Genomic DNA, 57,671 nt, shown 5'->3' with positions numbered 1-57,671 from the left:
GTCGTAGTGGCGGTGAAGAATTTCTAGTTTTAATGACGACTGCAGATGCAAATGTGGTGTATAAAGCTGCAGAGCGGCTTAGAAAAACCATGCAGGAAACTACGATTAATCAGATGGGTCAAATCACCATCTCTGTTGGCATCGCTTTTTGGCCTCGAGATGCAGAAGATGTTTCTGATGTACTGAAACTTGCAGATAATAAATTGTATGAAGCTAAACATGATGGGCGTAATTGCACAAAGTCTACGGCCGTATGAGGATTTGGAAAGATTCTTCTTTAGCTGACACGGAGGTATGCTTTGGAAAAAGATCAAGATCCAACGATAGTGGTTGAAGACAGTCCTGAACAAGAAAAATATGAACTTTTGAAAGAAAAGCTGAAATACAAACAGGCGGAGCGCGAAAATTCTAAAAAAATTGATCATAAACAAGTACGGTTGAACATTCAAGCGGATGCCTTACCAAGCAAAACCTTTTTTATAATGAATGCTTTGGCAGCGATTATTGCGGGCTATGGTTTATTGTCAAATTCAGCCGCAGTGGTGATTGGTGCAATGCTGGTTGCGATGATGCTAGGCCCTATTTCAGGTATGGCTTTAGCATTTATTGATAATCGATGGTTGTTTTTTAAAACAGCATTTAAAACCTTAGTTTTAGGTGTGTCGATGATTGTCAGTATTGGCATCATTTTAGGTCTTATCAATATTAACTTACCTATCACCCATGAAATTCTGTCTAGAACTCAGCCTACCATTATGGATTTAATGATTGCACTTGCGGGTGGTGCAGCAGGGGCATTTGCAGCCGTTTCACCACGTCTGTCTGTGGCTGTTGTTGGCGTTGCAGTTGCGACTGCTTTGGTACCGCCGCTGGTTGCAAGTGGCATATTAATTGCGCATCTGGAATGGAAACATGCAGCAAATGCTCTGCTGTTGGCACTGACCAATATTGTTGCTATTCAAATTAGTTCTTCACTGGTGTTATGGGCAGCAGGTTTTAGACGCGGTTCAGATGAAGAAGTAAATAGCACAGTAATTGAATTTATTAAAAGAAATATCGTGAGTCTTTTAGTACTTTTTGCGCTGGGTATCTATTTAAGCTTTAACTTTATGATGATGTTAAATAAACAGATGTATGAACATCAGGTAGAAAGCTTGATTGAAAGTCAATTTAATCAACATAATAATTTGATTGATACGGTGCAGTTTGATCGGCGTAAAGAGATGACTTTAATTCGCGTAGTCTTGCGTGGAGATATAGCGCCAAAACCTCAACAGATTTCTGCATTGAATCAAAAATTAGCACAAGACCCACGTGGAAAACCAAGTGTGGTTCAAGTGCGCTTTATTCCTGTGCAAATTATTCAAGCCAAAGAAAGTCCTGATTTTGATATTAAGCAAGTTGAAGCCGAGCAATTGATACAACCTTAGATTCAACAATAAGAAATTGATGGTATTTACAGCTTACTTTAGATGGAGTCTTATTATTCAATAGGCATTCATAATGTTACATATTACACAGATTTAATTTAATAGTCTCAAAAGGTTATATTTAAGCCAATTTTAAGCTAAGTGACTTAACATCGGATTTATTTCAAATCAGATTCACTATGCTTCCACGCTCTCCTTACAAAGGCACTTCTGGTTTACAAAGGATTTTGAATGCCACAAGCTATTCTTTGGCAGGGTTTAAAGCCGCCTTTCAAAATGAAGCGGCATTTCGGCAAATCATTCTGATTAATTCACTGCTGATTCCACTCAGTTTTTTCATGCCTGTTAGTCGTGTCGAACAAGTGATCATGATAGTGGTGTGTTTACTTGCCATCATTGTCGAACTGATTAATTCAGCCATTGAAGCTGTGGTCGATCGTGTTTCAATTGAGCAACATCCCTTGTCTAAAAATGCCAAAGATATGGGCAGTGCAGCGCAATTTGTTGCTTTGGCAATTATCGCATTGACTTGGGGTGCATGCCTGATTTCTGCTTAATTCCTTAAAAAACAAGCATAAAACAGACTTTAAAATAGATAGTGAGTTGAGTATTCCTCATGCGGCATCAGCATTCAAAATTTTTACTTCTTCAAGCAATTTTACTCCTTCTGAGTTTGCTGATATTGCTCAATTTCTTTAGCGTTGCAGGCAGGCTAGATTTATACCTCATTCAACCCTTTGTGGATGCTCATGCAGAATTTCCACTTCGACAAGACTGGGCATTGGCTGTATTAAATCATCGGTATGTCAAATATATCCTGATTGCAGTATATCTGAGCTATTTGCTGGCTTGGTTGCTGTCTTTCAGATTTCAAAAATTACGTGCTCGTCGTTGGGAGTTTGGCTATTTCTTTTGGATGGCGGTGATTTCAACCAGTGTGATTGCAATACTTAAATCGCAGTCGGCACATGCTTGCCCGTGGGATATGAGCATTGCCACAGCGCATGGCGTTTGGTGGGATTTAAGTGCAACGGCAGGGCATTGTTTTCCTGGTGGGCATGCCTCAAGTGGTTTTGCTTTATTGGTAGGATATTTTGTTTATCGGGTTGCTCAACCTAAACGTGCTTATTTTTTCTTAATTGCAGCATGTATTTTAGGCATGGGGATGGGCTGGGCGCAAATGATGCGCGGGGCACATTTTTTTAGTCATAATCTTTGGACAGGCTGGATTACTTGGTGTTTGAATGTGGTTGCCTATGCATTCTTGGCGCATAAATTGCACACTCAAAATCTAACTTAAAACCCGATCTTAACGCATCGGAAATTTAACCTGCACACATAAACCACCTAAACTGGCACTTTTAGAAAACTCTAAACTTGCACCTAAGCGTTGGGTGGCTTTATCTACAATAGATAAACCTAAACCACTACCAATTTCCGCATGGTTATGAATACGGTAAAAACGCTGTCGAATTTGATTGAATAGTGCGGGGTCAATGCCTGCACCACTGTCTTCAATTTGCAAAATTGCATGTTGTTCTTGCTGAAAAATAGTCACATTAATCACGCCTTGTTTGGGGGTATATTTAATCGCATTATCAATTAAATTATAAATAATGGAATGTAAAGCAGAACTTTGTCCATGAATATTCAACTCTTGGCGTTGTTCGACACCTAAATCAATATCTTTTTGCAATGCCAATTGAATGAGCTGTTCCACACAGGCAATGGTCATTTGATTTAAAGATAGGGTTTGATCGTTTTCAATTAGACTATCTGAGGCATCTTGCTTGGCTAAGCTTAATAACTGATTGACCAAATGCTGTAAACGCAAAACCCCTTGGCTTAAATTATTGAGAGCATCACTATGTGGAAATTGCTGCAATAAAATTTGTACTTGTAAATTAAGTGCGGTGAGCGGGGTACGTAACTCATGTGCAGCATCGGCAACGAACTGGCGCTGTTCCTGCTGTGCGGCAGAAATTCGCGTAAATAACTGATTCATTTCCTGAATCGTGGGTGCAAGCTCGACAGGATAATCCAACATGTGAATCGGGCTGAGATCCTGCGCTTTACGACGTGCCAATTCGCTTTTAAAGTCATTGAGCGGTTGGAAATTATGACGAATGAGCCAACCCAAAGCCAAAAGGGCAAAGGGTAAAAATAGCGCGTAAGGAATAAACATATTTGCCGCTAACTCTAAAGCTAAATATTGGCGCACAGAGTTTTGCTGGCTAATTTGAATTTGTAGATTTTCCTGCGGCAAAATATAGGTATGCCACAGTCCAGATTCAGTTTGATGATTATAAAACCCTGGTTTTTCTACGGGTTGTAGCAACACACCTTGAGGGTGTAATTGTGGTGTTGCATCGGTATATGACCAAATATCGACAAATAAGTCTTCTTCGCTATATCTCTGATTTAAATCGATTTGGCTTTGTGTAGGTTCTGGATGGTTTGCTGCAATGCGTTCCGCCAAACTTTGCATTTGTGCATCTAAAATTTCATTCATTTCTTCTAGGGCAATTCGATACGCTGCAAATACCAAAACGCAGCCCAACATGACACTAAAGATAGAAACATAAACAATCAGACGTTTTTGCAAAGAGTAGGATTGCATTAAATTTGCCCTAAACGGTAGCCCAAACCACGAATGGTACGAATAAAGTCCTTGCCAAGTTTGGCGCGTAAATGGTGAATATAGACTTCAATGGTGTTGCTGCTGACTTCACTGTCAAAATCATATAATTTATCTTCTAAATTACTTTTAGAGAAAATTTTATTAGGGTGGCTGACCAAAGCCATTAAAATTGCCCATTCACGATTCGACAATTCGATATATTCACCTTTGAATTTTGCCAAATGTTGTTCGGTATCTAAGACTAAATCGCCATAACTTAAAATATGTGCGGTATCGTTTACAGGATTTTGTGCGCCGCTACGTCTGAGCAGGGCATAAATTCGCGCCAGTAATTCATCAAATTCATAGGGTTTAATTAAATAATCATCTGCACCCTGATTTAAACCATCCACCCGTTGTTGCAATTGATCACGCGCAGAAATAATCAGCACGGGCAATTGTAGATGTAACTGGCGAATGTTTTTTAATACCTGCATGCCGTCCATCATGGGTAAGCCTAAGTCCAGCAACACCAACTGGATATCTTGCTGCTCTAATTGCTTTAAGCCATCAATCCCGTTGTTCACCCAAGTAACATCAAATTGCTGTAACTTGAGCAAGGTTTGGGTCGATTCGGCAATCATAAAATCATCTTCAATGATTAATATTTTAGGCATGTTACGACTCGTGCTGCGGTTGAGTGGTAGATGGGGCAGAACATTGATTCAGCATATCAATTTTCGGATCAATCACTTGGCTTTTTACATCTAGTAAGCTCAATAAACTTGGGAAAAGATTGTCCTGACTCAATGCTGTTTGGCGTTGTGCTTTTAAGCAATTCACTTGCGCAGCATTTTGTTGTTGCCAAGTTTCTGAAAACCACATCAGCATCGGTACATGAGTTTGTTGAGTGGGTGCCATAGAATACGGTGCGCCGTGTAAATATAAACCATGTTCGCCTGTCGATTCTCCATGATCAGACAAATACCAAAAACTTGTTTGATAGTTTTTTTGTTGCTCTAAAGTTTGAATCAACTGACTTAAAACATGGTCGGTATAGACAATCGAGTTGTCATAGGTATTGCGTAAGGCATCGGCACTGCACCCCTGAATCGCATTGCTGTTACACGTCGGTTGGAAGGGTTGATAAGCTGCGGTTGAGCGTTTGAAATAAGCAGGTCCATGACTGCCCATTTGGTGCAAGATAATTAAATGTGAGCGCGTGTCTTTCGGGTCCAGTTGAGCAAGATAAGCCTGTAAACTGTCTACTAAAATTTCGTCTAAACATTCACCGCTGGCATCACACCATTTTTGTTTTAGTTCTGCAGGAATTTGATATTGCTGCACCCGATCACAGGCACCTTTACAGCCTGAATTGTTATCAATCCAAGTGACTTGATAACCTGCACGCTGAGCAATATCCAGTAATCCTTCACGGTGACTTGCCAGTTGTTCATCATAATTTTGGCGTGGCATCCCCGAGAACATGCACGGCACAGAAACAGCCGTGGCTGTACCACAAGAGCTGACTTGAGTGAAATTAATCACAGGCAGCTTAGAGAGTTCAGGGTTGGTATTTTTTGCGTAGCCATTCAGCGAGAAGCTTTCAGCACGTGCAGTTTCACCAACCACCAACAGCATAATTTTGGGTGCTGTGCCTGCTTTCGCACGTTGAATTAAATGCGCATCTTCACCATAGCGCAGCAGCGGCAAATTCTGTTTGGGTGCTTTCTTTTTATAATACGATAGACTAGAGGCAATCGCATTTTGTGGAGAAAGCATGCCTTTTAAATCACGATGCTCGCGGAAGATTGCAGCATAATCCACATAAAAACAGAACAATAAACCCAAAATCAGCACAATCGAAACTACACTGCCTAAAGTCTTTTGCAGTAATTGACGGGCAAAATGAGTCGGCTGAATTTTAACAGACCACACCAAGACCAATGGCAATAGTACAAACAGCACACTCCAAACCACTAAGCGTACAGACAAAAGATCACGTACATCGGTTTGCAGCATATTTTGAATTTGGTCTGCGGTAATCACTACGCCCAAGCTATTAACAAAATAAGCGCTGAATCCACCGACTACAATCAAAATACTGGCTAATATTTTGGCATTCCAACGCCAGTTTAGCCATTGCAGCAACAGATGATACGCCGATACGATGACGATCACAGTTGCAATCAATAAGCCTATGGCTTTAATGCCCTGATAAGGTGTGAATTGTTGAATTTTCTCATAAAATCCATAGTTCAATACCAAGCCTAACCATAGGGCAAGCAGTAGATTGAAATAGAATAAAGAAATCGGTTTTTGCCAAAAGCGTAGTCGGGCAAAGATAGATGGAGCAAGTGGTGATTCGGGCTGCTTAGACATTGTCAATGATTCAAAAGACTTTAAGATGCTTTAGTTTAAAATTTGAAACTTAAAACTGACTTAAAATTGTGGGCTGAATCTGTTGTAGTTTTATTTGATTAACTTTGAAGATAGAAGTTTTAGAGATATAAACTTTGCATGGATAAGCTGTTCATTCATGTTATTTCTGAAGCTTGCCCTATCTCTGAACATATTTTTATCCAAAGATAGGGCAGATTTTTATACTGAGTTTTCTAGATTTTAAGCCACAGCGACATGGAACATTGAACCAATCCACGCACTGAATACCATGGCGACAATACCCCAGATCATGACACGCAATGCACCTTTCCACATACTTGCGCCACCGACATAGCTGGCAAGCGCACCCATAACCCCTAGACTGATTACACCGACCAACATCACGCCTTTGTCTAACAGATGTTCAGGTAAGAGTAAAATAGACACCAACGGGAATAATGAACCTACAGTAAATGCCAATGCCGATGAAAAAGCTGCCATAAATGGCTGCGCTGAGGTGTGTTCTAAAATACCAATTTCGTCACGGGCATGGGCATCTAGAGCATTGTGAGCAGTCAGTTGTATGGCAACTTGTTCTGCCAATTCGGCATCTAAACCACGAATCATATAAATATTGGTGAGTTCTTTTAGTTCATGCTCTGGATTGAGTTTTAATTCGCGTGCTTCCATCGCAAGGTCATTTTGTTCAATGTCTTGTTGAGATTTCACCGAAATATATTCACCTGCTGCCATAGAAGCAGCGCCCGAAATTAAGCCTGCAATACAGGTAATTAACAATGTTTGAGAAGATGCACCACTGGCTGCCATCCCCACGACCAAACTGGTCACAGAAATGATCCCATCGTTCGCACCCAATACTGCAGCACGTAACCATCCAGACCGTTCAATATAGTGTTTTTCGAGGTGGTAAGAATGTGGCATAGATCAAACTCTCTTGTTATTCAATTTTCGTTTATTGATGTGTGATATAGCATAAATCATTCTAAAAAATTTATCGTTTAAAAATGAGAGGTATTTCACGAAATAGATGAAGTCGTAATGTGGTTTTTGAGTTTGAGCTTGGAGTTTTTTATAAAATTTCCTTAAATTTCAACCTTTAAATGCCTTAAAAAATGATCAATAGCTTGTAAGATGATAAAAGAGATTGATTCAATCAGGCTTGCAAGTAAATAGGAAATATCGTGATGTCTTTTCAGAATATTGTCGTACCTGTAGTGAGCGAAGTCAGTCTAAAAACCATTCATCGGTTGGGTGCAGGGTAAAGTATGCCTAAATTATCTCGTGACTTAGTATCGCCAGACGTATTTGACTTAAAGTCATTTATTTCTCCTCGCATTAGGGGTAGATGTCGCACTTGCAGAAGTCATACGTGGACACGGTACAATTTATGATGCAGAAGTCTGTGATGCTGCGGTTCGTTTAATTAATGAAAAAGGGTATGAATTACCGTGCTAAAATATGCGTAATGAATAGTGCTAAAACTTGATTGTTGTGCAGTTTATTGGAGAGATTCTTAAAAAGTGTTAAATTTATCTCGTAAATTATATAGAATGCTCACTAATTCAAATTGTTTTTATATATAATACGCTCCCATAAAGTAACAGATATTCAAAGTTTCCCCCCACACTTCCCCAAAGTGTGATTTTTTTTATGCTATGTATTAAAAAAGATAGGGATGTAGATTTCCTAAGTCAAATTTAAGCTGACAGATACAACAATGGTTTCTAACAAGTGGATAACTGTCAGGTCTTGTTTGAATGGGGGGAGGCTTAATTCCAAATCACTTCCCCAACTCAATATCCTTCAAAATCACACAATCTGCCTGCTCATCCCCAGAGCAATGATCTGCAGAGCTTTGTAGCCAGTTCGCCATTTCCTGTAATTGCGCAATCTTCTGTTTTAAGGTTTCAATATGTTTAAGTGTGAGCTGCTTTACTTCTGCACTTTGTCGGTCAGCATTTTTCCATAAACCTAGCAATTCTTTCATTTGCTCAGAAGAGAAACCCAAATCCCGTGCATGCTTAATAAAAGACAAAGTTTTTAAATCTTGCTCAGAATAAATCCGATAACCCGAAGCAGAGCGTTTGGCGCTATCCAGCAAACCAATTTGCTCATAATAACGAATCATTTTGCTGGAAATACCCGATAGCTTAGAGGCTTGACCAATATTCATGTGACTTCTCTCATAAAAAGGGCGTAGAACAATCTTCTAAACCCTTTGTGTGTTGCATTTAAACCTGTGCTGCTTGGAAATATTTTAAGCGGAGCGCATTACCCAATACAAACACTGAAGATAATGCCATCGCGCCTGCAGCAAAAATAGGCGAGAGCAAAATACCTGCAAACGGGTATAGCACGCCTGCAGCAATTGGAATCAAGGCAATATTATAAATAAATGCCCAAAATAGATTTTGACGAATATTGCGGATGGTGGCTTTACTCAAAGCAATTGCATTGGGCACACCTTGTAAATTGCCCGACATCAATACAACTTCGGCTGCTTCAATCGCAACATCTGTACCTGTCCCAATCGCAATTCCAACATCGGCTTGTGCCAAAGCAGGGGCATCATTAATACCATCACCCACAAAAGCCACACGTCCAAATTGCTGTTGTAATTCACGTACAACATCGACCTTGCCTTCAGGTAAAACCTCGGCCACCACATGATCAATCTGTAAACGTGCAGCAATTGCCTGAGCCGTATGTCGGTTATCTCCCGTAATCATCGCCACTTTTAAACCCAGTTGATGCAACGCTGCAATAGCAGCAAAAGTCGTGTCTTTAATTGGGTCTGCAACGGCAACAATGGCTGCCAGTTGTTGATCAATCGCCATATAAATGGGTGTTTTGCCTTCTTGTCCTAAACGTGCAGCTTCTGCATTAAAAGCGCTAACATCTAGCCCAATTTGTTGCATATAACGGTCTGCACCAATCTGAATACGTTGACCATTCACCAGTGCTTCAATACCTGAACCTGTGATGCTGTCAAACTCGGTCACAGGCAGTAAACTGACTTGCTTTTCTGTTGCAGCTTGCACAATCGCCAGTGCAATGGGATGCTCAGATTTCGCTTCTACCGATGCCAAAAGTGCAAAGACCTGATCTGCATCAAAACCCGATTGCACATGAAAATCGGTTAATGTTGGTTTGCCTTCGGTGAGCGTTCCTGTTTTATCCACCGCGACCACTTTAACATCTTGCAAAAGCTGCAAAGCTTCGCCTTTACGAAACAGCACGCCCATTTCTGCGCCACGACCTGTTCCCACCATAATTGAAGTCGGTGTGGCTAAACCCATCGCACATGGGCAGGCAATAATTAGAACAGCGACTGCATTGACTAAACCAAAGGTTAGGGTAGGTTCTGGGCCAAAAATAAACCACACAATAAAAGTAAGTGCAGCCAATAACATCACGGCAGGTACAAACCACATGGTCACTTTATCCACCAAGGCTTGAATAGGTAATTTAGAGCCTTGCGCTTGTTCGACCATACGAATAATTTGCGCCAACACCGAAGCTTCACCAATGGCAGTAGCACGAATATTTAGTGTGCCATTTTGGTTGATGGTACCGCCTACAACTTGATTGCCCACTTGTTTTGCCACAGGAACAGGTTCACCTGTAATCATCGATTCATCTATATAACTATGACCTTCGACTACTTCACCATCTACAGGAATACGTTCACCCGGGCGGATTTCGACAATGGTATTGGAACTGACTTCTGCCACAGGTACTTCAATGATTTGACCATCTCGATGAATACGCGCAGTTTTGGCTTGCATACCAATTAAATGCTGAATGGCTTGTGAAGTGCGACCTTTGGCTTTGGCTTCGAAATAGCGCCCTAGCAAAATTAAACTGACAATCACTGCCGCAGCTTCATAATAAACATGCACTGTGCCTTCTGGTAAAAGCTGTGGCATAAATGTCGCTACCAATGAAAAACTGTATGCAGCCAAAGTTCCCACAGCCACCAAAGAGTTCATATCAGGCGCAAAACGTAACAGCGCTGGAATCCCTTTTTGATAAAAACGACGTCCTGGTAACAGCAGCACCAATGTGGTTAAAGCAAATTGAATCAACCAACTTTGTTGTTGCCCAATATTGTGCATCACCCACATGTGAAAGGCGGGAATCATGTGTGAGCCCATTTCCAGAATAAATACAGGCAAGGCTAAAATCAGTGAAATTACTAAATCACGTTTCAGTTGTTGCTGTTCCAGATTCTTTTTATCGTGTTGTTCGTTAGAGTCGTGTTGCAGCAGTTTGGCGTCATAACCTGCTTTTTGAATCGCTCGAATCAGGTCTTGGCTAGAAACTGTGGCATTCGGTTGAATCCATGCGCGTTCAGTCGCCAAATTGACATTGGCTTGTTCTACACCAGACACTTTCTTTAAGGCTTTTTCGACACGTGCTACACACGAGGCACAGGTCATGCCATCAATAGACAGTTCTATTGGTTGAATGGCAGCTACATCAAAACCTGCACGTTGCACTGCCTTAATGAGCAGTGCACGGTCTAAAGGTTGCGATGCGTGAATCAGTGCTTTTTCTGTTGCAAGATTCACTTCAGCTTTTTCTACACCATCGACTTTTTTTAAGGCTTTTTCGACACGCCCGACACATGAGGCACAGGTCATGCCTTCTATAGACAAAGTTTCCTGATAGGGAGAGGCATTTGGGTGTTTTGCGTCCATGGTCGTCTCTATAATTTGGAGGATGTGTTTAGCATATAGATTGACACGATGGTAAGGTCAAGTAAATTTTAGCCCAAAATAGGCTTGACCTTGCCAGCATGGTAAGCTTTAAACTACAGTTCAACAAAGGCAGAAGTGTGGAGTTCGCAATGAAACTATTGATTGAAAATATGACTTGTGGCGGTTGTGCACGTGGTGTCACGGCAACCATTCAAGATGTTGATCCTGCTGCAAAAGTTGAAGTCGATTTAGCGACTAAAATTGTGACTGTGGAAAGCACTGCAACAGTAGATCAAATTACCGCTGCATTGGCAGAAGATGATTTTCCTGCACAAGTTCAATAAAACTGCATCATCTAAGAAGCTCCGAGTGAGCTTATCGTAAGGTCAATTGGTCAACTGACGAATTGACCTATTTTTTTGCCTGCCGATTTTTTGCTCGTTGTTTTTTGATGTGACCAACTGAATACATTTTGATCACGAAGATGCTAAACCAAGCCAATCAGAAGCTGAGATTTTCTAACTTCAAGCTGAGTTTCATTCATTCAGGGCTGAAATCTACTGAATGAACTATGTGCTGTCCTCTAAAATATACTCTTCAATATTTATCGGAATAAAAATATTTTTTGGTTTTAACTTGTTGTTATTGAAATATTTATTTTAATTTTTAAATTTAAGGGATAACAGAAAAACCATCATTTTTAGATGTTTTGCTGCATATTTTAAATTAAGGTGAATAAAATTCACTTTGGACTGAGGTTAAATCATTTTTATTCACTTTGTCGTTCCAGTATAAATACCCTCATTCAGAAATTTTAACTTTTTAAATTTGGGTAGTAGATCATCATGACAAAGCCATTCACCTGTTCAATTAAACGTATTCGTTTTGACGAAAACTATGAACCTGCTAACAACACGCGTTTAACCACCAATTTTGCAAATTTGGCGCGTGGTGAAAGCCGTCAGGAAAATTTACGCAGAACTTTAGCGATGATCAATAATCGTTTTAACTCGCTGGCATCTTGCGATAACCCAAAAGGTGATCGTTATTCGCTTGAAATCGACATTATTTCTGCAGAAATTGATATTGAAGGAAATGGCAAAACTTTTCCATTCATTGAAATGCTAAAAAGTACGATCACAGATCATCAAACAAATGAACGTATTGAAGGCATGATTGGCAACAGTTTTTCATCGTATGTTCGTGATTATGATTTTAGTGTGGTCTTGCCAGCATTAGGCTGCAAAGTAAATGAAAAGCCTGAAAGTTTTGGTGATTTACATGGCAAGCTTTATCAGCATTTGGTCAGTTCAGCAGTGTTCCAAGCTGAGTTTCAAAAACAACCTGTGATTTGCCTGAGCGTATCAACCACAAAAACTTATTATCGTACGACCAATGTGCATCCTGTCTTAGGCACAGAATATAAAAATGATGAATATTCACGAACCGATGACTATTTTGAAAAAATGGGTTTAACCGTGCGTTACTTCAAACCTGAAAATAGCAATGCACCGCTTGCGTTCTATTTTTCTGGCGATTTACTGCGTGATTACACAGATTTTGAGCTGATCAGTGCCATCAGTACCATGGAAAGTTTCCAGAAAATTTATCGTCCTGAAATTTATAACACCAACTCACCTGCAGGCGAGGTCTATCAGCCAAGTTTGAATTATCAGGATTATTCTCTGACCCAGGTTGTGTATGACCGTGTTGAGCGAGCTCAATTGGCAGTCAAGCAGGGTAAATGGACTGAAGAAAACTTTATCAAACCTTATCAAGACATTCTTGAACAATGGGCTGCCAAATTCGTACCGCCGCATGCTACCAATCAAGAACGTGTTGCTTAACTTAAAATTTAGATAGAAGATTCAAAATGGCTATTTTATTACCGACTTCAACGGCTGGCAGCTTACCTAAACCTTCGTGGTTGGCAGAACCTGAAAAGCTTTGGTCAGCTTGGAAATTAACAGGGCAAGAATTACTGGACGCAAAACAAGATGCGCTACGTCTATCACTGCATGAACAACAGCAAGCAGGGATTGATATTGTGAGTGATGGGGAGCAAACCCGTCAGCATTTTGTCACCACCTTTATTGAACACCTTGAAGGTGTCGATTTCGAGAAACGTGAAACAGTCAAAATTCGTGATCGTTATGATGCCAGTGTCCCTTCTGTGGTGGGTGCAGTTTCTCGTCAAAAACCAGTCTTTGTTGAAGATGCCAAATTCCTGCGTTCACTGACAGATCAACCCATCAAATGGGCGTTGCCTGGTCCTATGACCATGATTGATACTTTATACGATGCGCACTACAAGAGCCGTGAAAAACTGGCGTGGGAATTTGCCAAAATCCTGAATCAGGAAGCGCGTGAACTTGAAGCAGCAGGCGTGGATATCATCCAGTTTGATGAACCTGCGTTTAATGTGTTTTTTGATGAGGTGAATGACTGGGGCGTGGCAACATTAGAGCGCGCGTTAGAAGGTTTGAAATGTGAAACAGCCGTGCATATTTGCTATGGCTATGGCATTAAAGCCAATACCGATTGGAAAAAAACACTCGGCTCAGAATGGCGTCAATACGAAGCAGTTTTCCCAAAACTACAGCAGTCTAATTTGGATATTATCTCACTGGAATGTCACAACTCACGTGTTCCGATGGATTTGCTTGAACTTATCCGTGGTAAAAAGGTGATGGTGGGTGCGATTGATGTCGCAACGAATACGATTGAAACAGCCGATGAAGTTGCAGATACATTGCGCAAAGCATTGCAATTTGTCGATGCTAACAAGTTGTACCCATCGACTAACTGTGGAATGGCACCATTGAGTCGTCAGGTTGCACGAGGCAAGTTACAGGCTTTGGCTGCTGGTACGAAGATTATTCGCCAAGAATTATCTAGTTAAGCGTTCGATCAGGCGAAGTGAATTCAAGCCAAGTGAATTTAAGTTAAGTGAATCAGGGATGCTTTTTCAGGCAAAAAGCATCCTTTGAACTTTCTAAAAAAGTTGAGTGTTGGAATACGGTGATGGTTAAAGCAACAGACTTCAAAAATGCAATGTCTTTCTTATCAAGTGCAGTCAATGTAGTGACGACAATGGGAGATGCAGGACGTCATGGTTTTACTGCATCTGCGGTATGTAGCGTGACAGATACACCGCCAACATTATTGGTGTGTATGAACAAATCATCGCGTTCTCATCTCAGTTTTTTAGAGAATAAAGTGCTGTGTGTGAATGTGCTAAATGCAGAACAAGAACATCTTTCTAATGCATTTGCCTCATCAAAATTGAGTTCCGATGAGCGTTTTAAGCAGGCTGAATGGGCAGCTTTGGAAACAGGTGCTCCTATATTAAAAAATGCATTGGTCAGTTTTGATTGTGAAATTTCACAAATTCAAGAAGTGGGGACGCATACTATTTTTATTTGCCCAATTGTTGCTATTCAAAAAAATCAACAAGATCAGGCGTTGGTTTATTTTAATCGTCACTATCATCAAGTTGGTGAAACTGAGTTTGTTTAATTCGCTATAAAATATTGCAATATGCGATAATCAGTTTATACTTGATTTATAGCAAAATGCGATAAAATATTATGCATGTGATCACCCACGCTAGAATTATAGAGGCAATGCACAAGTGGCCACAGGCTGAAACAGCACTCGATGGTTGGTATCGAATTATTAAGGCAAATGATCCGAAAGACTTTGCCGAAATGAAGCAGTTATTTCCAGCAGTTGATAAAGTTGGAAAGTTTCATGTATTCGATATTGGTGGGAATAAGATTCGACTTATTGCTGTTGTGATGTATCAGGCAAAGCGTGTGTATATTCGTCATGTGTTATCCCATAAAGAATATGACAAAGGTCATTGGAAGGAGGATTAGTATGAACGCAATGATTAAACAGGCTGTAGATCACTGGCACTACGTTGCTCCTTTGCTGAGTAAACCAGAAAATGAAAAAGATTTTCATGCACTTGTCGAGGCTTTAGATGAGCTTTTAGATATTGTTGGTGATGATGAAACGCATCCTTTAATGGGGCTGATTCATCAACTCGGTGACTTGGTTTCTGTTTATGAAAATGAACACCTGCCTATTCCTCATGGAGATGGTCGTGCTGCTTTAGCTTTTTTGATGGCGCAACATGGATTAGGTCAATCTGACTTGGCAGAGGTTGCAACTCAATCTGTGATTTCGGAGATTTTAAGCGGCAAACGCCAGTTGAATATTCGTCATATTAAAGCGCTGTCTGAGCGGTTTAAGGTTTCTGCTGATACATTTTTCTAAACGATTTTATATTTTTTAGACATTTTATTTTTAGATATTTAAAAATAAATAGCTCCGAAGATGCCGCTGCATGTCGTTACCCTGAACCCGAAAAAGTTCAAGGCGGACGCGACGCATACTTGCTGGGTTTCCCATACGAGATGGGCATACGCTCTAAATATGCAGAACACAATCCTAAGATTAAAGTATCGGCAGGGATATAGACTCGCTGGCGAACACCTCAGAGTTAGAATTAGTATAACCCATCTCAGTTGCTTGGCAACTCATGTTCACGAATTAACTATAAAGATAGAGCTTGTTTGCATAGCCTTTATGCAAACTTAAGTCAAAAAAACACCACTTAAGTAAGGGCTTCAACTTCTTGCAAAATGGTGCTGAGTAAACGCTCACAATGCTCATAATGCTGCAAAGATTTATTCATAGAAAGAACCTCTTGCATCAACTCTAAAGCCACCACAATAATCAGTTTGCTCGGTTCCATATTGGGCGCTTTACGACGAAACTCATCATAGCGTTCATTCAATAATTGTGCCGCACGCTCTAAATCTTCTCTTTTTTCTTCAGTTGTGGCTAAACGGAAACTATGTCCTAAAACACGTAAATCAATTGGAATTTGAACTGACATATTAACCTTCCTCACTCACTTCGGCAGGGTGGGCAAGTTGTTGAATTTCTTGCGCATGATGATCTTGAGCTGTACCTAAAATTGCAAGACGCTGAATAATGGCTTCCACTTTGGCTTTTGCATGCTCATTTTTTTGTAACAATCTTTCACGTTCTTGTTTGAGTGTCTGAATTTCGTGCTGATTTAAACGCTGATCATTCAGCATTTTTTCTTTTAAAATGCGTAATTCATTGCGCTCAGCCAAAATTTCCTGAAAGCGGTTTTTCAAATCAGTACAGCTTTTTTCCAAACGACTGTAACGGTCTGCCAGTGCTGTCGCATCTTGATTTAACTGCTGTAATTGCGCTTGCGTGCTGCTTAATTGCTCAGTCAGATTCTCAATTTCATCTTGCTTGGCAGTAATGATGCCGTTTCTTTGAACAATTTGAGCATGATGCTGTTCCTCAGCAGTTTGCTTGGCTGTGCTGAGGGCGGCATTTTCACTTTCATAATGATTAATTCGTGTTTTTAAAACACCAATATACGCTTGTAGACGCTGTAATTCTTCTAACATATCGTGGTCGCACAGTATTGCAAACAAAGGTAATATATACGAAGTATAGAGATTGGATAAACGAATGCAAGACGATATTTCAGGTTGGTCGGAATGGTTCCGCAATTTTTCTAACATTGAAGAAATTTCAAGCCCAAGTGAGTTACATGGCTTGCTGACAGGTATAGTTTGTGTGACAAATGCACCAACCGAAACCGAATGGCAGCAGATTTTAGAAACTTTAAATGTGCCAGAATTAGAGCCAGCCGCACTCTCACTTTTAACCGATGAATCAGAAGATGTCGCACATGCCTTGTCTGAAGATGAGTTGGATTATTTGCCGTTGTTGCCAGATGATGAACATCTTTTACAAGAACGTGTGCAAGCTTTGGCGGATTGGTGTGCAGGCGTCGTGCTTGGGTTTGGTTTAGCTTCTGGGCATATTCGTTCAGATGAAATCGAACTGATTGAGCATTTACAAGATGTCGCTGCGGTTGAATTTGAAGATTCAGACAATGATGAAGAAGGCGAAGAAAGCTATCAGGAATTGTATGAATTTGTACGTTTGATTCCTGTGAGTTTATCTGTAGGACGTAAAAAAGTGCCTGTAGAAGAAAGCTCTTTATTGCAAAACTTACATGCTAAGTCGCGTCAACAAACCGTACAAACAACACAAAACGCAAGTGCTGTTGTTGAAATGTTTACGCCACACCGTCCGAGTTAATCGGGCGTTGTGTGCCTAAGTTAAGTCGGTGTAAGGTGCTTTAAGTCATTACAACAATCATATTTTCATCATTTTATATATGTAGACCGTATTTATGAAAAAACTGACTCAAGTCGAATTTAAAGAACGTCGTGATCAACTTGCAGAACTGATGGGGCCTAATAGTGTCGCAATTATTGCAACTAGTCCTGTGGCAATGCGTAATCGTGATGCAGATTATAAATATCGTGCCGACAGCAGTTTTTTCTATTTAACAGGTTTTGCCGAACCTGAAGCAGTTGCGGTGATTGAAACCTATGAATCAATTGATGAAGGTTATACCTACACGTTGTTCTGCCGTGAACGTAACCGTGAAATGGAAATCTGGAATGGTTATCGCGCAGGTTTAGAAGGTGCAATTGAGCTGTTTGAGGCAGATGAGTCTTTTGCAATTGCGCAATTAGATGCAGAAATCATCGCCAAAATTGTCAATAAAGACACGTTGTATTATCGTTTAGGGCAGCAGACTGAATTTGATGTACGTGTTGCGGCATGGAACCAACAAGCCGATGCACAACATCGTCAAGGCAATACTGCACCTGCTAAAATTGTTCAGTTAGATCGTTTGCTGGATGAAATGCGTTTGCATAAAACTGAGTCTGAATTGGAACTGATGCAAATTGCTTCAAATATTAGTGCAGAAGCACATACTCGTGCCATGCAAACAGTAAAAGCAGGCATGATGGAATATGAGCTAGAAGCTGAACTGAATTATATTTTTGGTAAAAATGGCTGCGTACCTGCCTATAACAGTATTGTCGGTGGTGGTGAAAATGCCTGCATTTTGCATTATGTCGAAAATGACAAAGTGCTTAAAGATGGCGATTTAGTCCTGATTGATGCAGCCTGTGAATATCAGTGCTATGCCTCAGATATTACCCGTACTTTTCCCGTGAATGGTCAATTCAGTCCAGAACAAAAAGCACTGTATAACATTGTATTGGATGCGCAAATTGCAGCAATTGAAGCTGTACAAATTGGTAACTCCTATAAAGAACCACACCATGTTGCGGTGCGTATTTTGGTGCAAGGTTTGCTTGATCTAGGCATTATGCAGGGCAATTTAGAAGAAATTATTGCTTCGGAAAGTTATCGCCAGTTTTATATGCACGGTACAGGGCATTGGTTGGGCATGGATGTGCATGATGTCGGCAGCTATAAACACGGTGAAGACTGGCGTGTTTATGAAGAAGGTATGGTGGTGACCGTTGAACCGGGTCTATACATTGCACCCGATGATGAAACGGTAGATGCTAAATGGCGTGGTATAGGTATCCGTATTGAAGATGATATTGTTGCGACTGCGAACGGGCCATTGAATCTGACTTCAAAAGTGGTGAAAACCGTAGAAGAGATTGAAGCATTGATGGCAAAAGCTAAATCTGCTTAATTGGGTCTAATCAAAGCTGGTCAAGTGATCAGCTTTTTTGAGGGCGTTCAAAATTCTGTGTCAGTAAATTTGACTAGATTTTAATTATATCATCTAATCGACCTTCAAAGTAAATGGATAATTGAGTAATCGTTTGTCCCCATTCCTGAATAGGCATTGTCCATTTTTCTGATGCCTGTTGAATACCAATATACAGCAATTTCATCAGACTATCCTCATTGGGGAAAGCTCCTTTGGTTTTGGTTAGTTTGCGGAATTGACGATGTACGGCTTCAACGGCATTGGTGGTGTAAATCGGCTTCCTAATCGCTTTAGGGTATTTGAAATAGGCGGATAGTAGATGCCATTTGGTACGCCATGACTGAATGATCACACCATATTTTTCGCCCCATTTTTCTTCTAGCTCATCCAGTGCTACTTCTGCCGCCCCTTTGGTATCAGCACGGTAAATTGGCTTTAAATCAGCCATAAATGCCTTCTGATCTTTACTGGCAACATAGCGTAAAGAATTACGGATTTGATGAACGATACACAGTTGTATTTCTGTTTGAGGGTAAATCGCTGCTATGGCTTCGGGGAAACCTTTTAGTCCTGAGAAGCGCTGCTTCGCAAGGCAGGCAATCAGAATATCCTGAACACCACGATTTTGTAGGTCTGTCAGTACACTAAGCCAATGGTTCGCCCCTTCGCTTTCCGACAAATGCAAGCCGAGTAGTTCCTTCTTACCTTCAACATTTAAAGCTAAAATGGTATAGATCGCTTTGCTCACATAAACACCTTTATCCTTCACTTTGTAATGTATGGCATCTAACCAAACAAAGGGATAAATTGTATCGAGTGGGCGTTGTTTCCATGCTTGTAACTGAGGGAGGAGCTTATCTGTAATATTGGTGATAGCACCATCTGAAATCTCCAATCCATACATATCAGCAACATGCTTTTGAATATCACGATAGCTCATACCAAGTGCATAGAGTGATATGATTTTATTGTCAATTTCTTCTGATAATTTGGTCTGGTTCTTTTTAACTAACTGTGGCTCAAATTCACCATTTCGATCTCTAGGGGTTTCAAGCTCAAATGAACCTGATGTAGATTTTACTGTCTTGCGAGTATAGCCATTGCGGCGATTACCTTGTTTCGGATTCGCTTCAATGTAATTCTCGATTTCTGCTTCAAGAGCAGCTTCGGTCAGCTGTTTAATTAAAGGGGTGAGTATGCCATTTTCTCCAGTCAGTGCTTGTCCTGACTGGAGTTGTTTTAAGGCTGTTTCAAAATCAAATGTAGTTGCCATAATGCATCATTCCTGTTTTTAACAGTTTAAGGAAATGACACAGTTTTTTGAACACTACCGCTTTTTTATTAGAAAGCGCGTGTAAATTTTGAGTATGTAAATAATTTTTAGTCTTTGATCCGCTTTTTTGCTTCATCATAAACAATGTTATCAGCACGCTTTCCAACGGTAATGAGCAAAATAACGACCTGATCATCTTTGACCTGATAAATAAGTCGGACACCCGCTTTTAATAATTTGATTTTATAGCAGCCAGCAAGATCACCTTTAAGCATGTTCTTTGGAATATGTGGCTGCTCAATGACTTTGGCTAATTTTTTCTTGAATTGGTCGCGGATAGCACTCGGAAGCTTTTCCCATTCTGCAGTGAAGTCCTTATGACGTAAAAGATTATAAGTCATCTAATGTGACTTCCTCGAACATCTCTTTAGGATCATTCATGCGTTTACGGACGAGTGCCAATAGTTCTGCATCTTCTTCTGAAAGCAATACTTTTTGTACAGGAAGTTTTCCAGTCGTTGCCACATATTCAAGAATATTGGTGAAGAAATCGGTAGGTGAGATACCTTGTTCTTTAAGGATTGAATAAGATTTTTCTTTAAGGGCTTCATCGACCCTGAAATTAACAGTAGCCATCACTTCTCTCAGTTATTGAATGTATGGAAATATTGTAATGCAATATGCATTACAAAGATAGTTTGTATAATAACCATTATGTGAGATCATTTTTATCGTTGAGCTTATTCTAAAATCAATCATCAGCCATCAATAATACTAAGTATTGAATTTATCTTCTCTTGTGTCATACATGGCTCGGAGCAAGAAGATGAGGGACTAATAATTATAGTTTGAATTGGGCATTTGCAAGAAGTCTAATCATCTTCCATAGCTTCAACACTAATTCATTATAAAAATAAATGACTTTGCGGTAAGATAAAATCCATTACAGATTATACGTATTTCGATTGAATCTTTTGAAGTCGAATACCTCATAAAAAGGATCAAGGCATGCAACAAGAAGTGATCATTGTAGGCGGTGGTATGGTCGGGCTAAGCTTAGCCTTGATGTTGGCTAAGTCAAACATTGCAGTAAAGTTGCTAGAAGCGATTCAATACCCCAATTATGACGATGCTAACCTTGCGCCGTATCATTCCAGTTTTGATGCACGTAACAGTGCCTTGTCGCGTCGCAGCGTACAAATTTACCAAGAGCTAGGTTTATGGGATGCCTTGCAAGAACATGCTACGCCTATTTTAGAAGTTCAAATTACCGAACAAGGTAGTTTTGGCAAGGCACGTTTATTGGCCGAACAAGAAAAAGTCGAAAGCTTTGGTCAGGTGATTGAAAATGCATGGTTAGGTCGGGTGTTACTGACCGAAGTGCGTAAACAACCTTTGATTGAATTGATTGATGGTGTGCAGGTCACCAGTCTTAAACAAGATACAGATTTTGCCTATATTGAAGCGGTACGTGGTCAGGAACAATTACAGCTTGCTGCCAAACTACTGATTGCTGCCGATGGTCGTGATTCTTTCTGCCGTAAAGCCTTGGGCATTGGTGCATCGGAACATGATTATGACCAAGTAGCGATTGTGACCACAGTGCAAACCTCCAAGCCGCATGCGCATGTGGGTTTTGAGCGTTTTAGTCACTTAGGGCCTTTGGCGTTGCTGCCCCTGCCAGGTGAATATCGCCGTTCCGTGGTGTGGCCTGTGCCAAAAGGGACAGAACATGAATGGATGGGCGATGAAAATGATCAACACTTTTTAAATGCCTTGCAACAAGCCTATGGTGATCGTGCAGGGAAGTTTGAAAAAACAGGACGTCGTTTTAGTTTTCCATTGTCACAAGTTCTGGCAGAAAAACAGGCGGTTGGTCGCGTTGTACTGATGGGTAATGCAGCGCATACCATTCACCCAGTCGCAGGGCAGGGCTTTAACTTGTGTATGCGAGATGCTTACGTATTATTGCGTTATCTCACCGAACAGGCGGCACAGTCAGCAGATTTAGGCGATGCTGCAATGCTGCGTGACTATGAACAATCGCGTTTGAAAGATCAACAGCGAGTCATTAAATTCTGTGACAGCGTGGTACGTGGATTTAGCAATCAAAACCCAATCCTGAAATTTATGCGTAATACAGGCTTAGTCGCGTTTGATACCATTCCAGGCATTAAACCTTTGGTCGCCAATTATGCCATGGGGTTAAAAGCATGATCACAGCAAATCAACAAACGCAAGTGTTAGATGTCGTCATTATTGGTGGCGGCTTGGTGGGAGGCTTAACTGCACTTTTATTGGCACAAGGGGGTGTGCAGGCTACAGTTTTAGATGCCGCACCTATTTTAGATGCAGAGAAAACCCTTGCAGTTGCCAATCCGCGTGTATTGGCTTTAAGTCAGGCCACCATCCACCTGTTAAAAACAGTCAATGTCTGGTCTAAACTGGCGCGACATATGCCGTATAGCGGCATGCAGGTTTGGAATAAAAATGGCTATGGCGAAATTAACTTTGGGGCAAGTAACGAACGTACACCCGCTATTGAGCAGGCTCTGGGTTCAATGGTCGAGCCAAGCATTTTAAATCTAGCGATTCAGCAGCAAATGTTGCAACAAGTGCAAGATTATCGAACGCAAGTCAAAGTGACCCGTTTAGAGCGTGGTGTTGGCGTTTGGCACATTTATTTGGCCGATGGTACACAATTACAGACTAAGCTAGTCACTGGCGCAGATGGTGCTAACTCCTTTGTGCGCGAACAAGCCTTTATTGATTTTGATGTGTTGGATTATCGTCAGGCAGGTCTAACCTGTGCAATTCGTACTGCGCAGCCGCATCAGCATGTTGCACGTCAAATTTTCTTAGAAACTGGTCCTTTGGCCTATTTACCGATGGCAAGTTTACACGCCGAGCAGGAAGGGCATTGGCAGTCGATTGTTTGGACTTTGCCTGATGACTATGCCGAAGAATATGCCAAACTGAATGATGACGACTTTACCCAACTTTTGACTCGTGAAAGTCATCACATGCTTGGGGAAGTCTTAGAGGCAACCCCACGTGCTATTTTCCCACTGAAAGCACGTGCAGCGCAGCGTTATGTGCAAGATGGTTTGGCACTTATTGGTGATGCCGCGCATGTAATTCATCCGCTTGCAGGGCAGGGCGTGAATATTGGTTGTCTGGATGCAGCCGTACTGTGCGATGTGTTGTTGCATGATTTCAAACGTGGTGTTTGGGCGCATGAGCAAACTTTAAAGCGTTACGAGCATCGTCGTAAAGGACAAAATGATGCCATGATGCATAGTATGTCTGCGATTGGCTGGATGGAAACCACCACTTTATTCCCTGTGGTGTGGGCACGTAACTTTGGTTTAAAACAGGTGGAGCAGCTGCCTGCGTTAAAAGATGCCTTTATGTCACAAGCCAGTGGATTAAGCCTGCTTAAAGACACACGCTACGCGGTTTAAAGCAAAACAGTCGTTTTTTGTACGGTCATACATACCTGATTACGAATTTGGTTAAAAAAGATACGTTTTTTTTAATCTAGACTCTATGCGAAAGGCCAAGAGATTGCTAAATTTCATCGTAATTCATAACCAGTTTTCACTTGGACTAAATTGAAGTCATTTGTGGGGAGATTAAGATGACGGACATGAACGATTACGATGATGTAGAAGATTCAACTGTAGACGAAGATGAAGCGAAAGCGGCTGAAAAAGGTGCAGCAGAATCAGAAGAAGGTGCTGTAGATGGTGATCTTGCAGAAGCAGAAACTCTCACTGTAACTGCCAAACTAAAACAGCGTCAGGCATTGGAAGATGAAGTGGCTGCATTCTTGGCGCGTGGCGGAAAAATTACCGAAGTGCCACCAGATGAGTCTGCGCGCGACTAATCTGTTGAACGTGCTTGCTGAACTTGTTGATTGAATTTATTCGTTGAACTGTTGAGTGAGTTAGGGCGGGATGCTTACTATGCAGGCTGCTCTAATGTTTATCACTTCAAGATAAAAAAGCATCACCTTGTATAAAGGGTGATGCTTTTTTTATGCGCGATGATCGTCATCACTGTTATTGCTCAATCGGCTTATTCAGCTGCTTGGCTTAATTCCAACGCACGTTGATAGGCAATTTTCTTTTTAATCCCTGTTAGATCAGCCGCCAATTGTGATGCTGCTTTTACCGATAAATCTTGCAACAAACGCTGCAATAATTGATCTAATTTTTCTTGTTCCATGTCTTTTTCTTCGCTCGCTCCCCCCACCACCAATACAATTTCACCTTTTTGTTGATGATGATCTGCTGCGATAAATTCAGCCAATTCACCTAAAGTCATTTTTTTAATGGTTTCAAAGGTTTTGGTGATTTCACGGGCAAAGCCAACAGGGCGATCTGCACCAAACACGGCAGCCATATCTTTGACTGAATCTAAAATTCGATGTGGTGCTTCATAAAAAATCAGGGTTTGGGTTTCATCTTTTAGCTTTTCAAGTTGTTGTAATCGCTGTGACTGTTTAGAAGCGAGAAATCCCTGAAAACTAAAGCGATCACTTGGTAAGCCAACCGCACTGAGCGCTGCAATGGCTGCACATGCACCCGGCACAGGAATCACACGAATACCATTGGCTTGTGCTGCACGAACCAGTTTAAAACCTGGGTCGCTAATCAGTGGTGTACCTGCATCGCTAATGAGCGCCATGTCTTCGCCATTGAGTAATTTTTGGACTAAAATATCAATCTTGTTGCTTTCGTTGTGTTCATGGCAGGCTGTAAGCGGAGTTGAAATATTAAAATGTTTCATTAATTGTGCAGAGGTGCGGGTATCTTCAGCGGCAATTAGGCTGACCGATTTGAGCACATCAATTGCACGGTAGCTCATATCATCTAAGTGACCAATTGGGGTAGCAACAACAAATAACTGGGCACTCATTGAGTTTTCTCCGTGGGAAATAGCAAACTAAAATAAAAATGATGGAACACGAAACAACAGCAGTATTGGCTTGCGTCTGATACAAGTTACAGACCAAGCGCTTATTCTACCTGAATTGCAGTCTGGCGTGTGAAACTCGCGTCATCGCACTTCAGCGAATACTACGATTGCGCACCATAACAAAATAAAAAAAATCGGATATAGCATGAATCAAAAAACACTGCAGCAAAGCATTGGCACATGGGCAGAGCAGACGGCTTGGCAATATTTACATCAACACGGTTGGCGTATGCTGGAGCAGAATTATCACAGTGTTTTTGGTGAAATAGATGGTATTTTTATTCAAGCAGAACAACTGATTTTTGTAGAAGTTAAAGCGCGTTCGCAAACTGGCTATGGCAAAGCCTACGAAGTGGTGTCTGCATCTAAGCAGCGTAAAATTATGAAAACCGCCATGCAGTTTTTAACAGAATATCCACACTATTCAGAATATTATTGTCGTTTTGATGTGATTTGCTTTGATTTTTCTCAGCAATTTGCAAAAACAGTACAGCAAGACTTTTCCAAATTCCCGTATGATTTGCAATGGATTGAAAATGCTTTTACTTTTGATGCAGACTTGATTAATCTTTGAGTGAAATTTAAAGCAAAAGCATCAGTCGGTGTATTGTTGATCGTGCAAATCTAAGGATGAAATGCACAGCACAAGCCAGAATTGAAAGAAAATAATAGGAGTCTTGCTGAGTGTTCAAGCGTATTGCAGTGACCTTGCTGTGTGTAGCAAGTTTATCGGGTTGTGCAAGTTTTATTTCAAGTGGCACAGGCACTGCGCCAGTGGGTACAGAAAGTGGTGCACGCTCACTTGGGCAAGTGTTTATAGATAACTCTATTGAACGTACTGCAAAAATTAATTTATATAAACTGGATTCACGTTTTAAACAATCACGTGTCAATATAGAAAGTTTTCATGGCAATGTGTTGTTGACAGGGCAAGTGCCTGACGCGCATTTAAAACAGTTGGCAGAAGACAATGTGCGTGCCATGAGTGATGTAAAAACCATCCACAATTATATTACAGTGGGTAATCAAATCAGCTATAGCACCATTATGCAGGACACCACGGTTACTGCAAATACCCGTGGTTTGATTATGAAAGCACCTGTGGTGTCAGACAGCAAAGTGCGTATTCATACCGAAGATGGTGTGTTGTATGTGATGGGACGTTTAAACAATGCAGAATTGCAGGATTTAAACCAAGTGCTACAACAAGTGGGCAATGTCACTAAAATTATTACCCTGATTGATAATATTGAGCTACAACCGAGCAACAATGCGAACTTTGTCAGCCCAATGGTTGCTCCAGAAACACAAACGCCAGTCGCGATTGACCCAGATCAGGTTGAACCGACACATGTTCAATAATGTGGAACACTGGTTTAAACAACTGAATAAAACTTTAGAACAGGCGAAACGTATTTATGAAGAATTTCGCCTGTATAGTTTGGGCAGCTATGCGCTGAACCGTTTAACCCCACGTCAGGGTTATACCGTTCAAAGCAATATTGCTTATGGTTTACGTGCGCGACATCGTCTGGATTTGTACCGCACTACAACACCACGCCCGCAGTGTCCACTCATGGTGTTTGTGCATGGTGGGGCATGGTCACGTGGCGATAAGCAGGATTATCGTTTTGTGGGCGAAGCTTTTGCAAAAGAAGGCTTTGATGTTGCGGTGATGAACTATCAACTCGCGCCACAGCATATTTTTCCCACCTATATTGATGATTTAACTCTTGCACTGAATTACTTGACTCAGCAGCAACACAAACTGGGTATTTCTACGGCACAGGTGGTATTGATGGGACATTCGGCTGGGGCATTTAATGTGATGTCCTTGTTGTACCATCCCCAGCCCTATGCTTTAAGCTGTAAAGATCACATTCGTGCGATTATTGGTTTGGCAGGGCCTTATCATTTTGATTATAAGGATGATCCGCTATGTGCCGATGCCTTTGATCAAGAGGTGCCGTATCAGGATGTGATGCCGTATTATTTTGTGGAGCCGAATTCAGTCAAACACTATTTATTGGTGGCAGAAAAAGATCAAATTGTGGGGGCAAGTAATGCCACAGACTTCGACCACGTATTAAAGAAATATGGCAATCATAGTGAAATTATTGTCATTCCAAAAACAGGGCATGTCAGTGTTATGGCATCGGTGTCGAGTTTGTTTAGTCGTTTCTTTGCGACCAAACGCCAAATTATGCGTGCTTTAGATCAGGCACTTAAAGATGCGTGATGTTGATTGATCTTCTGTGGAAAATGGTAATTAAAAAAACCGTTGCAGCTTATGGGGTGCAACGGTTTTTTAAATGCAAGATTGCGAATTAGACTTATAGCCAAGCTTTGGTGTCATCTGCCACAGGCGTGCCTTGGGTCACATGCATAATCATGGCATGGGCGATACTGCCTTTAAATGGAATATCAGGCAGTTGATCAAACTTAAAGAACTGTGCATCACGAATTTCTTCTTCCTGTAACTGAATTTCACCGCCAGCATATTCAGCTTTAAAGGCGATCATTAAGTTACTTGGAAAAGGCCACGGCTGGCTGGCAAGATACTGAATATTTTTAAGTTGTACGCCAACTTCTTCAAAAGTTTCACGACGTACTGCTTCTTCGAGTGTTTCACCCACTTCAACAAAGCCTGCGATTAAACCGTAAATGGGCAGTTTATTGCGTGCATTACGCGCCAATAAGACTTCATCTTCACCACGAGTAATCACGGTAATGACACATGGATTTACGCGCGGATATTGGTGATAGCCACAAGCAGGGCAGACCATGGCATATTGAGTCGCATGGACTTCGGTTTTATGACCGCAATGGCTGCAGAATTTATGATTGCGACGCCATTCGAGTAACTGAATGGCACGGCTAGCTTGTTCAAACTGTTGGGTGTTCCAGACTTGTAAAAGTTGTCGGATTGGAACCAGTTGAAAGCCTTCAGGGATAGATTCATCTTCAAGTAGATCTCGGGCAATCACTTGATCACCCGAGCTAAAACTTAAATCACTTGCCAACTTTTCCACACGTGGTAATTGGAAGTTTTCATCGACCAAAAGTTGTTGTTGCTGAAAAATATATGCAAGTGAGAGTTCAGTCATTAGGCTACAGTTTTCAATTTTTCACTACTGTCCAATGCTACCTTAAACATGCTTTGCAGAACAGGTTGTTTGTTCTTTAAATTGTCAATCAGCATATCTGCACTGGCAAGCGTATCTAAGATATTGTTGACCTGTTCAGCTGTTAAGTTTTGCCCTGCTTCAACTTGTGCATGCACAAAATCTGCAGATACTTTCAGTGCTTTTTGACCACTTTCAGCATTCAAGAACAACATTGCCCCTGCAACTTCACGAATTTGCGCTGAAGTATGCTCTAAATCTGCAACACTTTGAGTTTGTAGGTGCTGTGTCAGTGTTTGCGTGATTAAGTCAATCAGTAACTTGGTTTCAGTCAGCAAGGCTTCGTGTGCTTCATCTAAACGATCTAGCGAAATGTTCATGTTATTCACACGTAACTGCAAACGGCTAGAGGTGTGGTGACGTTCAAGCACACCGATTGAGTTCATGGCCGATAAAATCACGTTCATTAATTGCTGGGCAAAGTTTTCATCTTTGAGTAATTCAGGACGGCTTAATGATTCAGCTTGGCGTTGTAAGTCCAAATGCGCTTCATTTAAGTTCAAGACTTTAAACAAGTTTGCTAACTCTGTTAATTTGCCTTGTAATTCCAGCGTTTTTTCAGGACTCATGTTTTGATAGTTGTATTCAATATCATTGCGAATTTGTGTCATTTCTGTGGTGACCAAATCGCTAATGGTATGCATGGTGTCAAAATCTGGACCATATAAATGACGGCTGAATACTTGGAGCTGCATGTCGGTGAGTAAGTCTTCACCAATATTCATTTGACTGCGAATATGTTGAGAAATTTCATCTTCTTGACTAATACACAGGCTCAACACATTCGCAAGATCAGACAAGCTGGCGGTAAAGCTTTCTGGCGTAGCAAAGTATTGACGCATATTGTGCTCAATACTAATAAAAGTACGCAAACGTGGCTCATTCAACAACAAGTTATCAATATGGTTAAAGGCAACGTGTACTAAGCCCCAATATTGCTGACTCGGATGTTGTTCTGCCAAACCTGCCAAATACGTTCCTACCAGTTTAATCGCTTGAAGATCCATGGCAGATTCTTCTTGCTTGAGCAGCTTATGTAATGACAGTTTATATAAGCGATGCACATAAGCCGACTTTTCTAAAGAAGGCACTTGCGGCAATTGGAAACTTGGAGTGATGCAGTCCAATAAAGTTTCAATATGCTGACCTTCTTGAGTCAATGGTTTACCCAATGCCAATTCTAAACGGTTTAAAGTGTCGAGTAGGAATTGTGGAATTTTAACTTCACGTAGGCAAATAAACTCAATATAACGCTTGAGCATGGTGGTGCCTTCGCTAAGTGCAATGACTTCCAGCGTGTTGATATTGCTTGGATTCCCCATAATTTTACGCATCAGCTCTGCTGAGTATTGCGCAATTTTTGCCAAGCTTTCCATATCAATTAAGGCTAAAACCTGAGCACACTGTTCAAACTGATTCAGTGCATCATCAATCCCAAAAGGCAAAGTTTGATCTTCTGCTAAGGTGCTTACTGCGGATTCAACCAGTTTGATAGAATTATCAACCTCATTTTTTATTATCAGTAAGGCAGTTGGATCAAAATGTATAGAGGTTTGGTAAGACATGGATCTGCACCTTTCCTAGTGTTTTATCTGTTTGTTGGTTCTTTGCAAAATACACAAAGTCCTATTTGCTTTAACTATAACTGAACTGGCAAATCTTTAAATACATAAAATTACAAAACTCGTAGATTTTATTTGGCAAAAAAGCAAGGTTTACCGTGTTTTTCTTCAAATTGTTTGACCCAATTCTCATGTGCAGCCAATTCTTCTTCTGATGGCAGAATCACAGCAAGATCAATATCAATACTTAAACGATCACTTTGACGTTGCTGTTCTTCGCTTGCAGACAGAGCATCCATATCAAAGGCGACTTGTCCGCCAGTCATTGCCAAGTAAACATCGGCTAGAATTTCAGCATCTAGTAATGCGCCGTGGAACGTACGGTCACGCGCAGGAATTTCATAGCGTCTGACGAGCGCATCGAGTGAGTTTTTTTGCCCAGGATGCTTACTTTTTGCCATGAGCAGTGAGTCGGTCACTTCGCATACTTCGGACAAATTGCCCAACCCCGCACGACTGAACTCCATATCTAAGAAGTTCATATCGAAGGTGGCGTTATGCGCAATAATTTCTGCACCTTTAAGATATTGATACAGCACATCGGCAATTTCGGCAAACTTGGGTTTGTCTTTTAAGAACTCATCTGAAATACCGTGAATGTTTTCTGATTCACCGACCAGTTTTTCAGGCTGAATATAAATGTGGATGGAACTGCCCGTGAGTTTACGGTTAATCATTTCCAGCGCACCGACTTCAATAATTCGGTCACCATCTTGATAGTAAAAACCTGTGGTTTCAGTATCTAGAATCAATTGGCGTGGACCATGTAAGCTTAGCGTGGCAGGGGTAATCACAATGTGTGGATGATTGGAAAGATCATTTACTGCTGCTGTATCGGCTTCAACGGCATTGATTGCAGTTTCAATTGTTGTTTCTGTTTCTGTTTCTGTTTCTGTTTCTGTTTCTGTTTCTGTTTCTGTTTCTGTTTCTGTTTCTGTTTCTGTTTCTGTGGCTAGGCGTGTGGTTGGCGTCTGCATTATTTCAAGATCGACCTTGACCTGATGATTGTTGTGTACGTCGATTTCTACAGGACGATGCAGCGTACTTGTTTCAATTTCTACATCTTCTTCGATCAAGTCAAAACCGAAAGGATCGTCGAGCAACCAATCAGATTCCGCTTTTTTTTTATCATTTGGGGTAAGCTCGAGCGCAGGGCGAATGTGTTGAGCCGTATTTGTAGTTAAGGTTTTCTGAATTTGATCTGCACCTAAATTGGCAAGCTGATCTGCCATTTCATTGCCTACATGTCCTGCATGACCTTTAATCCAGTGCCATTCAATTTCACGCCCTTGACAGGTGGCATCTAATTTTTGCCAAAGGTCAGGGTTTTTGACATCTTTCCAGTTTTTCTTTTTCCAGCCGTGAATCCACTCGGTAATGCCTTGTTTGACGTAATTGGAGTCAGTCCAAATAATCAGCTTGGCATCCATTGGGCAAAATAAAATGCCTTCAATCGCTGCAGTCAATTCCATACGGTTATTGGTGGTTTGAGCTTCGCCACCATATAATTTATGTTCTTCTTGTTCGGTAACAATATACGCACCCCAGCCACCCAAGCCAGGATTACCACGACAAGCACCATCAACATATAAAGTGATTGTTTGAGACATAAATCAGATCCGCAGGTTGTGCAAAATAAATCAAAATGAAAAGCTATTGTATATCGCAAATTCGGTTTAGACGTGTAAATCCTGTCTATTTTTTAATTTCTTGTAACATTTATAGACGAAACGCGCTAAATTAATGCCTTGTGTCGTTGTCTAGCTCTACTACAATGGCAAGTCTAAAAAATAATTTATATACGAGTTGTTTGGATTTTTTTATGTATAAACCAACCACGCGCATGTGGCAGCCGACTTTACCTTCATTTTTAAAAATTACAGTTTTAGGTTCAGCATTGGCTGCCCTTGGCTTGATGACGGGCTGTAGCTCGACGCAGGGTGCGAGCAAGCCGCTCACTTCAAGTCAGGTCGGTTCGGGTTATTTAGATGCCAGTACTTTAGATGGTCTGGAAGATTTACTCTCTGCAACCGATATGCGCGCGGTAGAAGGTGACCGTTTATTAATTTTAAAACACGGTGATGTCTGGAAGCGTATGACCGTTGGTTTCAAAATGGATTTAAACCATTGGAACCCACGTATTGAAGCGCAGCGAGGCTGGTTTATTTCACGTCAACCGTATTTGGATCGTTTAAGTGCGCGTGCGTCACGTTATTTGTATCACACGGTTAAAGAAGCTGAACGTCGTGGTATGCCAACTGAATTGGCGTTGTTACCTGTGATTGAAAGTTCCTATGACCCTGCAGCAACCAGTAGCGCAGCTGCCGCAGGTTTATGGCAGTTCATTCCAAGTACAGGGCGTATTTACGGCTTAAAACAAACTTCGATGTACGATGGTCGCCGAGATGTCGTGGAGTCGACTCGTGCTGCCTATGAGTTTTTGGGCAGTTTGTATAATCAGTTTGGTTCTTGGGAATTGGCATTGGCGGCTTATAACGCAGGCCCGGGTCGTATTCAACAAGCCATTAACCGCAATAAAGCTGCAGGTTTACCAACCGATTATTGGTCTTTAAAACTGCCGCAAGAAACCATGAACTATGTGCCGCGTTTCTTGGCGGTAGCACAAATTATTAAAAGCCCGCATGCTTATGGCGTGTCTTTACCCCCAATTGCCAACCGTCCACACTTCCGTGAAATTAATGTGGGCGCGGTGAATTTAAATGATGTGGCCAATATTACCGGTCTCAGCCGTGCCGAACTGTATTCGCTTAACCCTGGACATCGTGGGGATCGGATTGACACCCAAAGTCCAATGCGTATTTTGATTCCTGCAGATTTAAGCCCAACAGTCGATGCACGATTGAAAAAACTACAAGGTGGTGGCGGTTTATGGGCAAGCAATAGCAGCAACACACCATCGTTTTCATCTTCTGGTGTGACCATTACACCATCTAAATCTGAGCCACCTGCGTTAACGACCAGTACAACAACCAGAACGACTATAGGCAAGCCTGCTGCCTCTACGGCAGTCACAACTACCACTACACCAAGCACAGCATCGACTACAGCCAGTGTTTCAAAACCAGCAACGACTACGCCTACACGTTTGTCACGTACGCCACAAGGTTCGGACGCTTTGGCAGCATTTGCTGCGGGTAGCGATATTCCAAGTGCGCCGCGTATTCCTGTTGCTGTTACACCTGCTGCCAATATTCAGCCTGTGCGGATTGAACCACCAATTTCCAATACTGAGCGTGAGCAAATTCTTGCAGCAGTGCAGGCAGAAGGTAGCAATAAAACTGTAGAAGAAGTGTTGCAGCCTGTGGCTTCTAAAGCAGAACAAGAACAACTTGTGGCTGAGTTAAAACAAATTGCGCCTCAAGGCACTGAAATTGTTGATCCATACGATGGAAAAATTAAGCTGACCGCTATTCAGACTAGTCTGTCTGTTGCAGAGCAGCAAGGTAAAGAATTAACCAAAGGTTTTGCTTACCCGAAAAGTGTGGCAGAAAATACGCGCCTAGATTCAGAAGAAGCAAAGCGTAACCAAGGTAAGAATTATGTGCGTACGGAGTCTGAAGTGGTGGTCGTACCACCAAAAGGCAAACGTACCACGTACACCGTGTTAGCGGGGGACACCTTGGCCAGTATTGCCATGAAAAATGGCTTGAACTGGCGTGATATTGCCAAGTGGAACCAAATTGCTCCAGATGCAACTTTGTATGTGGGCACCAGTATTTATTTATACGACGCCAAGCCACAAGTACAGGCAGAGCCTGCTAAGCCAAAAACCATGCCTGAGCAATACGTGGTGCAAGCCAATGATACCTTAACAGGTGTCGCCAGTCAGTTTGGTTTAACTGTAAAACAATTGGCAGATTTTAATAACTTAAGCACCACCAGTGGCTTATTTGTAGGGCAGCGTCTAAGTTTAAAAGAAACGGCTGCATCTAAAGCCAAAGCAGAAGCCGACAAAAAAGCCGCAGAACAGGCTGCAAAAATCGCAACCAAAACTTACGTAGTGAAGCGTGGAGAATACTTAAAACTGATTGCAGACCGTTATGCCTTGTCAAATCAGGAATTGGCTGATTTAACTCCAGGTTTAAACGCGAACAGTAGCTTATTGGTTGGGCAACGCATTAATGTGCCTGTAAATGAAGTGACTGCACAAAAAACGGAAGCGAGCAAAGCTGAAGCCAGTAAGTCAGAAACAAAAGCAGCAGAGCCAAACTATCCGACTGAAAACTACCAAGTACAGCGTGGTGATACTTTATCGAGCATTGCCAACCAAGCCAAAATTTCTTTGGCAGAGCTCGCCAGTTTAAATAATATAAGCACGCAAAGCGGTGTGCGCATTGGTCAAACCCTCAAAGTGCCTGCAGGTGTCAATGTGCCTGAGCGTTATACGGTACAACGTGGCGATACCTTATCGGCGATTTCGACAAAATATAATCTCAGCCAAGACTATATTGCAGACTTAAACAATCTAAGCCGTAACAGTGGTTTAAGAGCAGGACAAATTCTTAAACTCACGGGGGATGTTCCTGAGAAAAAAGCCCAAGTTGAAGCGGTGGCTGAAACCACCAATGATATTCACGTGGTCAAAGCAGGGGAAACTTTAAGCAGTATTGCGCGCCAATATAAATTGCAATTGAATTATTTGGCAGAGCTGAATGATCTTTCACGTACTGCCAATGTCCGCATTGGACAACGCTTAAAAGTCGATGCCAGCGCTGCAAAAAATGAAGTAAAAACAGAGGTCGTAAGTGCTGCGAAAAGCAGCAGTAGTAAAGCCACCGAAACTTATACCGTTAAAAGTGGTGAGTCTTTAAATTCGATTGCCAGCCGTGTGGGTGTGTCGGTTGCAGAATTGGCGAGTTTAAATAACTTAACGCCACGTTCAGGTTTACGCATTGGACAAAATATTCAAGTTCCCAAAACCGTAACTGAATATAAAGTGAAACGTGGGGATACGCTGATTGGCTTATCCAGTCGTTATGGCATCGACACCAAAGCATTGGCAGATTTAAATGATATGCAGCCAAATACTCAATTGCGTATTGGCGATGTGATTAAAGTCCCGAATCTGTAAAGTTTAATCCTGAGGATGTCATGTTTTGACGGCATCCTCAGGAATACTGCACAAGGAGCTGTGTGCATGTCATTTGCCATAAAAAAGACACATCAATATCTGGGCTGTATTTTAGGTTGTGTGGTCTTGCCGCAGTTTGGATGGGCTGCGTTACAAACCACGCCCTATATTGCCGTACATAGCCAGCCTCAGTATGTGGGGCGCTCGGCTATGCCTTATGCCAACCCGCAAGCGCCCAAAGGTGGCGATTTAATTCGTGCCAGTAATGGCACTTTTGATAATTTAAATGACATGAATGGCAAGGGCAGCTCAACCGATGGGGTGAGTTTTATATTCGATTCACTCATGAGCAGTTCTTTAGATGAGCCGGGGGTGATGTATCCCTTATTGGCAGAAAAAGTCAGCTATGACCCCAAGCAAACTGCATTTGTCATTTTTCATTTAAATCCTAAAGCTAAATTTAGTGATGGCAGCCCAGTTACAGCAGATGATGTGAAATTCAGTTTTGATGCTTTTCAGACCAAGTCTAATCCAGGTTTGCAAATGTATTTATCCGATTTAGATAAAACCACGGTCTTGTCTAAGCATCAGGTTAAAGTCAGTTTTAAATCCACTAACAATGCAGAAATGCCGCTGATTTTGTCGCAAATGCCAATCTATTCTAAAAAAGACTGGCAAAAGCGTGACTTTACCCGCATCACACTAGAACCGATTTTAGGTTCAGGGCCGTATCTTATTGAGCGGATTGATGCAGGGCGCAGCATTACTTATAAGCGTAATCCAAATTATTGGGGCAAAGATTTACCCGTAAATAAAGGGCGCTATAATTTTGACCGCCTGAAGTATGTTTATTATCGCAATCTGGATATTGCCTTCGAAGGGTTTAAGTCGGGGCAATACACGTTGCATGAAGAATATACCGCACGAAAATGGGTCACTGAATATCGTTTTCCTGCTGTGAATGCGGGCATGGTGGTCAAGCATAAATTTCAGCACCAAAACCCAATTCCGACCCAAAGTTTTGTTTTTAATACCCGTAGACATGCGTTTCAGGATATTCGTTTTAGGCAGGCTTTAACCTACGCTTATGATTTTGAATGGCAAAACAAAGCCTTGTTTTATGGGCAATATCGCCGTTTGCAAAGTTATTTTTCTAACAGTGAATTAGAAGCCAAAGGCACACCTTCAGCCGCAGAATTGTCTGTTTTAAAACCCTATTTGGCCAAGCTGCATCCTATTCAACGCCAAGGCGTATTGCAAAATTGGCAGTATCCTGTGACTGATGCCAGTGGCTTTAACCGTAACGGCTTGCTTAAAGCCCGTGAATTGCTTTTGAAAGCGGGTTATCGTTTTCAGCAAGGTAAATTGGTCGATGCCAAAGGCAAAGCCATTCAAATTGAATTTTTAATTCATCAGGATGGTTTGCAACGCACATTAGTGCCTTTTGTGCGCAATATGAAACGTCTGGGCGTTACGGTAAATATTCGGCATGTCGATGTGCCGCAATATATTGAACGCATGCGCCGTGCCGATTTTGATATGACCACCAGTGTCATGCCGCAATCTTTAAGTCCAGGCAATGAGCAAGCACAGCTTTGGAGTAGTGCTGCCGCAGATCAACCAGGAAACTATAATTACGCAGGCATTAAAAACCCAGTAATTGATGAAGTGGTACAACAGTTGATTCGTGCGCCTAATCGTGAACAATTGATTGTGCGTACCAAAGTTTTGGATCGTTTATTGCGTGCGGGGTATTATCAAATTCCAACCTATGGCAAAGGTGAAAACTGGTATGCCTATTGGAATATGTATCGTCAGCCCGCCATCAAACCTAAACTATCGGCAGGAATTGATTATTGGTGGAGTGATGCTGCCCAAGCCAAGAAAGTTGCACATTATTTACGTCAACAATAACGATTTTAAAACTCAAGCATGACAGTGTTTGCGATAAACCAGAACATTGCCAAAAGGTAAGTACATGGGCACATACATACTCAAAAGATTGCTCCTGATTATTCCAACCTTGTTTTTCATTTTATTGATTAACTTTGTGGTGATTCAAATTGCACCGGGCGGTCCAGTCGAACAGGCGATTCAGCAAGCCGAAGCCTTTCAGGGCATGGGGGCGACAGGCGGTGAAACTGCTGCAACCTCCAATAGCAGCAATTATCAAGGTGCTAAAGGTTTAAGTGATGAAATGGTCGCAAAAATCGAAGCGCAATATGGATTTGATAAACCTGCACATGAACGCTTTTGGCAAATGCTCACCAGCTATGTGCAGTTCGATTTTGGCACCAGCTTTTTTAAAGATAAACCTGTGACCCAATTGTTATGGGAAAAATTACCTGTATCGCTATCTTTAGGTTTATGGAGCACCTTGCTGATTTATTTAATTTCTATTCCTTTAGGCATTAAAAAAGCCCGTCAGCATGGCTTGTTGTTTGATAAAGCCACTTCTATTTTGTTGGCGATTGGCTATGCCATTCCTGCGTTTGCCTTTGCTATTTTACTGATTGTATTTTTTGCAGGCGGTTCATATTTTCAGTGGTTTCCTTTACAGGGTTTGGTGTCTGAAAACTTTGCTCAATTGAGTCTGTGGGGAAAAATCACCGATTATTTTTGGCACATGACTTTGCCTTTATTGGCGATGGTGATTGGTGGTTTTGCAGGGCTGACCTATCTGACCAAATATTCATTTATGGAAGAATTAAACAAACAATATGTGTTGGCGGCACGTTCTAAAGGTCTTACTGAATCGCGTGTGTTATATGGGCATGTGTTTCGTAATGCCATGCTGATTGTGATTGCAGGTTTACCCGAAGCGTTGGTGAGTATTTTCTTTGTTGGGAATTTATTCATCGAAATTATTTTTAATTTAGATGGATTAGGCCTGCTTGGTTTTGAGGCGATTGTACAGCGTGATTATCCTGTAATTTTTGGTACTTTGTTTATTTTTACCTTATTGGGCTTAATTCTACGCTTAATCAGCGATGTGTTATATCAGGTGATTGACCCACGTATTAGTTTTGAATCGCGAGGGGCAAAATAATGTCACCGATCATGCAGGCGCGTGTGCAGCGTTTTAAACAGAATAAATTGGGTTTTGGTTGTTTCATTGTCTTTATCATTATTTTTGTGTTGTCTTTGGCGGCAGAACTGATTGCCAATGATAAACCGTTATTGGTCAAATATGAGCAATCTTTATATCTGCCAGTGTTCAAGGCTTATCCTGAAACGACCTTTGGCGGTGTATTTGAAACCGAAGCAGATTATAAAGACCCAGTGGTGCAACAACTGATTGCAGACCGAGGATGGGCAGTTTGGCCGCTCATTGAGTTTTCTTACCAGATCCCGAATTTAGATTTGGCCGTTCCTGTACCTTCTGCACCAACTGCACAAAATTGGCTAGGTACAGATGACCAAGGGCGCGATGTGTTGGCGCGAATTTTATATGGCTTGCGTGTATCGCTGTTATTTGGCTTTGCATTGACTTTTACATCGGCAGCTTTGGGCATTTTGGTCGGGGCAATTCAGGGCTACTATGGCGGCTGGGTCGATTTAATTGGTCAGCGCGTTTTAGAGGTGTGGGGCGGTTTACCGATGCTGTTCATGGTGATGATTTTGGTCAGCATGTTTACCCCAAGTGTGTATTGGTTATTTGTAATTATGCTGCTGTTTGGCTGGACGACACTGGTCGGCTTAGTTCGGGCAGAGTTTTTACGCGCCCGAAATTTTGATTATGTCCGTGCAGCGCGAAGTTTAGGCGTAACCGATCGTACCATTATGTTTCGGCATATTTTACCCAATGCCATGAGTTCGAGTTTGTCGCAGTTGCCATTTATGCTAACCGCCAATATTACAGCTTTAACCGCACTGGATTTTTTAGGTTACGGCTTATCGCCCGATGCAGCATCTTTAGGGGAGTTGTTGTTACAAGGTAAAAATAATTTAAATGCACCGTGGTTGGCATTGTCAGGCTTTTTTACCTTAGCAATTGTGCTGTCCTTGTTAATTTATATTGGGGAGGCGACCCGTGATGCATTCGATCCAAGACGTTAATTCTTCAACTGCATCACAGCCTGCAGTATTGCTAACAGTCAGTCATCTGCGTATTCAGCAGCAACAGGTTTTATTGCACGATTTAAACTTTGAGCTGCATGCAGGCGAAACCATTGCTTTGGTTGGTGAAAGTGGTTCTGGAAAATCTATTAGTAGTTTGGCATTGCTGGGTTTATTGCCCGAACATTTACAGGTGCAAGGTCAGGCAGTCTTTGCAGAACAAGATTTACTTCGCCTTAAACCGCAACAATTGCGACAAGTTCGTGGTCAAAAAATTGCCATGATTTTTCAGGAACCAATGACGGCTTTAAATCCGTTGCATCGAGTGGAAAAAATTATTGGTGAAAGTTTATTACTCCAAGGTTGGAGCAAAGAAAAAACGCGTGCTCGGGTGCTGCAATTACTTGCAGATGTCGGCATTCCACAGCCTGAAGAAAAACTAAAGCGTTATCCACATGAATTATCTGGGGGGCAACGTCAGCGAGTGATGATCGCAATGGCGTTGGCACTCGATCCCGATATTTTAATTGCTGATGAACCAACTACGGCTTTAGATGTGACTTTGCAGGCGCAGATTTTGGATTTATTAAAAAGCCTGCAAGTGCGTCGTAATATGGCCATGATTTTGATCAGCCACGATTTGAATTTAGTCAAACACTATGCAGATCGGGTAATTGTAATGAATCAGGGGCGGGTCGAAGAACAGGGCAGTGTGGCAGATATTTTTAATAGACCGCAGCAAGCCTATACCCAAAACTTGTTGAATCATGATTTTGGTGAAGCTTTGCAGGTTGATGAGTTGCCGACCATTTTGGAGTTGGAGCAGGTTGCTGTGAAATTCCCGATTAAACAAGGCTTGCTGAATCGGGTTAAAGATTATGTGGTTGCGGTTGAGCCGTTAAGCTTGCAACTTCCGCAAGGTCAATCTATTGGTATTGTCGGTGAAAGTGGTTCGGGTAAAAGTTCATTGGCACTTGCAATTGCACGATTGATTGAAAGTGAGGGAAAAATTGAACTACTTGGGCAAGATCTGAATCAACTGAATGAACGCCAATTGCGTCCCTTACGTCAGCAGTTTCAAATTGTATTTCAAGACCCGTTTAGCAGCTTAAATCCACGTTTAAATGTGGAGCAAACCATTGGTGAGGGTTTGGCATTGCAACAATTGTCCAAGCCTGAAATCATCCAGCGCATTGATGAAGCTCTAAGCAAAGTGGAATTGCCTGTGAGTTTTAAACAACGCTATCCGCATGAATTGTCGGGTGGGCAACGTCAACGGATTGCATTAGCACGCGCGTTGGTGCTGCGTCCTAAACTGTTAATTATGGATGAGCCGACTTCTGCCTTAGACCGTACCACGCAACGTGCTGTCGTGCAGCTGTTACGCCGTTTGCAGCAGCAAGAACAGATGAGCTATTTGTTTATTAGCCACGATTTGCAAGTGGTGAAAGCACTGTGTCAAAAAGTGTTGGTGCTGCATCAAGCGAAAGTCATGGAATTTCAAGATACTGTACAGTTATTTAGCCATCCGCAAACAGAATATACCCGTCAATTGATTGCTGCCAGTGAGTATTAAACCTTCAATATTTTTAAACAGCTATTTCGGCTGGCTGACTTGTTTTACCATTTTGACAATAAGATTTGTCAAAATGGCATTGACCTGTTCCGAAAAATCTTTAGAGTAAAAAAGACCAATAAAACACAATACGGAACAGTGTATGAGCCATCTTGCCGAAACAATTCAGATTCGTAATACCATGTTTAAAAATCGCATCATTAAAGGCGCGATGAGTGAGGCGCTTGCCAACACGGCAGGGCAGCCGAATAGCCTGCATTTAGGTCTATATGAAGCATGGGCAAAAGGTGGTTTGGGCTGTGCCATCACTGGCAACGTAATGGTCGATTTACGTGCCAAAAATGAACCGGGTGTTGTGGGAATTGAATCAGACCGAGATATAGAAAAGCTCAAACAGTGGGCAGAAGTTGGTAAACGTTATGGCATGGTGCAATTGGTACAGTTGTCACATCCTGGGCGGCAATGTCCGAAAGGTTTGAATAAAGAAACGGTTGCACCTTCGGCTGTGCCTTTTAGTCCAAGTTTAGCTTTGAGTTTTGGTACACCACGTGAACTACATGAAGATGAAATCCTCGATATTATTCAGCGTTTTGCCAAAGCTGCACAGATTTGTGAGCAAGCGGGCTTTGAAGGGATTCAACTGCATGGTGCGCATGGCTATTTGATCAGCCAGTTTTTATCGCCACTGACCAATAAACGCCAAGACCAATGGGGCGGCAATATTGAAAACCGTATGCGCTTTTTGATGCAAATTTATCAAGCGGTACGTGCAGCGACCTCAGACAATTTTATTGTATCAGTCAAACTAAACTCTGCAGATTTTCAACGTGGCGGCATCACTGAAGAAGAAGTGATTAGCGTGTTTAAAGCCATGGATGAAGCAGGTATAGATATGATTGAAATTTCAGGTGGTACTTATGAAGCACCCGCGATGGCAGGCTCTAAAGCTGATAAACGTAAACCAAGTACCATTGCCCGTGAAGCCTATTTTTTATCTTTTGCGGAATTGATTCGCAGTCAGGTGAAATGCCACTTAATGGTGACAGGTGGTTTTAGAACGGTAGTTGCCATGAATGCTGCTTTGGACAGTGGTGCATGTGACTTTATTGGGATCGCCCGACCATTTGCGGTAGAAACCGATTTAGCCAACCGTTTGTTGGCGGGTCAAGATGTACGTTACGGGGTCGATAAAATTAAAACTGGTATCCCGATGATTGATAAAATGGCAATTATGGAAATTATTTGGTATGCCGCGCAGTTCAAAGCAATTGCACAAGGCAAGCGTCCAAACCCGAAACTCTCGCCTTTAAAAGTCTTTTTCAAATATTTAAAAGGCAATTTAACTGCGGTGATTAAAGGACAGGTCAACTCACGTAAATCAGCTTGATTCGTATTTTTCAAACCTCAGTGGACGGATTCAAAGCTTAAACTATGGTTTTTGAATCAGTCCGCACAGATTGAAATATAAAACTAATGCGTTAGATAGCAAAAAGCCCAAGTCATATTGATTGGGCTTTTTGTTGAGATGTAAACATCTCGAATATGGCGTCCCTACGGGGATTCGAACCCCGGTTACCGCCGTGAAAGGGCGATGTCCTAGGCCTCTAGACGATAGGGACAAATAGAAGTTTATATTTTTAAACCATGTAACAACCAATGCAGTTGTTGAGAATATGGCGTCCCTACGGGGATTCGAACCCCGGTTACCGCCGTGAAAGGGCGATGTCCTAGGCCTCTAGACGATAGGGACTTAAAAAAATATCTACTTCTGAAATTGGCGTCCCTACGGGGATTCGAACCCCGGTTACCGCCGTGAAAGGGCGATGTCCTAGGCCTCTAGACGATAGGGACGTTTCAGAGGTGGGCGTATAATAGGGCGTATAAGGGGGGGTGTCAAACGCTTTTCTGCAATAATTCTGAAAAAAATGTTCAACTGAATAAAATTAAAACTATTCTGCTGTCGTGATACGTTTGAAGCGGTAAAAATCATGCTTTTCAAGTTATTTTTAAATGGACACATTTATTAGAGCAGCATGATTTTCTTTGTATTTTGCAGTATTCATTGCTAATCAACACAACTCAAAAAACAAGGCAATCCGAAGATCGCCCCTATTGTTTTACATCATCGCTAAAAAAGCATTATGATTTTTTGTGATAAATCATGTAATAACTGAGATAGCACAACACAATAAAAATCATACAGCCAATAAAACCTGCCAGCATTTCAGGGTCAAACACCATACTTAAGCAAGTAATAAAACAGAACACAAAACCTAAAATAGGCACTATTGGAAATAGCGGTGCAGCAAAACCTAAGTCCTGCACGGTTTTACCTTGTTTATACCATTGGCGACGGAAGTTAAACTGGCTTAAACAAATGCTCATCCAGACCACGACCATGGTAAATGCAGCCACACCCAAGAGGTTTTTAAAGATAGTTTCAGGCGCAAATTGTTCAGACAATAAACCTGGCATTGCACCGAGCATGGTGACCATGACTGCAATATAAGGAATACCACGCGCATTCACCTTAGAAAAAATCTGTGGTAATTGCTTTTGGTGTGAGAGCGACCACATCATTCGTGAAGCTGCAAATAAACCTGAGTTCGCTGCAGAGAGTAACGCTGTGATAATCACAAAACGAATAATATCTTCCGCATAAGGAATACCAATCTGATTAAACACCGTTACAAAAGGACTGCTGCTTACACCTTCTGCAGCCAAACCTGCAGCCTGATGTGGTAGCAAGGCACTAATCACCACAATGGTACCTACAAAGAAAATCAACAGACGGAAAATTGCGGTATTGATTGCTTTAGGCACGTTTTTGGCAGGGTCTTTGGTTTCACCTGCGGCAACACCAATCAACTCTGTACCTGAAAAGGCGAAATTAACAATTAACATGGTTGCAAAAATAGGGAATAGCCCTTCAGGAAACCAACCTTGTGCGGTTAAATTGCTAAATAAAGGTGCAGAGGTATAACCTTGATAAGACACAGCACCTAAAATTGCCATTAAACCCAAAACGATAAAGGCAATGACAGTCACGACTTTGACCAAAGATAGCCAAAACTCAGATTCTGCAAACAAGCGCGTGGAAATCATATTCAAACCAAATACAACGCCACCAAAAATCAGTGTCCAAATCCACATGGAAATATGCGGGAACCATTCCTGCATTAGCAACGCAGCGGCGGTAAATTCTGTGCCTAAAGTGACCGACCACGTGAGCCAATATAACCAAGTGATGGTATAGCCCGTGCCAGGTCCAATATATTGTTTGGCGTATGCCCCAAATGAACCTGAAACAGGCATGTGTACGGCAAGCTCGCCCAAACACAGCATCACCATATAGGCAATTAAACCACCAAAAATATAAGCGATGATGGCGCCAACGGGGCCTGTTTGTGCAATGACTTCACCTGAGCCTAAAAATAGACCTGTGCCAATAGCACCGCCCAGTGAAATCATAACCAAATGTCGAGTGCTCATCGCACGTTTTAAAGGCATAGTATTGCCTTGATGCACAGCATCATTTTGATGATTCGATGACGGCATAAGTGATAGGAGAAAAAATGAAATGAAGCGAAGTATTGTAGAGAAAAACTACAAATCTGCAATCTTGAAATAATAAATTTGGATTAGAAATGATCGTATAGCACGATAAATGGCGTCCCTACGGGGATTCGAACCCCGGTTACCGCCGTGAAAGGGCGATGTCCTAGGCCTCTAGACGATAGGGACGTTGCGAGGTGATGCGTATATTATGAATTTTTAGCGACAGTGTCAAACCTGAATCTAAAAAAACTGCCGCACTATTTGTTATTTGCTTAAAAAATAATACATCTTTAAAAATAAATCAGTGCATGTAAATTTGAATACGGTGCATCATTTTAATGATCAGGGGTTTGATATTGCTTTTCAGTGGTTGTTGTTTGTGTGGCTGCGGGTTGAGTGCTTGGTTTAGGTTGAGCAGGCTCACGATTCACAATATAAAGATACAACGCAGAAGGCGCGAGAATGACCAAAACCAAGACAATTTTTTTCAACATGGCAGAATCAATAACACAAATTGGAATATTGCCATTATAACCAAAGCCAGCTCAAAAGACTGCATGCATAAAAGCTGATTCGCAGTAAAAATCATTTTGATGCTCAGTCTTGTGGTTGAAAAGCACGAATCAAAACCACAACACTAAAAAGAAAACAGGACGACAAACGCAGTCTGTCATCCTGTAAACATCTCAATGTTCGAGTACAAATCGTATTATTGATCTGTGTTGAGTAAGTTCTCTACCATGTGCGGCGCAAGTTTATTTAGAATAAAACAAAACAGCTCTGCAGTTTTTTGCGTATCGTATAAAGCTGAATGAGCTTCTTTGCCATCAAACTCAATACCTGCCTGAATGCATGATTTTGCCAGCACCGTTTGACCAAACATCACCGCACTTAAAGTCACTGTATCAAACACTGAAAAGCTGTGGAATGGGTTTTGGTTTTTCGTGCCTGTGCGGGCAATGGCTGCTTGTACAAAGCCTAAATCGAAATGCGCATTGTGACCGACCAAAATGGCATGGGTACAATTCTGTTGGCGACGCACTTCATTGACTGATTTGAAAATCCGTTTTAATGCGGTTTTTTCATCTTCAGCCATAGCCATACGCATAGGGTTGAAAGGATCAATCCCAATAAAGTCCAACGAACGACGGTCTAAATTTGCCCCTTCAAACGGGTTGATATGCGCATGATACGCTTCACCTGGTACAAATTTGCCATCCGCATCATAAATAATTGGAATGGCAGCAATTTCCAACAAAGCATCGGTTTGGGCATTAAAGCCTGCGGTTTCCACATCGACCACCACAGGCAAAAAACCACGAAAACGTTGCCCCATCACGGGCAAAGTTGTATCTGTCACACTTTTCTCCATTGAATGGTTTTACCCGCATATAACGGAATAATTTGTTCACCATCCAAGTAGTCTAAACTGGTTGGAATGATTTGCTCTTCTTTCACCAAAGTAATGGTGTTGGTATTACGCGGCAAACCATAAAAATCTGCACCAAAGAAGCTTGCAAAGCCTTCTAAGCGGTCAATACGTCCAACTTGATCAAAAGCTTGTGCATAAAGCTCAATTGCCGTAGGCGCACTATAGCAGCCTGCACAGCCACATGCATTTTCTTTGGCATTTTTTGAGTGCGGTGCGCTATCTGTCCCTAAGAAAAATTTAGGATTTCCGCTAGTTGCGACTTCTAATAAGGTTTGTTGATGGGTTTGACGCTTTAAAATAGGCAAACAATAGAAATGCGGTTTTACGCCACCTACTAACATATCATTACGGTTAAATAATAAATGTTGTGGGGTAATGGTTGCTGCGACATTACGGCCTTGTTCTAAAACAAATTGCGCTGCTTCAGAGGTCGTAATGTGTTCAAGCACCAATTTTAAGTTTGGAAATTGTTGTAATAATGGTGAAAGCACTTCATCTAAGAAACGTTTTTCACGGTCAAAAATATCGACATGATTGTGCGTGACTTCGCCGTGCAGTAATAATGGCACTTGTTGTTCTTCAAGTTGCTCAATCACCGCATATACTTTACGAATGTCGCTCACCCCATTGTCTGAATTGGTGGTCGCGCCAGCAGGGTAAAGTTTAATGGCATTCACATGCGCAGAGGCTTTAATTTTCTTGACTTCTTCGGGAGAGGTTTGATCGGTAAAATACAACACCATACGCGGATCAAAATTTACACCTTCAGGGACGTGTGCCATGATGCGTTCACGATACGCTTCCGCTTCTTCTACCGTTTTTACTGGTGGAACAAGGTTAGGCATACAAATTGCGCGTGAAAATTGCTTGGCAAGATCGGGAACAGTACGTTGTAGTGCTAAACCATCACGTAAATGAGCATGCCAGTCATCTGGCTGGATAAGAGTAATCGTATTCAAGGCGCTGCCAGTCTGAAAAATAAAACAGATGATAATCTATAAATGTTAAAATGGTAACGTCGAAAGCCATAAAAAATAGAAATGCCTGAATTAATTGTTTCGACATTGTGTTATTTTTAAACCACTAAAAAAATTATATTCAGGTTGTTACAGTTTTGCTGTGCAACAATCGTGATTAAATGGAATTTAAAGCATCCATGGAATACAAATATAAGTTAGCCAAGCTACAGTACGACAAAGAAAAAAATGAAGAGTTGATTAAACGTCAACGTAAACGTGCGGGGCAGGTTTTTCCGAAACAACTGGAAGTTGAGTTTTGGCAACAGCATCTTGAACAAGCTCGGCACAACATTAACCAATATTTTTGGTCGGGCGTACTCATCTACTTTATTATCACCGTGCTGATGATTACTGGGGATTATTGGATTATTGATCGTAATTTTTTTAAACACGATTTTATCCACTCTTTACTAGGCTTGGTCAATGGCGCGTTTTGCTTACTGACCCTGTTCTTTTTTGCCCATTATAAAATTTTGCGCCCGTATTATGCCTATGCCGCCATGGCTATGATTTTTTGGGCCATTGTGTCGATGACCTGGCTGACCATGACGGTGCATACCGAAGTGTTTAGACACCAAGCCATGATGATCATCAGCATGATTTATATTATGGGTTTTGTACTGACGGGGGTGAAGCCGTTTCACATGCTGCTGACTGGGTTAATGGCGGCTGTGGTTGCCATGATTATGCTATTAACCTTGTATATTCCAATTGATGTGATGGTGATGGGGCGGGTGTTGGTTGGCAGTACGGTAGTGGGTTTTTTAATCAGTAAAATGCTGTGTACCCGTGAGCGGATGATTTTTTTGGTCATGCACCAAGCCCGACTTAGTGAAAAAATTAACCGTATTCATGCTGAAGAATTGTTGCATTTAAGTCAGCATGACGCGCTGACTAAAGTATCCAACAGACGTACTTTTGATGAAATGCTGGACAGCTATTTCGAACAGGCACGGCATGATGAAGTGCCATTGTCTTTACTCTTTATCGATGTCGATTTTTTTAAAAAATATAACGATCATTATGGGCATCAAAAGGGAGATGAAGTCATTTCAGCGATTGCCAAATCCATTAAAGACTCAATTCGTCACATGGATTTTGTTGCGCGTTATGGTGGTGAAGAATTTGTGGTGTTATTGCCAGAAACCGATGCGCATGGTGCGTATGCTGTGGCTTCCAATATTTTTAAAGCGGTTGAGCGTTTAGCGATTCCACATAGTCAATCTTTGGTTGACAGTAATGTCACCATCAGTTTGGGCTTTACCGTCTATAAAGGTGAGGCGGACATTTTTAAAAGCGATTTCTTACAACGTGCAGACCAAGCCTTGTACCGTGCGAAACAGTTGGGACGTAATCAAATTTATTACCACACTTTGCAGGTGGAAGAAGTGCTGTAAATTTTTCTATTGCAGCTTTCATTTAGTATGAATTGTTTAGTCCTCATGTTTAAACAAACATAAAAAAGCCGCTCAATTTGAGCGGCTTTCGATTTCACAAAATCATCACCAAGTGATTATTTGTTTTTGTCTTTCAATTGTGGCACTGCAGAACCTGAACCAATCGACAATAAGCCAGAATTGGTATAAAGACCCAATTTAGCGCGTGTATCGGTAATGTCTAGGTTACGCATAGTTAACTGACCAATACGATCCATTGGCGTAAACATTGAATCACCTTTCTCCATAGTTAAACGCTCAGCTTCATAAGTGAGGTTCGGAGATTCAGTGTTCATAATGGTATAGTCATTACCACGACGTAATTCTAAAGTCACTGTACCAGTAATTGCTTTAGCCACCCAACGCTGCGCAGTTTCACGTAACATTAACGCTTGAGAATCGAACCAACGACCTTGATACAATAAACGACCTAAACGTAAACCGTTAATGCGGTATTGTTCAATAGTATCTTCGTTGTGAATACCCGTAACCAAACGCTCATAAGCAATGTGCAATAACGCCATGCCTGGTGCTTCATAAATACCGCGAGATTTTGCTTCAATAATACGGTTTTCGATTTGGTCAGACATCCCCAAACCATGACGACCACCAATACGGTTCGCTTCAAGAATCAACTCAACAGGGTTTTCAAAACGCTGACCGTTTAATGCAACTGGCATACCTTCTTCAAAGGTAACCGACACTTCTTCGGCTTTAACTTCAACGTCATCTTTCCAGAACGCCACGCCCATGATTGGATCAACGATTTTGATGCCAGCATCTAGGTACTCAAGGTCTTTCGCTTCGTGTGTTGCACCTAGCATGTTTGAGTCAGTTGAATAAGCTTTTTCTTTTGACATTTTATAGTCAAAACCATTGTCGATAAGGAATTGTGACATTTCCGCACGACCGCCTAATTCATCAATAAAGGTTTGGTCTAACCACGGCTTATAAATTTTAAGCGCAGGATTAGTCAATAAACCATAACGATAGAAACGCTCAATATCGTTACCTTTATAGGTTGAACCATCACCCCAGATGTTTACGTCATCTTCTTTCATGGCAGTCACTAGCATTGTACCTGTTACTGCACGACCAAGCGGGGTGGTGTTAAAGTAAGGTATACCGCCTGTGCTGATATGGAATGCACCACATTGGATGGCAGCAATACCTTCCAAAGCCAACTGCATACGGCAGTCAACCAAGACTGCTTTTACCGCACCGTATTCTTCGGCTTTCTTTGGAATGGCATCATAGTCATCTTCATCTGGCTGACCCAAGTTTGCGGTATACGCATATGGTTCAGCGCCTTTTTGCTTCATCCACAATAAAGCAGCTGAAGTATCTAGACCACCAGAAAAGGCGATACCGACTTTTTTGCCTACTGGTACATTCTGCAAGATAGTTGCATTATCAGTCATTGCTAGTCCTAACTTTTTTAAAATAGGCACCACATTTGGTGGCCAAGGAGAATTCTAAACTGCAAATTATAGCACTCTTTAAAATGCTTGTTTTCGTTAAAAAAGCGCATTTGATAAAAAAATCAGGTTCAGGCTTAAATTTTCATTTAGAAATGGCAAACTTGGTATAGATGTTGAAGATCAAAACCTGCAATTGGGATGGTGCAGAATAAAATCACTTTTACTTTTGGGCGGTTTTATATCAAGTTTATATCAAGAATAGTTAGGGTCTATTGCCAAGTTTCATAACGCAATCTGAGAAAGTTTTAGCCACATGAGCAAGAACAAAGCACTGCTTTGTTTGCTGCGCAAGGGGACAAGCATATTTTTTGCTGCTATTGCGTTATGAGTCAGTCATTTAGAATGACTAAATTTCCTGCCTCATGCCTTATATCAGCTAAAAAATAAGCGTCGTCGCAAACATAGAAGAAGTGTCAACAGACCCTATAAATTGACGTTTGCGCCACACAGTCGAACTTTAGAGTCATAAACAGTTTATAAAAATCGGTTAAAGTATTCATGCAACAAGTTGCAAAGCTCATTATATAAGGACTCATCATGACAACTCGCTATGCAAATATTCTAAAACCATTACATTTAGGATTTACCACCATTAAAAACCGTGTCGTGATGGGTTCAATGCACACGGGTTTGGAAGATCGTTTTTATAATTATCCAAAACTGGCTGCTTATTTTGGCGAACGTGCCAAAGGTGGCGTGGGTTTAATTATTACAGGTGGTATTTCACCTAACCGTCAAGGCTGGTTATTGCCTGCGGGCGGTACTATGAATACATTGGGCGATGTTGCACCACATCGATTAGTGACACATGCCGTACATAAGCATGGTGCGAAAATTTTAATGCAAATTCTGCATTCAGGACGCTATGGTTATCAACCATTTGTGGTGTCTGCAAGTCCGATTAAATCTCCAATTTCACCATTTAAACCACGTAAAATGAGTGAAAGACAAATTTTAAATACCATTGAAGATTATGCGAAAACAGCTAGTTTAGCCAAAATGGCAGGCTACGATGGTGTCGAAATTATGGGTTCGGAAGGCTATTTACTGAATCAGTTTTTAAGCCGTCATGTGAATCAGCGTGAAGACCAATGGGGCGGTACGATTGAAAACCGTATGCGTTTTGCTTTAGAAGTAGTCAAAGCCATTCGCGCCGAAGTGGGTGAAAAATTTATTATCTGCTTCCGCTTGTCGATGCTGGATTTAGTCCACGATGGCAATACCATGCACGAAGTGATTACCGTTGCCAAAGCCTTAGAGCATGCGGGTGTGAACTTGCTCAATACAGGGATTGGCTGGCATGAAGCGCGCATTCCAACCATCGTGACTTCTGTGCCACGCGCAGCTTTTGTTGATTACACCGCAGAAGTGAAAAAATACGTTGAGATTCCTGTAATTGCATCCAACCGTATTAATATGCCTGATACTGCAGAAGAAATATTGGCAGCGGGTAAAGCTGATATGATTCAAATGGCACGACCATTGTTGGCAGATGCGTTTTGGGTCAATAAAACTGCGACCAATCGTGTCAATGAAATTAACACCTGTATTGCCTGTAACCAAGCGTGTTTAGATCATACCTTTAAAAATCAGCGTGCGACTTGTTTGGTCAATCCGCGTGCAGCCTATGAAACTGAATTGGTCTATGAAAAAACCAAGCAACCGAAGCGTATTGCAGTTGTCGGTGGTGGTGTTGCGGGAATGTCTGCTGCTACAGTTGCTGCTAGTCGTGGTCACCATGTGACTTTATTTGAAGCCAGCAACGAAGTGGGCGGTCAATTCAACTTGGCAAAAGTCGTGCCGGGCAAAGAAGAATTTCACGAAACCATTCGCTACTTTAAAGTGCAAATTGAAAAAACTGGGGTCGATTTGCGTTTAAATACCAAAGTTAACCGCGAGCAACTCGAACGTGAAGGTTTTGATGAAGTGGTCATTGCAACAGGTGTAGTACCACGTGCTTTAAAAATTGAAGGCAGCGATGCACCGCAAGTATTGTCTTATGCAGAAGTATTACGTGGTGCACCTGTTGGACAAAAAGTCGCTGTGATTGGTGCAGGCGGTATCGGTTTTGATGTGTCGGAGTTTTTACTGAAACCTGAACATCAGCCACAACCGCAGCCTTTGGCAGATTGGCAGCGTGAGTGGGGAGTCGATCCGAATCCTAACTATGTGACTGAAGGTGGTATGCTTGCTCCAGAAGTTCATCCCCCAGTCCGTGAAATTTATTTATTGCAACGTAAGACGACAGCTTTAGGTGCAGGTTTGGGTAAAACTTCAGGATGGGTACATCGTGCACAGTTGAAAAAACATGCGGTGCGTATGCTACGTGGTGTGCAATATAAAGCCATCAGCAATGAAGGCTTGTGGATTGAAATGGCAGGTCAAGACCAATTGTTACGTGTAGATAGCATTGTAGTCTGTGCAGGGCAGGAGTCGGTTAAAGATTTAATGCCTGCGGCAGATGAAAATACTTTGGCTAACTATCATATTATTGGTGGTGCAAAGCTTGCTGCAGAGTTAGATGCAAAACGTGCGATTCGTGAAGGGGCTGAATTGGCTGCTAAACTTTAAAAAGTGAGGTGGCTATGCTGTTGTTTTGATGAACTTTAGCGCTGATTTGGTGAAACAATATTCACTTGAGTGCTTGAGTGGTATTTTTTACTTGTCATCAAATCAAAAGCTTCGTATCATGGCCCACATGGAAGCGTGGCAGAGCGGTTTAATGCACCGGTCTTGAAAACCGACGAGGGCGCGAGTCCTCCGTGAGTTCGAATCTCACCGCTTCCGCCAAATATTTAAATAAGCCCTTGTTTTTACAAGGGTTTTTTTTATGCCCTTGAGTTTGTCCCACATTGTAGCCCACATAAATCATTTGACTATTTTAGCCTTTTTTAAGTCGTTTAAGAGCTAAATGGACATCAGATGTATTTAATAATGGGATTTTTGGGTTTTATAACTCATGGACATTAATAGTCTACTTATCTAAAAAAGTGAGAAGCAGGAACTTATAAGCATCTTACAGATGTAGCATTACAATAATAGTTAAAAAATTGTGAGAAAGTCGCATTGGGTTCAAAAGCAAGAATGTGATTAAAAAAATTGAATAAGTAAGGGGCATAGACTCAGAGGTGCAGGGTTCGCTCTTTTGCTTCCTCTTAGCCATGCTGAATGACTCAGAATAAAAATAAATCAAATACATATTACCTCAGTGAAGCATAAGCAGAAACAACGACACAGCAACGGCAGTCTCGCACTGCTGTGTGTCTTTTTATTTTTCACTGAGGGAAAAAACTGATGAAAACAAAGTTTAAACAATCTATGTGTTTTGCCGTGGTGTTGGCTACGCTGGGTCTTGGACTCACAGGCTGCGGTGGCCTGCCTTCCGATGCACTGAATATTGAGCTTTTAGAAGAAGATACCAGTAACTGGTGGTCAGGCGATCAGCTTACGACGGTTATTCGGGTGCGCTCAACTGCAGCAGAAGACATCAGCATTCAAAATGTCGAGATCAACAACGGTGGCTGCCGTTACGGAGGCCGCCATAATCAAAGCACACAATTTCCAATCCGCTTATCCATGGGACAGTTTGTCCGTCTTGAATTAAAGAACTGCGACTATCAGGATGTGATTCAGGTGGATGTGGAAACCGATAAAGGCTTTGGCAGCTATAAATTCTAGCGTTTGAAACACATGAGACAATGCTTAACATTCTTGACCGTACCTTTTAAAGGTGCGGTTTTTTTATGCCGTAATTTTAGGAGGTCAGCCGATGACACAAATCACCTGTCCATTTTGTCACTCAGACAACTTAGTAACCCTTAGCCCACAGCAGGCAGGCTTGGGACAACTCGAAGTTTTACTGGAGGCGATGTCACCTGCAGCAATGGCAGCATTGGGCGTTAAGCTTTCCAGACAGCTCGACATTCCCCCAATTGTGGGTGGATTAATTGGTGTGGTGGTCGGTGGTGGATTAATGCTGGTCAATCAGCAAATCCTGAGTAAATACCAGTCCTTAAATCACCGCTACCTTTGCAACGACTGTCAGAACAGTTTTGTCAGTGTTGCAGCCTGAATTCAGATTAAAACAGATTAAGGAATATCAAGATGGCACATCAAATTGAACAAATGGCATTTGTAGGACAAACCCCTTGGCATGGTCTGGGCAATCAACTCAGCCAAAACCAACCGATTGAAGTCTGGGCTAAGCAGGCAGGTATGGACTGGCGCATTGAGTCCTCCAATGTCAGCTACATGGCTCAAAACTCACGTGGGCAAAGCATCATCATGCCTTATGAAGAACAACGGGTACTGTATCGTTCAGATACCCATGCACCTTTATCGGTGGTCAGTCAGCGTTATCAGGAAGTCCAACCGATGGAGATTCTGGAATTCTATCGTGATCTGACAGAGCAATCAGGCTTTGAACTGGAAACAGCAGGTGTCTTAAAAGGTGGGAAGAAGTTCTGGGCCTTGGCACGTACAGGACAAACCGCAGAATTGAAAGGTGGGGATGTCAGTAATGGCTATATTCTACTGGCAACGGCTTGTGATGGCACTTTAGCCACCACTGCACAATTCACCAATATCCGTGTGGTGTGTAACAACACTTTAGCGATTGCCTTGCGTGGGCAGAGTTCCAATGCAGGCGTGGTCAAAGTACCGCACAGTACCAAGTTCGATGCCGACAAGGTGAAAGATCAGCTCGGTATTTCAGTCAAGTCGTGGTACGACCACATGTATGAAATGAAACAACTGACCCAACGTAAAGTCACCCAGAAAGAAGCAGCAGCTTATTTTGATGCGGTATTTAACAACAATAGCCTAAGTGCGATGGAACAGGATGATAACATTATTCAGTACTACCGCAATGTTGCATCTCAAGCCAATCCACAGCCCAATAAAACTGAACCGAATGGACGAGCCATTACCAAAGTTATGAATATGTTTAATGGGCAGGGACGTGGAGCAGACTTATCTTCAGCCAAAGACACCGCTTATGGACTGCTTTGTGCGATCACAGAATTTGTGGATCACGAACGTCGAGCGATGAGTACCGATCATCGTCTTGACTCTGCTTGGTTTGGTGCAGGCGCAGCATTGAAACAACGTGGATTGGAACAAGCTTTACACTTGGCTGTTTAAGCTTGATTTAATCTTGAGATTTTATCATCAGGGCATGTGATCCGTACGATCAAGTGTCCTCCTAATTAACGATCCCTCTTTGCCACATCTTCGGATGTGGCTTTTTTTATGCCGTTTTTTTAGAACCTATTCAGATGAGGAACAGCACATGAACCAAAACATAACCACAATACCAACAGTAAATCCCACCACTTTAATCACAACTAATTCAACTGCTGTCGCTGATTCAGGACAGCTACATCCACCACAAGGCCCTTCAAAACGTAGCTTAAATGCCAGACGTCTGATCAACACCAAACAGCTGGACTATCAGGCATGGCTTGAAGTGCGTAAACAGGGAATTGGCAGCAGTGATGCCGCAGCCGCCTGTGGCTTGAATCCTTATATGTCGATGCTAGAACTGTGGATGATTAAAACAGGCCGGGTACAGCAAAATATAGAAGATGAAAGCTCAGGACATGCGCCTTTATATTGGGGCAAGCAGTTAGAACCCTTGGTCGCAGAATATTACAGCATGCACACCAACCATAAAGTCCGTCGGGTAAATGCGGTACTGCAGCATCCTGATCCTGACAAAGCCTTTATGTTGGCAAACTTGGATTATGCCGTGGTGGGCAATGAAGACGTGCAAATACTGGAATGTAAAACTGCAGGGGAATATGGCGCCAAACTGTGGCGAGAAGGTGTGCCGTTATACGTGTTGTGTCAGGTACAACATCAACTGGCGGTGACAGGTAAGCAAGCGGCACATATTTGTGTGTTGCTGTGTGGACAGGAAACCAAAATCTACAAAGTCAGTCGTAACGAAGCCTTGATTGAACAAATCATTCAGGCAGAACGGCTGTTTTGGGAATGTGTAGAAAATGACGTTCCGCCAGCAGTGGATGCCAGTGAATCGGCAGCTAAAGCATTACAGCAACTCTATCCTGAACATACCCCTCTGAGCTGTGTTGATTTAACGGAGGTCGAACTTGCTAATGAACTGTTTGATCAGTTGATTGAAGAAAAGAAGCATATTGAACAACACCAAAGTCAGTTTGACCTACTCAAACATCGTGTTCAGGCACTGATGCAGGAACATGAACGTGCTGTATTTCAGCAAGGTTCGGTGACATGGAAGAAAAGCAAGGACAGTATCAGCCTAGACACCAAGTCCTTACTTCAGCACCAACCTGAACTCATTCAACAGTACCCATTGCAGAAAGCAGGCAGTCGTCGTTTCAACCTATATCACGATTAGCTAAAAGCCTAGAGCCAAACACTCAGCAAGAAGAAACCTGAAATCCCGTGCAGCCCTGCATGGGATTTTTTATGCCAGTTTGATTTTAAGCAAACAGTGCAACACATCTAAACATCAACATCTATACGAGAGGAATTTCAACATGATTAAAGGTCTAGCAATCACACCACCCATCTTGGGACGGATCAGTATTGGTCGTGTAGTAGAAAAAAATGGCAAGCGTCTGCCAGAGAAAGACGATCAGTTCACCATTACCAGTCAAATACAGGGCAAGGACGGTTGGGTCAAACATCCCTTAGATGAGCAATTGCGTAGCCAGGCACCCAGCCAAAAACTGCGTAGCATTCCTGTGCGGATGATCTTTAATGATCCAGAACTCAATCTTCGAGCTGAATACAGTTTATTTGACCGACAGACAGGTCGCCCGATTTGTGTGGGGAATGGTCAGACTTGCCAACGCATGACATCACAAGGTGTAGAACAGCATCCTTGTCCATCACCCGACTTATGTCCGCTTGGACAAGGTGGGCAATGCAAGCCTTATGGACGCCTGCATGTCAATTTAGGCGAAGCCGATGAGTTTGGAACATTTATTTTCAGAACTACAGGCTTTAACAGCATTCGCACTTTGGCAGCACGTTTGAATTACTACCATGCGGCATCAGGTGGTTTGTTGTCGTGTTTGCCGTTGCAGCTCACGTTGCGTGGGAAAAGTACCACCCAAAGCTATCGTCAGCCCGTGTATTACGTGGATTTAACTTTACGTGAGGGAGTGGATTTGCAAACAGCGATTCAGACGGCCAAGGAGATTGACCAACAAGGTAAGCAGGTGGGGTTTGATCAGGCGGCATTGGATCAGATTGCACGGCAAGGTTTTGCCAATGCCAAGTTTGAGGTGCATGCAGAGGAGGGGTTGGAATTATTGGAAGAGTTTTATCCACACAATGACAGTGCTGTGGATACAGAGCATTCAGCGCAATTGGGTTATGTGCAGGAGATTCAGCAAGGTTTGAAGCAGAGTGTGCAGGCAGTGAATTAGATCTGTTAGGACGCCCTCGAATTATTTTTACGGAGCGTCCTACAGCTCGCTTAAATAATCTTAGGAGAACATGTCATGAATGCATTTGTTGGACAAACCTTTCAAATGAATCAATTGATTATCTTAAAACAAGTTGTGGAGTTAATTGGTGTGTGTCGATCAACCATCTATGAAATGATGGATGAAAACTCACCGTATTATGACCCAACTTTTCCAAAGAAAGTGAAAATTACACAAAATCGTATTGGCTGGTCAGCTTGGGAAATCAATCAGTGGATTGAGGCCAAGCTTGCGAGTCGAGAATAAATGGGAGCTTCGGCTCCCTTATTTTTTTTAGTTTTTTTATTTAATTACCAATTTTTAGTAATCCTTGCCAGCTGAAATAGTTCTGGGTCAAATGAGTACGGTTCATCGACCACTTTCGTTGTGGTAAGTAGCAGCTGCCAACAGCTAATTTAGTTTTCCCATATCGAGCCTGTAGCGCTTCTAAAGTTTGCATGAGGTTTTCATTATTTTCACGCTGGCTATGGTCGGTCAGCAGATCAGGAGTAAAGCGCTGCTTAGCAATTAAATCCGTCAGAATTACACCACACTTTTTATATTTCACGTCAGATTTATAAATGTGTTCCAGCAGTCGCATAGCTGTTTTAATCAGATCCAAAACACAATCCGTCGGTTCAGGAAACTCAAAAGCCAACGATTTACTGTAATAGGGAACCTTTGAATCAAAAGGATTCGATTGCACAAAAGCAATGACACATCC

General features: G+C 41.9%; 53 protein-coding genes, 5 tRNA genes and 1 other RNA gene (1 of these 59 running past the window's edge). 33 read left to right on the top strand and 26 right to left on the bottom strand.

Annotation, left to right across the window (positions count from 1 at the left end):
* From FTT70_RS11130 to FTT70_RS11115, 4 genes are all read left to right on the top strand, one after another.
* A protein-coding gene (locus FTT70_RS11130) for a sensor domain-containing diguanylate cyclase (RefSeq protein ID WP_180009250.1) crosses the window boundary here: on the top strand, window positions 1-257 show its 3' end. It extends 1,318 nt beyond the left edge of the window; only the last 257 of its 1,575 coding nucleotides appear in the window; the start codon falls outside the window, past its left edge; it ends in the stop codon at window positions 255-257.
* 42 nt (window positions 258-299) lie between these two features.
* On the top strand, window positions 300-1,430 hold the full coding sequence (locus FTT70_RS11125) for a TIGR00341 family protein (RefSeq protein ID WP_004970544.1): 1,131 nt from the start codon (window positions 300-302) through the stop codon (window positions 1,428-1,430).
* 179 nt (window positions 1,431-1,609) lie between these two features.
* Window positions 1,610-1,987 carry a diacylglycerol kinase gene (locus FTT70_RS11120; protein ID WP_179988910.1) on the top strand — a complete coding sequence of 126 codons (378 nt, stop codon included), beginning with the start codon at window positions 1,610-1,612 and terminating at the stop codon, window positions 1,985-1,987.
* Window positions 1,988-2,046: 59 nt separating this feature from the next.
* Complete coding sequence (locus FTT70_RS11115) at window positions 2,047-2,730, top strand: phosphatase PAP2 family protein (RefSeq protein ID WP_179994041.1); 684 nt, start codon at window positions 2,047-2,049, stop codon at window positions 2,728-2,730.
* Window positions 2,731-2,739: 9 nt separating this feature from the next.
* Here FTT70_RS11115 and FTT70_RS11110 read toward each other — a convergent pair whose 3' ends face one another.
* The 6 genes from FTT70_RS11110 to FTT70_RS11085 all read right to left on the bottom strand — a co-directional run bounded on the left by FTT70_RS11110 (window position 2,740) and on the right by FTT70_RS11085 (window position 11,156).
* Complete coding sequence (locus FTT70_RS11110) at window positions 2,740-4,050, bottom strand: HAMP domain-containing sensor histidine kinase (protein ID WP_180168626.1); 1,311 nt, start codon at window positions 4,048-4,050, stop codon at window positions 2,740-2,742.
* Window positions 4,050-4,727, bottom strand: a complete 678-nt coding sequence (locus tag FTT70_RS11105; RefSeq protein ID WP_104852307.1) for a response regulator transcription factor — start codon at window positions 4,725-4,727, stop codon at window positions 4,050-4,052. The genes FTT70_RS11110 and FTT70_RS11105 overlap by 1 nt, the downstream gene beginning before the upstream one ends.
* Before the next feature lies 1 nt (window position 4,728).
* Window positions 4,729-6,432 (bottom strand): phosphoethanolamine transferase, encoded by a 1,704-nt coding sequence (locus tag FTT70_RS11100; protein WP_180168625.1) that lies wholly within the window; start codon window positions 6,430-6,432, stop codon window positions 4,729-4,731.
* Window positions 6,433-6,672: 240 nt separating this feature from the next.
* Window positions 6,673-7,374 carry a VIT family protein gene (locus FTT70_RS11095; protein ID WP_096902719.1) on the bottom strand — a complete coding sequence of 234 codons (702 nt, stop codon included), beginning with the start codon at window positions 7,372-7,374 and terminating at the stop codon, window positions 6,673-6,675.
* 859 nt (window positions 7,375-8,233) lie between these two features.
* Entirely contained in the window at window positions 8,234-8,626 is a 393-nt protein-coding gene (gene cueR / locus FTT70_RS11090) for a Cu(I)-responsive transcriptional regulator (protein WP_179991269.1), read from the bottom strand.
* 58 nt (window positions 8,627-8,684) lie between these two features.
* Window positions 8,685-11,156, bottom strand: coding sequence for a heavy metal translocating P-type ATPase (locus FTT70_RS11085; RefSeq protein ID WP_180060438.1), 2,472 nt, complete (start codon window positions 11,154-11,156; stop codon window positions 8,685-8,687).
* Window positions 11,157-11,305: 149 nt separating this feature from the next.
* Between FTT70_RS11085 and FTT70_RS11080 the strand changes: the two genes are divergently transcribed.
* From FTT70_RS11080 to FTT70_RS11055, 6 genes are all read left to right on the top strand, one after another.
* Complete coding sequence (locus FTT70_RS11080; protein WP_004970528.1) at window positions 11,306-11,500, top strand: heavy-metal-associated domain-containing protein; 195 nt, start codon at window positions 11,306-11,308, stop codon at window positions 11,498-11,500.
* 501 nt (window positions 11,501-12,001) lie between these two features.
* Window positions 12,002-13,003, top strand: a complete 1,002-nt coding sequence (locus tag FTT70_RS11075) for a putative oxygenase MesX (RefSeq protein ID WP_180168624.1) — start codon at window positions 12,002-12,004, stop codon at window positions 13,001-13,003.
* A 26-nt stretch (window positions 13,004-13,029) separates the two neighbouring features.
* Window positions 13,030-14,058: a methionine synthase gene (locus FTT70_RS11070; RefSeq protein ID WP_180168623.1), complete on the top strand. Its 1,029-nt coding sequence runs from the start codon at window positions 13,030-13,032 to the stop codon at window positions 14,056-14,058.
* A 122-nt stretch (window positions 14,059-14,180) separates the two neighbouring features.
* A complete protein-coding gene (locus FTT70_RS11065) occupies window positions 14,181-14,675 on the top strand; it encodes a flavin reductase (protein ID WP_004970523.1) in 495 nt (164 codons plus the stop codon).
* A gap of 71 nt (window positions 14,676-14,746) precedes the next feature.
* Complete coding sequence (locus FTT70_RS11060) at window positions 14,747-15,037, top strand: type II toxin-antitoxin system HigB family toxin (RefSeq protein ID WP_019836372.1); 291 nt, start codon at window positions 14,747-14,749, stop codon at window positions 15,035-15,037.
* Window position 15,038: 1 nt separating this feature from the next.
* Entirely contained in the window at window positions 15,039-15,440 is a 402-nt protein-coding gene (locus tag FTT70_RS11055) for a type II toxin-antitoxin system HigA family antitoxin (protein ID WP_004970519.1), read from the top strand.
* Window positions 15,441-15,487: 47 nt separating this feature from the next.
* Here FTT70_RS11055 and ssrS read toward each other — a convergent pair.
* From ssrS to FTT70_RS11040, 3 genes are all read right to left on the bottom strand, one after another.
* Window positions 15,488-15,670, bottom strand: a non-coding RNA gene (gene ssrS, locus FTT70_RS11050) — 6S RNA.
* Window positions 15,671-15,780: 110 nt separating this feature from the next.
* Window positions 15,781-16,065 carry a cell division protein ZapA gene (locus tag FTT70_RS11045; RefSeq protein WP_004970518.1) on the bottom strand — a complete coding sequence of 95 codons (285 nt, stop codon included), beginning with the start codon at window positions 16,063-16,065 and terminating at the stop codon, window positions 15,781-15,783.
* Window position 16,066: 1 nt separating this feature from the next.
* Complete coding sequence (locus tag FTT70_RS11040; protein WP_154320487.1) at window positions 16,067-16,618, bottom strand: hypothetical protein; 552 nt, start codon at window positions 16,616-16,618, stop codon at window positions 16,067-16,069.
* Between the two features lie 64 nt (window positions 16,619-16,682).
* On the opposite strand from FTT70_RS11040, the gene FTT70_RS11035 reads away from it, so the two are divergent.
* A complete protein-coding gene (locus tag FTT70_RS11035) occupies window positions 16,683-17,321 on the top strand; it encodes a UPF0149 family protein (RefSeq protein ID WP_179996074.1) in 639 nt (212 codons plus the stop codon).
* Between the two features lie 94 nt (window positions 17,322-17,415).
* Window positions 17,416-18,750, top strand: a complete 1,335-nt coding sequence (gene pepP / locus FTT70_RS11030; RefSeq protein WP_179989403.1) for a Xaa-Pro aminopeptidase — start codon at window positions 17,416-17,418, stop codon at window positions 18,748-18,750.
* A gap of 73 nt (window positions 18,751-18,823) precedes the next feature.
* Here the strand turns inward: pepP and FTT70_RS11025 are convergent, their stop codons facing one another.
* From FTT70_RS11025 to FTT70_RS11015, 3 genes are all read right to left on the bottom strand, one after another.
* On the bottom strand, window positions 18,824-20,044 hold the full coding sequence (locus FTT70_RS11025) for an IS256 family transposase (RefSeq protein WP_180059835.1): 1,221 nt from the start codon (window positions 20,042-20,044) through the stop codon (window positions 18,824-18,826).
* A gap of 107 nt (window positions 20,045-20,151) precedes the next feature.
* Complete coding sequence (locus FTT70_RS11020; RefSeq protein WP_004970510.1) at window positions 20,152-20,445, bottom strand: type II toxin-antitoxin system RelE/ParE family toxin; 294 nt, start codon at window positions 20,443-20,445, stop codon at window positions 20,152-20,154.
* Window positions 20,435-20,680 carry a type II toxin-antitoxin system RelB/DinJ family antitoxin gene (locus FTT70_RS11015; RefSeq protein WP_167846138.1) on the bottom strand — a complete coding sequence of 82 codons (246 nt, stop codon included), beginning with the start codon at window positions 20,678-20,680 and terminating at the stop codon, window positions 20,435-20,437. Before FTT70_RS11015 ends, FTT70_RS11020 begins: the two co-directional genes overlap by 11 nt.
* A gap of 372 nt (window positions 20,681-21,052) precedes the next feature.
* On the opposite strand from FTT70_RS11015, the gene ubiH reads away from it, so the two are divergent.
* The 3 genes from ubiH to FTT70_RS11000 all read left to right on the top strand — a co-directional run bounded on the left by ubiH (window position 21,053) and on the right by FTT70_RS11000 (window position 23,933).
* Window positions 21,053-22,261, top strand: a complete 1,209-nt coding sequence (gene ubiH / locus FTT70_RS11010) for a 2-octaprenyl-6-methoxyphenyl hydroxylase (RefSeq protein WP_179990342.1) — start codon at window positions 21,053-21,055, stop codon at window positions 22,259-22,261.
* On the top strand, window positions 22,258-23,508 hold the full coding sequence (locus FTT70_RS11005; RefSeq protein ID WP_180168622.1) for an FAD-dependent monooxygenase: 1,251 nt from the start codon (window positions 22,258-22,260) through the stop codon (window positions 23,506-23,508). The genes ubiH and FTT70_RS11005 overlap by 4 nt, the downstream gene beginning before the upstream one ends.
* A gap of 176 nt (window positions 23,509-23,684) precedes the next feature.
* Window positions 23,685-23,933, top strand: coding sequence for a hypothetical protein (locus tag FTT70_RS11000; protein ID WP_004972644.1), 249 nt, complete (start codon window positions 23,685-23,687; stop codon window positions 23,931-23,933).
* A gap of 191 nt (window positions 23,934-24,124) precedes the next feature.
* Here the strand turns inward: FTT70_RS11000 and rsmI are convergent, their stop codons facing one another.
* Window positions 24,125-24,967 carry a 16S rRNA (cytidine(1402)-2'-O)-methyltransferase gene (gene rsmI / locus FTT70_RS10995; protein WP_178319212.1) on the bottom strand — a complete coding sequence of 281 codons (843 nt, stop codon included), beginning with the start codon at window positions 24,965-24,967 and terminating at the stop codon, window positions 24,125-24,127.
* Window positions 24,968-25,172: 205 nt separating this feature from the next.
* On the opposite strand from rsmI, the gene FTT70_RS10990 reads away from it, so the two are divergent.
* The 3 genes from FTT70_RS10990 to FTT70_RS10980 all read left to right on the top strand — a co-directional run bounded on the left by FTT70_RS10990 (window position 25,173) and on the right by FTT70_RS10980 (window position 27,266).
* A complete protein-coding gene (locus tag FTT70_RS10990) occupies window positions 25,173-25,601 on the top strand; it encodes a YraN family protein (protein ID WP_004972647.1) in 429 nt (142 codons plus the stop codon).
* 110 nt (window positions 25,602-25,711) lie between these two features.
* Window positions 25,712-26,389, top strand: a complete 678-nt coding sequence (locus tag FTT70_RS10985) for a BON domain-containing protein (RefSeq protein ID WP_004972649.1) — start codon at window positions 25,712-25,714, stop codon at window positions 26,387-26,389.
* A complete protein-coding gene (locus tag FTT70_RS10980) occupies window positions 26,379-27,266 on the top strand; it encodes an alpha/beta hydrolase (protein ID WP_104852296.1) in 888 nt (295 codons plus the stop codon). Before FTT70_RS10985 ends, FTT70_RS10980 begins: the two co-directional genes overlap by 11 nt.
* Window positions 27,267-27,360: 94 nt before the next feature.
* Here the strand turns inward: FTT70_RS10980 and nudC are convergent, their stop codons facing one another.
* The 3 genes from nudC to dnaQ all read right to left on the bottom strand — a co-directional run bounded on the left by nudC (window position 27,361) and on the right by dnaQ (window position 31,444).
* Window positions 27,361-28,134 (bottom strand): NAD(+) diphosphatase, encoded by a 774-nt coding sequence (gene nudC, locus FTT70_RS10975; protein ID WP_096902169.1) that lies wholly within the window; start codon window positions 28,132-28,134, stop codon window positions 27,361-27,363.
* Window positions 28,134-29,777: a chemotaxis protein gene (locus tag FTT70_RS10970; protein WP_096902171.1), complete on the bottom strand. Its 1,644-nt coding sequence runs from the start codon at window positions 29,775-29,777 to the stop codon at window positions 28,134-28,136. The genes nudC and FTT70_RS10970 overlap by 1 nt, the downstream gene beginning before the upstream one ends.
* Window positions 29,778-29,905: 128 nt before the next feature.
* On the bottom strand, window positions 29,906-31,444 hold the full coding sequence (gene dnaQ, locus FTT70_RS10965) for a DNA polymerase III subunit epsilon (protein ID WP_180168621.1): 1,539 nt from the start codon (window positions 31,442-31,444) through the stop codon (window positions 29,906-29,908).
* Between the two features lie 212 nt (window positions 31,445-31,656).
* Between dnaQ and FTT70_RS10960 the strand changes: the two genes are divergently transcribed.
* From FTT70_RS10960 to FTT70_RS10935, 6 genes are all read left to right on the top strand, one after another.
* Window positions 31,657-34,926: a LysM peptidoglycan-binding domain-containing protein gene (locus FTT70_RS10960; RefSeq protein WP_167846131.1), complete on the top strand. Its 3,270-nt coding sequence runs from the start codon at window positions 31,657-31,659 to the stop codon at window positions 34,924-34,926.
* Between the two features lie 66 nt (window positions 34,927-34,992).
* A complete protein-coding gene (locus FTT70_RS10955) occupies window positions 34,993-36,840 on the top strand; it encodes an extracellular solute-binding protein (protein WP_004972660.1) in 1,848 nt (615 codons plus the stop codon).
* Window positions 36,841-36,904: 64 nt separating this feature from the next.
* Entirely contained in the window at window positions 36,905-37,975 is a 1,071-nt protein-coding gene (locus tag FTT70_RS10950) for a microcin C ABC transporter permease YejB (protein ID WP_004972662.1), read from the top strand.
* Window positions 37,975-38,985 carry an ABC transporter permease gene (locus tag FTT70_RS10945; RefSeq protein ID WP_180168620.1) on the top strand — a complete coding sequence of 337 codons (1,011 nt, stop codon included), beginning with the start codon at window positions 37,975-37,977 and terminating at the stop codon, window positions 38,983-38,985. The genes FTT70_RS10950 and FTT70_RS10945 overlap by 1 nt, the downstream gene beginning before the upstream one ends.
* The gene (locus FTT70_RS10940; RefSeq protein ID WP_179996132.1) at window positions 38,963-40,561 is read left to right on the top strand and encodes an ABC transporter ATP-binding protein; all 1,599 of its coding nucleotides are present in this window, start codon (window positions 38,963-38,965) and stop codon (window positions 40,559-40,561) included. Before FTT70_RS10945 ends, FTT70_RS10940 begins: the two co-directional genes overlap by 23 nt.
* Window positions 40,562-40,703: 142 nt before the next feature.
* A complete protein-coding gene (locus FTT70_RS10935) occupies window positions 40,704-41,948 on the top strand; it encodes an NADH:flavin oxidoreductase/NADH oxidase family protein (protein ID WP_004972669.1) in 1,245 nt (414 codons plus the stop codon).
* Window positions 41,949-42,104: 156 nt separating this feature from the next.
* Here the strand turns inward: FTT70_RS10935 and FTT70_RS10930 are convergent.
* The 8 genes from FTT70_RS10930 to pyrC form a co-directional block, all read right to left on the bottom strand.
* A tRNA-Glu gene (locus FTT70_RS10930) sits at window positions 42,105-42,180 on the bottom strand.
* A 55-nt stretch (window positions 42,181-42,235) separates the two neighbouring features.
* Window positions 42,236-42,311, bottom strand: a tRNA-Glu gene (locus FTT70_RS10925).
* Between the two features lie 25 nt (window positions 42,312-42,336).
* A tRNA-Glu gene (locus tag FTT70_RS10920) sits at window positions 42,337-42,412 on the bottom strand.
* Between the two features lie 288 nt (window positions 42,413-42,700).
* Window positions 42,701-44,119 carry an amino acid permease gene (locus FTT70_RS10915; protein WP_026438458.1) on the bottom strand — a complete coding sequence of 473 codons (1,419 nt, stop codon included), beginning with the start codon at window positions 44,117-44,119 and terminating at the stop codon, window positions 42,701-42,703.
* A 110-nt stretch (window positions 44,120-44,229) separates the two neighbouring features.
* Window positions 44,230-44,305 (bottom strand) — tRNA-Glu (locus tag FTT70_RS10910).
* 149 nt (window positions 44,306-44,454) lie between these two features.
* Entirely contained in the window at window positions 44,455-44,613 is a 159-nt protein-coding gene (locus tag FTT70_RS10905; RefSeq protein WP_004972674.1) for a hypothetical protein, read from the bottom strand.
* Window positions 44,614-44,828: 215 nt separating this feature from the next.
* Entirely contained in the window at window positions 44,829-45,491 is a 663-nt protein-coding gene (rnt, locus tag FTT70_RS10900; RefSeq protein WP_096902181.1) for a ribonuclease T, read from the bottom strand.
* Window positions 45,476-46,510, bottom strand: coding sequence for a dihydroorotase (gene pyrC / locus FTT70_RS10895; RefSeq protein WP_004972678.1), 1,035 nt, complete (start codon window positions 46,508-46,510; stop codon window positions 45,476-45,478). Before pyrC ends, rnt begins: the two co-directional genes overlap by 16 nt.
* Window positions 46,511-46,707: 197 nt before the next feature.
* On the opposite strand from pyrC, the gene FTT70_RS10890 reads away from it, so the two are divergent.
* A complete protein-coding gene (locus FTT70_RS10890; RefSeq protein WP_096902183.1) occupies window positions 46,708-47,967 on the top strand; it encodes a GGDEF domain-containing protein in 1,260 nt (419 codons plus the stop codon).
* 116 nt (window positions 47,968-48,083) lie between these two features.
* On the opposite strand, the gene argG is transcribed toward FTT70_RS10890, so the two are convergent.
* On the bottom strand, window positions 48,084-49,427 hold the full coding sequence (gene argG, locus FTT70_RS10885) for an argininosuccinate synthase (protein ID WP_004972682.1): 1,344 nt from the start codon (window positions 49,425-49,427) through the stop codon (window positions 48,084-48,086).
* A gap of 597 nt (window positions 49,428-50,024) precedes the next feature.
* On the opposite strand from argG, the gene FTT70_RS10880 reads away from it, so the two are divergent.
* From FTT70_RS10880 to FTT70_RS10845, 8 genes are all read left to right on the top strand, one after another.
* Entirely contained in the window at window positions 50,025-52,058 is a 2,034-nt protein-coding gene (locus FTT70_RS10880; protein WP_180168619.1) for an NADPH-dependent 2,4-dienoyl-CoA reductase, read from the top strand.
* Window positions 52,059-52,187: 129 nt separating this feature from the next.
* Window positions 52,188-52,277 (top strand) — tRNA-Ser (locus FTT70_RS10875).
* A 504-nt stretch (window positions 52,278-52,781) separates the two neighbouring features.
* Window positions 52,782-53,165, top strand: a complete 384-nt coding sequence (locus tag FTT70_RS10870; protein ID WP_180168618.1) for a hypothetical protein — start codon at window positions 52,782-52,784, stop codon at window positions 53,163-53,165.
* 91 nt (window positions 53,166-53,256) lie between these two features.
* The gene (locus FTT70_RS10865) at window positions 53,257-53,559 is read left to right on the top strand and encodes a hypothetical protein (RefSeq protein ID WP_168418081.1); all 303 of its coding nucleotides are present in this window, start codon (window positions 53,257-53,259) and stop codon (window positions 53,557-53,559) included.
* A gap of 32 nt (window positions 53,560-53,591) precedes the next feature.
* On the top strand, window positions 53,592-54,629 hold the full coding sequence (locus tag FTT70_RS10860) for a DUF932 domain-containing protein (RefSeq protein ID WP_180168617.1): 1,038 nt from the start codon (window positions 53,592-53,594) through the stop codon (window positions 54,627-54,629).
* A gap of 148 nt (window positions 54,630-54,777) precedes the next feature.
* The gene (locus tag FTT70_RS10855) at window positions 54,778-55,869 is read left to right on the top strand and encodes a YqaJ viral recombinase family protein (protein WP_180168616.1); all 1,092 of its coding nucleotides are present in this window, start codon (window positions 54,778-54,780) and stop codon (window positions 55,867-55,869) included.
* A gap of 142 nt (window positions 55,870-56,011) precedes the next feature.
* Entirely contained in the window at window positions 56,012-56,908 is an 897-nt protein-coding gene (locus FTT70_RS10850) for a hydrolase or metal-binding protein (RefSeq protein ID WP_180168615.1), read from the top strand.
* A gap of 75 nt (window positions 56,909-56,983) precedes the next feature.
* On the top strand, window positions 56,984-57,214 hold the full coding sequence (locus FTT70_RS10845) for an AlpA family transcriptional regulator (protein ID WP_180168614.1): 231 nt from the start codon (window positions 56,984-56,986) through the stop codon (window positions 57,212-57,214).
* 40 nt (window positions 57,215-57,254) lie between these two features.
* Here FTT70_RS10845 and FTT70_RS10840 read toward each other — a convergent pair.
* On the bottom strand, window positions 57,255-57,671 hold a 417-nt coding region (locus FTT70_RS10840), incomplete at its 5' end, for a DUF4113 domain-containing protein (protein WP_180168613.1).

Source organism: Acinetobacter sp. YH01003 (assembly GCF_013420525.1).
Taxonomy (GTDB): domain Bacteria; phylum Pseudomonadota; class Gammaproteobacteria; order Pseudomonadales; family Moraxellaceae; genus Acinetobacter; species Acinetobacter towneri.
This window is presented reverse-complemented; position numbering and strand designations above follow the sequence as displayed.

Coding starts and splice junctions, on each gene's coding strand:
- FTT70_RS10970 (WP_096902171.1), bottom strand. CDS start 29,777: ATGTCTTACCAAACCTCTATACATTTTGATCCAACTGCCTTACTGATA.
- FTT70_RS10865 (WP_168418081.1), top strand. CDS start 53,257: ATGACACAAATCACCTGTCCATTTTGTCACTCAGACAACTTAGTAACC.
- FTT70_RS11110 (WP_180168626.1), bottom strand. CDS start 4,050: ATGCAATCCTACTCTTTGCAAAAACGTCTGATTGTTTATGTTTCTATC.
- FTT70_RS10945 (WP_180168620.1), top strand. CDS start 37,975: ATGTCACCGATCATGCAGGCGCGTGTGCAGCGTTTTAAACAGAATAAA.
- FTT70_RS10940 (WP_179996132.1), top strand. CDS start 38,963: ATGCATTCGATCCAAGACGTTAATTCTTCAACTGCATCACAGCCTGCA.
- FTT70_RS11060 (WP_019836372.1), top strand. CDS start 14,747: ATGCATGTGATCACCCACGCTAGAATTATAGAGGCAATGCACAAGTGG.
- FTT70_RS11025 (WP_180059835.1), bottom strand. CDS start 20,044: ATGGCAACTACATTTGATTTTGAAACAGCCTTAAAACAACTCCAGTCA.
- FTT70_RS10855 (WP_180168616.1), top strand. CDS start 54,778: ATGAACCAAAACATAACCACAATACCAACAGTAAATCCCACCACTTTA.
- FTT70_RS11075 (WP_180168624.1), top strand. CDS start 12,002: ATGACAAAGCCATTCACCTGTTCAATTAAACGTATTCGTTTTGACGAA.
- FTT70_RS10950 (WP_004972662.1), top strand. CDS start 36,905: ATGGGCACATACATACTCAAAAGATTGCTCCTGATTATTCCAACCTTG.
- FTT70_RS10935 (WP_004972669.1), top strand. CDS start 40,704: ATGAGCCATCTTGCCGAAACAATTCAGATTCGTAATACCATGTTTAAA.
- FTT70_RS10990 (WP_004972647.1), top strand. CDS start 25,173: ATGAATCAAAAAACACTGCAGCAAAGCATTGGCACATGGGCAGAGCAG.
- cueR (WP_179991269.1), bottom strand. CDS start 8,626: ATGAATATTGGTCAAGCCTCTAAGCTATCGGGTATTTCCAGCAAAATG.
- FTT70_RS10905 (WP_004972674.1), bottom strand. CDS start 44,613: ATGTTGAAAAAAATTGTCTTGGTTTTGGTCATTCTCGCGCCTTCTGCG.
- pepP (WP_179989403.1), top strand. CDS start 17,416: ATGAAAAAACTGACTCAAGTCGAATTTAAAGAACGTCGTGATCAACTT.
- FTT70_RS11065 (WP_004970523.1), top strand. CDS start 14,181: ATGGTTAAAGCAACAGACTTCAAAAATGCAATGTCTTTCTTATCAAGT.
- FTT70_RS10850 (WP_180168615.1), top strand. CDS start 56,012: ATGATTAAAGGTCTAGCAATCACACCACCCATCTTGGGACGGATCAGT.
- rsmI (WP_178319212.1), bottom strand. CDS start 24,967: ATGAGTGCCCAGTTATTTGTTGTTGCTACCCCAATTGGTCACTTAGAT.
- FTT70_RS11105 (WP_104852307.1), bottom strand. CDS start 4,727: ATGCCTAAAATATTAATCATTGAAGATGATTTTATGATTGCCGAATCG.
- FTT70_RS11020 (WP_004970510.1), bottom strand. CDS start 20,445: ATGACTTATAATCTTTTACGTCATAAGGACTTCACTGCAGAATGGGAA.
- FTT70_RS11015 (WP_167846138.1), bottom strand. CDS start 20,680: ATGGCTACTGTTAATTTCAGGGTCGATGAAGCCCTTAAAGAAAAATCT.
- rnt (WP_096902181.1), bottom strand. CDS start 45,491: ATGGAGAAAAGTGTGACAGATACAACTTTGCCCGTGATGGGGCAACGT.
- FTT70_RS11120 (WP_179988910.1), top strand. CDS start 1,610: ATGCTTCCACGCTCTCCTTACAAAGGCACTTCTGGTTTACAAAGGATT.
- FTT70_RS10845 (WP_180168614.1), top strand. CDS start 56,984: ATGAATGCATTTGTTGGACAAACCTTTCAAATGAATCAATTGATTATC.
- FTT70_RS10870 (WP_180168618.1), top strand. CDS start 52,782: ATGAAAACAAAGTTTAAACAATCTATGTGTTTTGCCGTGGTGTTGGCT.
- FTT70_RS11070 (WP_180168623.1), top strand. CDS start 13,030: ATGGCTATTTTATTACCGACTTCAACGGCTGGCAGCTTACCTAAACCT.
- dnaQ (WP_180168621.1), bottom strand. CDS start 31,444: ATGTCTCAAACAATCACTTTATATGTTGATGGTGCTTGTCGTGGTAAT.
- FTT70_RS10890 (WP_096902183.1), top strand. CDS start 46,708: ATGGAATACAAATATAAGTTAGCCAAGCTACAGTACGACAAAGAAAAA.
- FTT70_RS10880 (WP_180168619.1), top strand. CDS start 50,025: ATGACAACTCGCTATGCAAATATTCTAAAACCATTACATTTAGGATTT.
- FTT70_RS11035 (WP_179996074.1), top strand. CDS start 16,683: ATGCAAGACGATATTTCAGGTTGGTCGGAATGGTTCCGCAATTTTTCT.
- FTT70_RS10860 (WP_180168617.1), top strand. CDS start 53,592: ATGGCACATCAAATTGAACAAATGGCATTTGTAGGACAAACCCCTTGG.
- argG (WP_004972682.1), bottom strand. CDS start 49,427: ATGACTGATAATGCAACTATCTTGCAGAATGTACCAGTAGGCAAAAAA.
- FTT70_RS11040 (WP_154320487.1), bottom strand. CDS start 16,618: ATGTTAGAAGAATTACAGCGTCTACAAGCGTATATTGGTGTTTTAAAA.
- FTT70_RS11115 (WP_179994041.1), top strand. CDS start 2,047: ATGCGGCATCAGCATTCAAAATTTTTACTTCTTCAAGCAATTTTACTC.
- FTT70_RS11100 (WP_180168625.1), bottom strand. CDS start 6,432: ATGTCTAAGCAGCCCGAATCACCACTTGCTCCATCTATCTTTGCCCGA.
- FTT70_RS11055 (WP_004970519.1), top strand. CDS start 15,039: ATGAACGCAATGATTAAACAGGCTGTAGATCACTGGCACTACGTTGCT.
- nudC (WP_096902169.1), bottom strand. CDS start 28,134: ATGACTGAACTCTCACTTGCATATATTTTTCAGCAACAACAACTTTTG.
- FTT70_RS10980 (WP_104852296.1), top strand. CDS start 26,379: ATGTTCAATAATGTGGAACACTGGTTTAAACAACTGAATAAAACTTTA.
- FTT70_RS11005 (WP_180168622.1), top strand. CDS start 22,258: ATGATCACAGCAAATCAACAAACGCAAGTGTTAGATGTCGTCATTATT.
- FTT70_RS11085 (WP_180060438.1), bottom strand. CDS start 11,156: ATGGACGCAAAACACCCAAATGCCTCTCCCTATCAGGAAACTTTGTCT.
- FTT70_RS10955 (WP_004972660.1), top strand. CDS start 34,993: ATGTCATTTGCCATAAAAAAGACACATCAATATCTGGGCTGTATTTTA.
- FTT70_RS10915 (WP_026438458.1), bottom strand. CDS start 44,119: ATGCCGTCATCGAATCATCAAAATGATGCTGTGCATCAAGGCAATACT.
- FTT70_RS10960 (WP_167846131.1), top strand. CDS start 31,657: ATGTATAAACCAACCACGCGCATGTGGCAGCCGACTTTACCTTCATTT.
- FTT70_RS11000 (WP_004972644.1), top strand. CDS start 23,685: ATGACGGACATGAACGATTACGATGATGTAGAAGATTCAACTGTAGAC.
- FTT70_RS11080 (WP_004970528.1), top strand. CDS start 11,306: ATGAAACTATTGATTGAAAATATGACTTGTGGCGGTTGTGCACGTGGT.
- FTT70_RS11045 (WP_004970518.1), bottom strand. CDS start 16,065: ATGTCAGTTCAAATTCCAATTGATTTACGTGTTTTAGGACATAGTTTC.
- FTT70_RS11095 (WP_096902719.1), bottom strand. CDS start 7,374: ATGCCACATTCTTACCACCTCGAAAAACACTATATTGAACGGTCTGGA.
- ubiH (WP_179990342.1), top strand. CDS start 21,053: ATGCAACAAGAAGTGATCATTGTAGGCGGTGGTATGGTCGGGCTAAGC.